This is a genomic window from Chryseobacterium artocarpi, from assembly GCF_001684975.1.
GTDB classification, from domain to species: domain Bacteria; phylum Bacteroidota; class Bacteroidia; order Flavobacteriales; family Weeksellaceae; genus Chryseobacterium; species Chryseobacterium artocarpi.
In genome coordinates this window covers 57,672-115,342 of sequence record NZ_MAYH01000001.1, presented here as the reverse complement: position 1 = coordinate 115,342, position 57,671 = coordinate 57,672, and the positions used below count along the sequence as shown (strand labels likewise).

Below are 57,671 nucleotides of genomic sequence, written 5' to 3'. Positions count from 1 at the left end.
TCTGTAATGGCTTTTCTACCATCATTTTGATGAACGGATTGAATTTCCCTTCAAACAACATCTGAACTTCAGTCTGGTTTTCATTGATAGGATTTAAAGTTGCTGTTAATGAAAAATCAAGGCTTGAGCTTGCAGACTTCAAAACAGCTTTCTGATCATCTACTTCATCTATTTTCAAAGCGATTTCCGGCATTCCCTGTAATCCGAATTTAAATCCGTTATCTCTTGTTTCAAACTTCTGAAGACCATCCGGCATAAAATCTTTATAATTTTCCGGTGTTTTCAATAATTCAGTTAGCTCTTTAGATGATTTATTGACAATAATTTTTCGTCCTTCTAAATTCATTTTTTTATTTTGTATTTAAATTCTTACAATTGTTTACTATAACAACAAAATTATAAAAAAAAACCACAAAGACATCACCTAAAGCATACTTTTAAAGAGAGAATACACAACTGAAAAAAAATAAGTGATAAACCATAAGAAACTTATATATTTTTTAGAATCGAAATCCGGCTTGGAAGACTATTTAACCAGTGGATCTATTTTTTCCAGAAAGAGTTTTGGTTTCATTAAAAGGCACTTTGAAAATAAAGCTAGTCAATTAAGGGGTTTTCTTCCTATAATTTGATATATTTGCGAGTAAATTATAGTAGAAAGCGTAATAAAAGCAACCTGTTTTCACGCCTTCAAATTATTACCCCTAAGATCAATATTAACTATAAATTTCTGATATGTATAAAGTTTTTGTGAACGAAAAAAAATTATTGATTTCTAAGCATCCTGAAGGACTTGAAAAAAACCTTGAGTATGAAAGCTTCACAACTTTAGAGATTGCATTGGATCTTTTAGAAAATACGTCTGTAAACGAGCTTAATGTTTATGGTGAAAATATTGATGAAATCTGGCATGAATTTCAGAATCTTTTCAGAATCATAGAAGCTGCAGGTGGTCTTGTGAATAATCCTGACGGAAGAATGCTTTTTATCAAAAGACTAGGAAAATGGGACCTTCCTAAAGGTAAAATGGAAAAAGGAGAATCCAGAGAAGAGTCTGCGGTAAGGGAAATAGAAGAAGAAACCGGATTGAAAGATGTAGAACTTGTGGAATTCATTAATACGACTTATCATATTTACATTGAAAGAAATGGAGAAAAAATCTTAAAATGTACACATTGGTTTGAAATGAATTTCAGTGGTGAAGATACTTCCAAACCACAGATTGAAGAAGGAATTACTGAAGTTGCCTGGAAAAACACCGCCCAGATTAAGGATGAAGTTTTCCCAAGCACATTCAAAAATATTAAGCTTATTGTAAAGGAATTTTGGGAGTCAAAGGCTAAATAAAATCTATTACCTTTTCCAGCGCAATTCCTCTCGAACCTTTCAATAAAATGTTTTCTGACTGAATTTTATGCTGTTGCAGATATTCTGAAAGTTGAGCTGTATTTTCAAAAGCAAGCTCTGATGCATTAACTGCCTTAAAATGATTTCCTACAGTGATAATTTCATCAAAATGAAGATCATGAGCCAGCTTTAAAATATTCTGATGCTCTTTTTCACTTTCAATACCTAATTCCAGCATATCGCCAATAATTATGGTTTTACTGCCTTCAAATGTAACAAAGTTATGTAATGAAGCTGTCATAGAACTTGGATTAGCATTGTAAGTATCCAATACCAAAGTTCTGTTTTCTTTTTTCACAACCTGTGAACGCATATTCGTTGGGGTATACTGTTCTACAGCGTGTTTTATTTGTTCAAAATTAATTCCGAAATGAAGACCCAGACTTGCTGCCACACAAAGATTGGTAAAGTTGTAATCTCCTGTTAGTTTTGATACTGCTTTTTCTCCCTGATAAATTAATCCTACAAAATGCTCTTCTGAGAAAGATTCAAAGCTATAATCAGCCCCTTCTTTTCCGAAAGTAATTTTAGGTGAATATCCTTCAGTTTTTTCAACCTGAATAGGATCATTTTCATTAACAACAATTGTCTGATGATTATTTTTCAGATAAGTATAAAGTTCAGATTTTCCTTTAATAACACCTTCAAAACCTCCAAAGCCTTCTAGGTGAGCTTTACCAAAGTTGGTAATATATCCAAAATCCGGTTTTGCGATTGTACAAAGGAATTCAATCTCTTTCTGGTGATTGGCTCCCATTTCTATCACAGCCATTTCATGCTCGGGTTTGATGGAAAGAATAGTCAATGGAACTCCAATATGATTATTCAGATTTCCGAAAGTATATTGCACATTAAACTTCTCTGAAAGTACGGCATGAATCAATTCTTTTGTAGTGGTTTTACCATTACTTCCTGTAAGCCCGATAAAAGGGATGTTCAGCTGACTTCTGTGGTGAATCGATAATTGTTGCAGGAATTCAAGAGTGGACGGAACATAGAAGATATTTCTATCCTTATTTTCAAATTCCGGCTGCTCTACAATTACAGCTAATGCTCCATCATCTATTGCTTTTTCAGCAAGTGTAGCTGCATTAAAGTTATCACCGGAAAAGGCAAAAAAGATATCATTTCTGGCTATTTTTCGGCTATCGATGGTTACTTTATCTGCCTGTAAAAATAGAGGATAAAACTGTTCTATATTCATGTGGAAATATATGTATATTTTTTTAGAGAATTCACTTGTAATTGCCAAATCTATAAGTGTGTTTTTAGACTTTTCAACCCATGCGATTTCATGTTTCAAAAATAAAAAAACCTTCCGAAAATACGGAAGGTTTTTTATAAGTATTTTTTGATAAATATTATCTTCTAGTTCTGTTCTTATCATTAGTTCTGGCATCCTGTGCAACACGGAAACCAATCCAACCATAAGCTCTACCTTGATTCTTATATCTTCTTTGTCCTGGATCAAGCCAGTATGCAGTATCCTGCCAAGAACCACCTTTTACTACTCTTACCTCGTTAGAGATTGCAGAAGTTCTGTCTCTGGTATCTTTTTGTAATTTAACTCTACCATTAGCATCTACTATAAAGCTTTTCTTAGGAGCGTTATACATATCAAATCCAGCTGCTGAATCGGAAGCTCTATAATATTCCAGTGAAGATTGTCTGTCACCATCTCTATAGTTTCTGTAATCAGCAATTGTTTCTCTTTCGAATTGCCCAGGAAGACCTTTGTAAACTAATCTTCCGTCTGCTAATGTATCATACTTAATAGTACCTTCGTCAATCATTTTGTAAGTTCCGTCACCGTTCTTTACGATTGCCTGAGGCATATTTCCTCTATAATAGTTGTAGTCGTTGAAATCTTCATCAATGATAGGTCTGTATACATCGGCAGTCCATTCTGCAACGTTACCATACATACCGTAGATTCCAAGGTCGTTAGATGGATATTGTCTTACATCAGAAGTCTGTGCAGAACCGTCATTTTTCCATCCAGCAATACCAGAGTAATCTCCTCTACCCATTTTAAAGTTTTCAAGGAACATTCCTTTTTCTTTACCTTTAGTTCCTCTTAATCTTTCGATCTGAGGTTTTTTACCTAGGTATTGGTTATATTCTCTGTTTTTAGCCATACCCAATGCTGCGTATTCCCATTCAACTTCTGTAGGAAGTCTGAACTTCTGAACCATTGCAGAATTTGGAGCTCTGTTTGCAGATAACAATCTTTGGTTGGTAGTTTTCATACCAGATTTTTGCTGCATTCTTTTTTCATTGATGTACCCCTGCATTTCAGGATCATTCGCTTTGAATTTATCCATGTTGAATGCAGTACCACCCTGGTTATTAGACTCGTTGATATATAAATCTTTAGCAATAACACCAGCCTGCATCAAAGCTTTTTCGTTTGCTCTGTCTGTAAGCCATTCACAGTATCTGTTTGCCTGAGTCCAGGAAACTCCTACTACCGGATAATAATCGAATTCCGGAGAACGCAGATACGTTTCATTATAATCGTTTCTAGCTAGTTTGTTGTCCCATAATAAGGTATCCGGTAAAGCACCGTTATAGATTTCCTTAAAACTAGGATCACTTGGTGGGAATACATACTTCAACCATGTAAGGTATTCGCGGTATTCGTAGTTAGTAATTTCAGTTTCTCCGATAAAGAATGAACTCACCTGCATTCTTCGCGGTGTGTTATTCCAATCGTGCATAACATCATCTTTCACTAATCCCATTGTAAAAGTTCCACCTTCTACATATACCATTCCCGGCCAACCTTTCTGCTTCTGTTGCTTTCCTGCAAAAAACCAACCCTGTTTTTCGTTTGGTTTCCAACCTGTTTTACTGACAAATTTTTTGGTACCACCACCTTTGCTGGTTCCTGATCCGCCACAACTGGTTAATGCAAGTGTAGAACTTAATGCTATTAATGAAAACAACTGTAGTTTTTTCATAGTCGATATAAATATTTTCAAGAGTACAAAGAAAAAATAAATTATTCAATAAATCAAATAAAGATTTGATTTTTTTGAACAACGATAACAAATTAATTTTATTGTATTACAATTTAATTCTAAAATTTTCATTTATTTTGTAATTTAGCAATTTCAATAATAAACATGAGACGAAAAATCACGCTTTTATCTTTAATCGCTTTTGCATCAACACTTTACGCCCAAAGAAACACCATAGAATGGAATGGTTCTAAAATTCAGGACTTTGGTGACACAAAATTAAATCTTCCAAATTTTAACAATGAAGGTTTTTCTTTCAGCCAAAATAATGTTTTTATAGTAACTAAGCAAAAAATTGGAGAAAAGCAGCTAAAAGTTTCAGACCTGGTTTGGGATGGGGTTTCCAATCAGGATTTATTTGAATTAGACAAAAGCAACCTTCCCAATCGTGACATTGCTGATATTACATATTATACTATAGAAGGAGAGACCTATGCCAGCATTAGTATTGCTTTATTCAAAAATATAAAAGGACGTGTTCAAAGGCTTTCTTCGTTTAATGTTTCTGAGGCTTCTGCTCCGGTAAATACTTTTGGCAGCACCAATAGAATAGGTACTACCGGTAATCCTTTATCAGCTGGTAACTTTTATAAAATAAAAGTTGATAAATCAGGAATATTCAAAATCACTTCACAGTTTTTAAGAGATAACGGTATTAACCCGTCTTCTGTAAATCCACGAAACATGAGAATTTATGGAAACGGAGGACATATGCTTCCTGAATACAATCAGGATCCGAGATATAATTCTTTACAGGAAAATGCTATTCAGGTTGTAGGTGAAGAAGACGGCGTATGGAATGATAATGACTACGCTTTATTCTATGCACAGGGACCAAACGGCTATAATCTTTATGATACTACCAACGGAAATGGTATCAAGAGACAGGAAACAAGATCTGATTCAAGCGATAACCTAAAGAATATATATGATGATTTCGCCTATTATTATATTAACTTTGATAAAGGTTCAGGGAAAAGAGTCCAGACTATTGATGGAAACCTCCCTGCCCAAATGATTACAAGGTACGATAGTTACCAAGTCATCAATAATGATCAGAAAAACTTATTGAAGGTAGGAAGAACATGGGTAGAAGATCCTCCTTTTACTACTGAAAAAACGGTTACCCTTACAACCAACTCTCCTATTCAGGCGAATGATGCAATAAGATTCAAAACACGAGTTATAGGTTACAGATCACAACAAAACTCTATTGAAATTAAGGCAAATAATTTTCAGCCTTTAAATGAGACGGTTCTTACGGATACTTCTACCTATCAGTATAACTTCTATCCGATAAGATATACCGGAATAATGACCAATCAAACTGGGAATCAGATTACTTTTACCTATACTCCGAATATTTCAAAAAACCCTAATGGAACATTCTATCTGGATTATATAGAAGTACAGTATAAAGAAAATCTTTCTTTTAACGGTTCTCAATTAAGCTTCAGAGATTATTCTATTGCTACAGGAAGTAATACCAATTATGGTTTTAGTATTTCCAACGCATCTAATGTAGAACAGGTGTGGGACGTTACAGATATTACAAATGCAAACAGAAGGGTAAATAAAGCAGGTGGCGGATTTTTTAATTTTGCCTATACTGCTTCTGATATAAACTTTAATAATGAATTTGTAGCTTTCCGTTCGGATGGAGCTTTTACTCCTCAGTTTGTGGGAAGAATAGGAAACCAGAATCTTTCTGCAATTCAGGGAGTAGATTATCTGATCCTTACTGTACCTGAAATGATGGGACAGGCTCAGAGACTTGCCAACTATCATCAGACAAAAAATAATTATAAAGTTGAAATTGTAGATGTAAACAAAATTTATGATGAATTTGGAAACGGAAGTAAGGATCTTACCGCCGTGAGAGATTTTGTCACCAAATTAAATACACCGGCAGGCAGACTTAAGTTTGTACTTATTATCGGAGATGCTTCTTATGATTATAAAAACAGAGTTCCTAATAATACAAACATTGTTACCGCTTATGAAAGTGAGCACTCTTCAGATTATGTAGGATCTTATGTGACAGATGATTATATTGTAATGACTCAGCCTCAGAATACACTTTTCGTTGAGCATAATATTCCGAATCTTCCTGTAGGAAGAATTCCTGCTGCCAATGCAACAGAAGCAGCCAATATGATCGACAAAACACTTGCTTATTATAATGCTCTTCCGGGACAATCCAGCCCTTTTGGAGAATGGCGTATGAGGCTTGACTTTGCAGTGGATGATAATGGTGAAGGTGGACAACCTTTCCATAATGAAATGAACAACACCCTTTCTTCATTGTTTGAACAAACAGGAGTAACATCATTAAAAGAATATAATGTAAAGAAACTGTATCAGGATGCATTTACGGTACAAAGTACATCTGGAGGTCCAAGATATCCGCAGGTTAACCAAGCAATATCAAATAGTATAGGAAATAGTTTATACCTATTCTATTTCGGGCATGGAGGAATCAACGGTTGGGCACAGGAAAGGGTACTTACCAGCACTGAGATTCAGAATTCTAATAACTTCTCCAATGTATACAGCAGATTCCCACTTGTATCTACCATAACCTGTGAATTTACTTTATGGGATGAACCTGCTACTAATTCCGCAGGAGAACAGTTTATTAAACTTAAGCAAGGTGGTCCTGCGGCAATGATTACTTCCAGCCGTGCTATTGGTATTGATTACGGTAGAACTTTCACAGATGTTTTTACCAAGAATATTTTTAAACTGACAAATGATGAGTTTAATACACTTGGATATGCTCATTTAAATGCAAAAAAAGAAAAAGGTCCTAATGCCAACCATTTAAGAGTAAACTTCCTTGGTGATCCTGCTATGACACTAAGCAGACCTCAAAGATTATTGGTTATTGATGATATTGAAACTCCGGTACCAGGATTGATCAGAGGTTTAGACTTCGTTAAAGTAAAAGGACACATAAACAACCCTAACGGAACTTTAAATAATACATTCAACGGAAAAGTTTCAATCAATATTTTTGATAAAAGACTTAACAAAAAGACCCTTAATAATAATGGAAGCCTCTCTCCTATCTTACAGTATACTGAAGAAGGAAGCCCAATTGTAAAAGCATCCGGTATGGCTGTAAACGGAGTCTTCACCGCAGAATTTTATGTTCCTAAAGACATTAATTATGCAGTAGGAGAAGGAAGAATATTAGGATATGCAGACAATAAAGTAACGGATGTATTCAATAATCAGTCTGTACAAGTAGGTGATATCAACCCTAACGGTGTAAATGACAACCAGCCTCCAAAGGTAAAGCTCTATATGAATAATACCAATTTTGCAGACGGAGGAATTACCAATCAGAATCCGATGCTTCTCGCATGCCTTACTGATGATACCGGAATCAACTCTACAGGATCAGGTATTGGTCATGATATTACAGTATATCTGGATGGTCAGATTATCAATACGGTTATTCTTAATGATTTTTATGCTTCAGGAGAAGGAAACGGATGTTTAAATCCAAGTCTTGCCGACTACCAGAAAGGAAATGTGACTTATCCATTCAGAAATCTTGCTATAGGACAGCACCAATTAACATTTAAAGTTTGGGATATAAACAATAATTCTACAACTGCTACGTTAAACTTTGAGGTTAAGGATGAATCTGACCAACATCTGACGATCAACCGTCCGCTGAACTGGCCAAATCCATTTACCAATAAGACGTATATTCAGTTTGAGCATAATTGTGATGATATATTGGATGTGAATGTACAGATCTATACAATTACCGGAAGATTGGTAAGAACTCTATCTCAACCGGTGGTTGCAGAACCATTCCTGCAAGGCTTCAGGACTCCTCGCCAGGCAATAGAATGGGACGGAAGAGATGATTTTGGAGCTACAGTAGCAAAAGGTACATATATTTTTAAGATATTTGCAAAAAGTCAGAATCAAGAAAAATGCAAAGGAAGCGCTACAGCTGTAGAAAAAATGGTACTTTTGAAATAATTAGATAATACATAGATAATAATATTAATAAAAAACTGATAATATATAAAAGACAACATATGAATTTAACTACTAAACTGCTTTTAGGATTTGGGTTAAGTGCTGGTTTTCTAGGCTATTCGCAAGATTTAGGAAAAATAAACCCTGTACTTACCGGAGCTCCTTTCCTAAGGATTGCACCAGACGCAAGATCAGGAGGTATGGGAGATCAAGGGGTGGTAACCTCTCCTGATGCATTTTCACAATTCTGGAATGCAGCTAAATATCCTTTTAGCAGAACAAGTTCTTCCATCGGGCTTAACTACACTCCATATATGGGAAAACTAACCAATGATGTATTCTTATTATACGGAGCATTCCATAAATTCCTGGGACAGGATGAAAGATCCACCATCTCAGCGAGTATCTACTATTTTAATATGGGACAGGTAGACCTGACTCAGCTTGTAGGCTCGGATGTTGCTTCGATGGGGGTATCAAAGCCTAATGAATTCTCAATTGATGTTGCCTATGCTTTGAAACTTTCTGATTCCTACTCAATGGCTGTAACAGGTAGATTTATCCGTTCAGACTTAGCCGGAGGATTCAACACAGATACTACACTTAAAGCAGCAAACTCTTTTGCTGTAGATGTTTCAGGATACTATTCTTCTGAAAGATTTTCCAGTTTTGGAGGATATGACGGTAAATTAAACGCTGGTTTTGCAGTACAAAATTTAGGTCCGAAACTAGACTATACCGGAAATGAAGAATCTAGATCTTACCTTCCTACTATGGCTAGATTAGGTATCGGATATGATATGTATCTTGACGATTTAAACAGAGTTGGGCTTACCGTAGAAGGTTCCAAGCTTTTAGTTCCTGGATCTGAATATGCAGGAGTAGATGCCAACAGAAAACCTATATACGCAATTCCAAACGTAGGTCCAATGGCAGGTATCGGAAAATCATTCAAGAACAAAAACAGTATCATGTATAGTGGTGCTTTAGAATATTCATATGACAATGCATTTTCTGTAAGAGGAGGTTACTTCCATGAAAGTGAAGAACAGGGAGCAAGACAGTTCGCTACAGCAGGTATCGGATTGAAGTACCGCTCTTTTGGATTAGATCTTTCTTATCTGATCAATATGTCAAAAGTGAACAGTGCACTGGATAACACACTTCGTTTCGGGCTTACCTGGAACATCGGAGATGAAACTTCCAACAACGAACGTTAAGATTCACTACAACTATATAAAGCCTCATTAATATTACATGAGGCTTTTTTATTGAAAATAAATCATGACAAAATAAAATTCTGAATCTTCAATCTGCTACGCTCGTCAATTTCTATGGCAAAACGGATATTCACTCTTTATTTTGCGAAGCAAAAATTCAATTTTCACTTTCCGAAATATCATTATTAAATAAAAATAATATTTAAGTTTACAAAAGTCTCTCCTTTATGGCGATTTTGTTAAATTCAATAGCTATTTTTGTAGTATGAACTATTCGGCAGAGCTAAAAAAATTTGTAACCAGTCAGTACCTGTATTCTGCAATCAGAATTACATTAGCGACTGTTCTACCTTGTTTAGTTCTTGCTCACTTTGGTATTTTAAAAGAATATTTCCTCTTCCCTCTTGGAACCAGTTTTGTAGCACTTACCGATCAGCCCGGACCGTTTATCAGAAGAAGAAATGCTCTTGCTTTTGCCATTTGCTGCTTTGTATTTGTAGCATCTATTGCAAGTCTTGTGATGAACTTCAAGATATTCGTAATCCTCGAGATCCTTATATTCGGAATGTTCTTTTCTCTGATTGGCGTCTATGGACAAAGACTAGCTGCGGTAGGATCTCTATCACTTGTTGTACTCGCTATCTTTATTGACGGTCATCTTACCGGAAATGACATTCTGAAAAGCTTACTGATCTTTGCCAGCGGCTGTATATGGTTCCTGCTCATTTTCCTTATAGTAACTACTATTAGACCGTATAAACTTGCCGGACAGATGATAGGTGAAAACTATCTTCAGCTTGCAGAGTTTTTAAAAATAAAAGCAAATTACTATCAAAAGAATCCCGATTTTGACAAACTTACCATTCAGGTTATTGCCAAACAGATTGAAATAAAAAACCTTCAGGAAGAAACCAGAGAAACCGTTTTCAAAACAAGAACCATTGTCAATGAATCAACGACCACCAGCCGTTTATTAATGTTGATGTTTCTAAATTCTATGGACCTTCATGAAAAGCTCATGACTTCTGAAAGTGATTATCAAAAGTTGCAGCAAAGCTTTGATGACAGCATGATTCTGGTTAATATCCATGATTATCTGAATCTTTTAGCAGAAGAGATTACCAATATTGGTATTGCCCTTCAAAGCGGAACAAGAGCAAAGCCAATGTTTAATCTGGAGCTAGAATTAAAGAATCTTAATTATAATTACTTCGAGCTCAGAAATAAACAACTTTCTCCGGATAGCCTGGAAAATTTCATGGTTTTACGTCAGATTTTAATGCGTATCAATGAAATCACAAAGGAAATCAACGAGATTTATAAAGTATTTTCACAAAATGTAAAGCTTGCTAAAAGTTTATCCACCGGGTTAGACTTGAAAAAATTCATGCCTAATGAGCCGAAACTTAACTCTAAGGTTTTAAGGAATAATATCTCATTATCTTCATCTCATTTCCGTCATGCTATCAGAATTACAACAGCTTTGTTTCTGGGGTATCTTTTCTCTATGTTTGATTTTCTGGGATTAGGACATACCTACTGGATATTAATTACCATTACAGCGATCTTAAAACCCGCTTATTCCATTACTAAAAAAAGAAACCTTCTTCGTCTCTACGGAACAGTCACTGGGGCTACAATTGCTTATATTATCCTGCATTTTATACATATCAACAGTATATTGCTTGCCATCCTTCTGATCAGTATGATCATGTGTTTCAGTTTTCTGAAAGGACGATATTTTTGGGCAGTTTTATTTATGACAATTTATGTTTTCTTAAGCTTTAATTTCTTAAATCCGGGAAAAGTAAATATCATCTTTAAAGACAGAATTGTTGATACAGCCATTGCCGGAATTATTGCATTTGCCGTGTCTTATATTGTATTACCTGTTTGGGAACATACGCAGAATCTTGATCTGATGAAAAAATCGGCGGCGGACAACCTTATTTATTTCCAAAGTGTGATGTCAAAATTTCTGAAAGGAGATTTTGATATTGAAGATTATAAAGTAAAAAGAAAAAATGCTATTATTTCTTTGGCAAACCTCTCGGATAATTTCCAACGAATGATTTCCGATCCTAAAAATCAGCAGAAAAAACTGGAAGTTGTTCATCAGTTTGTAGCAACATCACACCTGATCACAGCTTACACCGCTTCGTTGTCTCAATACTCTAAAAACAACGAACAGTATCCGGAAATTGATGCAGAAAGCTGGAGCCGAAAAATAGAAGCAGAAATGCAGCAGGTTTCCACTTTGCTGAATGGTGATGACATTGACGAAACCCTTAAAATGGAAAGCCGCCTTGAACCGGAAGATTCTTCTATTGAAGATATGCTTACGAAAAGGAAGACCGAAATTGAAGAAAACGATATTGTTGACAGAAGAGATCCTGATAAAATTTCACATTTAACAGAGCTTAAGAACATTCACGACATCCTTGAACTGATCTATGATGTAGCAAAGGAACAAAGAAAAGTGATTGAAAAATACAGAAGTGAAAAACACACTACTCCTCCACAATCGTAAAGCAATAGTCATCAAAAAACTCCACTCTTGCTTTAAATTCGTCTGAAAACTGCTCATCATAAACCCGGCAGCTGATCTTATGAAGGTGTTTCAGCTCAAAAGGCTTTACTTCATAGTTTTTCTTTAAAGACCAGTACTTAGAATGATGAATTTTATACATACTCTCTTTTACACTCCAGATAATAGTGTAAAAAGTATCAGCCTTGTCCTCAGGAATGAAGCCCCTTTCATTTTCATAGGTAAACTTATCAATTACCCTTAAAATTTTAGGATTAAATTTTTCAACGTCTATTCCTATTTTATTCTTAGAAATAGCAATGGCTGCAAAAGGAAATGAATGGGTGATGGAAATTTCCGCGTCATTAGGAGAAAGAAATGGCTCTCTTTCTTTGTATAGAATTTTAGAGTCTGGTTTTAAACCTTTAAGAAGTTTACGAACCATCAATACCTCCAATAGCTTTTTAGGGTGGTAATCCTTTACTTTCTCAGCATTTTCCGGCTCCAGTAATTCATTGATATCAAGTTCTTCACTTTCATCATATTTCCAAACCAGAATAGTGGCATTATCATCAGAAAAATCTCGGTAAAGGGGCATTGTTTTTTTATTGGACAAAAATAGTGAAAAAGGTTGGAAGATGGAAGTTTCTATCTGTTGATAAAAACAAAGGCAAACTTATTTAGAAAAGTCATTCAAAAGTTGGTTTTCTACTTCATTTAACATCGATAGCCTCCAGCTTCCCTCTTCCAGCCCCATATTATCTATTTAGACTGATGATTTACATCATTTCTATGTTCAATAATTTCCAGATTGGCATCCACAAAATAAGCACTTCCGAATCCGTTCACATAAGAACCTTTTACCGGTTGCAAAGCAATAAGAATAAAATCTCCCATTTCAGAAATAACATCCACTACTTTTCCGTGATTCTCTTTCAATTTTGTGATAACTGTATTCCATGTCTCAGAGTCTCTTTCTATTTGTGAAGTTGAAGCCTCCAATGTCAGACGTTCACGTGCATATATTTGTTTGGTAGCAGATTCATCTTCAATAAACATAACAGAAGTTTTTCTTCCTTCCGAAAGGTTTTTGGTATGTTTTGCCATGAAAGAAACCAGGATATAAAACGTATTTTCTACCTGTACAAATGGTGCATAGCTGGAATTAGGATTTCCTTCTGCATCTACAGTGGCTAAAATAACACTCTTTGTACGTTCAATAAGTTCCTTTACTTTTGGAGCTACAGGCTTTGCTTTTTTCTCTGTATGTGTATGATTCATAAGATATATTTTATGAGATAAAAGTAATTATTTAGATTAAGACTAAATAATTTTAAGCTATGTTTAATCTCATGAAACTGAAATTCATTTGTCGTTTTTTTATCTTAATTATAAATTGTAATTTTGCCTTTCGTAATCACTTGAATTAAAAATTATTCATTACATATGAGTACTACAACGCAATACGTTCCTTATAAAGTTAAGGATATCTCCCTTGCAGAATGGGGAAGAAAAGAAATTACCCTTGCAGAAGCAGAAATGCCAGGTTTGATGGCTATCCGTGAAGAATACGGACCATCTCAACCGCTTAAAGGAGCAAGAATCGCTGGATGTCTTCACATGACCATCCAAACGGCTGTGCTTATCGAGACATTGGTAGCTTTAGGAGCTGAAGTTACCTGGTCATCTTGTAATATTTTCTCTACACAAGATCACGCTGCTGCTGCTATTGCTGCTGCAGGAATTCCGGTTTATGCTTGGAAAGGTTTAAATGCTGAGGAATTCGACTGGTGTATTGAGCAGACTTTATTCTTTGGAGAAGACAGAAAACCATTAAACATGATTTTGGATGATGGTGGAGATTTAACAAACATGGTTTTTGATAAATACCCTGAATTCACAAAAGATATCAAAGGTCTTTCTGAAGAAACAACTACCGGAGTTCACAGACTTTATGAAAGAATGAAGAATGGAACTTTAGTAATGCCTGCAATCAATGTAAACGATTCAGTAACTAAATCTAAATTCGATAACAAATATGGATGTAAAGAATCTGCAGTAGATGCTGTAAGAAGAGCTACAGACGTAATGTTAGCTGGAAAAAGAGTTGTAGTTTGCGGATACGGAGACGTTGGTAAAGGTACTGCTGCATCTTTCAGAGGAGCTGGTTCTATCGTTACAGTTACTGAAATTGACCCAATCTGTGCGCTTCAGGCTGCAATGGACGGTTATGAAGTAAAAAGATTAGATACTGTAGTAGATAATGCTGATATCGTAATCACTACAACTGGTAACTTTAACATTGTAAGAGGAGAGCACTTCCTTAAAATGAAAGATAAAGCTATCGTTTGTAACATCGGTCACTTCGATAACGAAATCGATATGGCTTGGTTAAACGAAAACTACGGTTCTACAAAATCTGAAGTTAAACCTCAAGTTGATATCTACACTGTAGAAGGAAAAGAAATCATCATCCTTGCAGAAGGAAGATTGGTAAACTTAGGATGTGCAACTGGACACCCAAGTTTTGTAATGTCTAACTCTTTCTCTAACCAAACTTTGGCTCAGATCGAACTTTGGAACAACTCTGAAGCTTATGGAAACGAAGTATACATGCTTCCTAAGCACTTAGATGAAAAAGTAGCTGCTTTACACCTTAAGAAATTAAGCGTAGAGCTTGAAACTCTTTCTCCTGAGCAGGCTGAGTATATCGGAGTAGACGTAAAAGGTCCATTCAAACCTGAGTACTACAGATATTAAGATTCATAAAAATATGATAAAATCCCACTATTTTGAAATAGTGGGATTTTTATTGTCAAAACATTTTCTATTTTTGCAAAAAACTACATGAAAAACTTTTTATTTCTGGGATTGATAGGTACAACTGTATTCTTAAATAGCTGCAGCAGCAGTAACGACGATACTCCTATCAATTCCCCGAACGATACTCCTTCCGCTCAAACATTATTCTTAAGTAAAGTTACAACTACCTATCTGGATCTTCCCGGGAACCCACAAGGCAACATTCAGACATTTTCTTACAACAATCAGGCACAACTTGTGAAAATGCAATCACAAGAAGGATCTACTACTTTTGAATATAGTAACGGAAAGCCTATAAAATCAAATACCTATAATAACCAACAACAGCTGAAATATTATTCAGAATTTAATTACAACGGGGATCAACTGGTAAGCAACAAAAGAGTTTCTACAACTGCAGATTATAACGGAACTTACGAGTACAGTTATAATGCTCAGGGTAAACTTTCTTCTTCCAGAATTTGCAATTCAGCAGATTGTACGAGCACTACAAATGAATTGTACTCTTACTATGGAGATAATGTCTTAATATATACTATTCACATTAAAGGAAATTCAAGTTTTAGTGTAAGAAACGATTACTCATATGATAATAAGCTAAATCCATACACAAATCTCAATAAGTATCTGAAAATTATAGTGGGAAAATCAGATGTTTTAAGTAAAAACAACTGTACTATAGATAAGAACAGCTCTAACAATAATGGAACGTGGCAATCTGATAAAACCATTACTTACGCTTATGAGTATAATGGCTATGGATTTCCTGTAAAAGCTATAGGAAAAGACAACGATGGAAAGCCGATTGTTCAATATGATTATGAATATACCTCTCTGTAAAAATCAAAATTCACTATATAACTCTCTATTTAAGGGGAGTTTTTTTATTAGAAGCTGTTTCCCGCTATACGCTCATACTCCTCACCCCAATACCTACCCCATCCTATCCTACACCTTCCAACTCATGTTCCGGGGTAACCGCTGCTATCGGGGCTAGAAAAATCTCATAATATAAATTTTCAACACCAACAATAAGCTCCAGCATTCAATAGGAACGGACTTTAGTCCGTTTTAGATTAAAATAACCATCCATCAGGCTTTAGCCGAAATCTATCAAAAAATAATTTTATTTTTTATTCCAATCCGTATTTTACCCATATTTTTTCAGCATTATAGTGAAATTAGCAAAAAATGAATATATTTAGCTTTTTAAACAAAACATTAATACATGAAAAAACAAAGAGTATCGAATGCATTCGTTGCAGCATCATGGGTCGCGTTGGGAGCAGGAATGATTGGTTACATTGTGGGTCTTGCAAGAGCAGAAATGCAATTAAATGAAAAAGGCTATTATTTTACCATCTTATTATACGGTTTATTTGCAGTTGTTTCTTTACAGAAAGCTGTCCGTGATAAATTAGAAAACATTCAGGTAACTGATATTTACTATGGAATTTGCTGGTTTGCCACCTTATCTTCCATCGTATTACTTGCCATCGGGCTTTGGAACGCTACCATACTTCCGAGTGAAAAAGGATTTTATGCATTTGCCTTCCTTTTGGCTCTTTTCGGCGCTATTGCAGTCCAGAAAAATACTAGAGACAATATGCTTCAGGAATAAGATAAATAAAAAAGCTCCGAAAACCGGAGCTTTTTTATTTAAGTTGAAAACTATTTATCAAAATGATTAGGATGTTGGTTTTTAATATCATCCACTGTTCTTAAAACTTTATCTTTCAAAGAATCCTGGTATTGCTGAAGTTTTTCTGCAACCTCTTCGTTACCACTTCCTAAAATTTTTGCTGCTAAAATTCCGGCATTCAAGGCTCCGTTTAAAGCTACTGTCGCCACAGGTATTCCACCCGGCATCTGAAGAATAGACAAAACAGAATCCCATCCGTCAATAGAATTACTTGATAAAATCGGTACACCAATTACTGGAAGCGTTGTACAGCTCGCTACCATTCCCGGAAGGTGTGCAGCTCCTCCAGCTCCTGCAATAATTACTTTAAGCCCTCTTTCCTGAGCCGTTTTTGCATAGTCGAACATTCTTTCCGGTGTTCTGTGTGCTGAAACTACAGTCAATTCATATGGAATTTCAAGGCTTTTAAGGAAATTCGCAGCCTGTTCCATGATCGGCAGATCACTCTGACTGCCCATAATAATACCTACCATCTTCAATTTTTATTAGATGTTCAAAGATAAAAAATTTAAAACTGCAGTTAAAATTTAAAATTAAATTTTAAAATACAAATCAAAAACCAACAATAGATTTAAATAATCAACCACATTTTTAATAACAGTATAAAAATTCACTTTTTCCAAAATCTGTACCTGTAAAAAATAAAGCAACTGCATCCATAGCATTTAATTTTAAACAGGTAAATTTGCACGTTACACTACTTTTTTCCCTTGAAAGATTATAAACTTATTTTTGCCGTCCTTACTGTTGCTATTGTATGGGGAACCACATTTTTAGCCATCCGTATTGCCGTAGAAACTATTCCTGCATGGTTTGTTGCCGGAATTCGTCAGCTTTTTGCTTCAATCATAATGCTTTTCGTACTTCTTTCCAGAAAAGAGTTCAAATGGATCGGCTGGAAAAATCTTAAATATCAGATTATCTTTTCTTCACTGATGCTGATCATAGCCAATGGAATGGTAACTGTAGCTGAAGAAAGTGTATCAAGCAGTCTTGCATCACTTATCAGTGCCTGTGCCCCTATTCTGGTATTTCTCGGAAGTCTTGCTATTGGTTTACAAAAATTCAGTCTTCGCGCTATGGCAGGAGTTCTGATATGTTTCAGCGGTGTCCTTTTCGTTTTCTGGGATGGGCTTAAAGACCTTGCAAACCCAGATTACAGAACCGGAATGCTTTTCCTTTTCTGTGCCATTTCAGGGTGGGCTTCAGGAACCATTTTCACCAAAAAGCTGAATATTCAGAGTGGTAATATTACCTTAAACCTGTTTTATCAGTTCTTATTTGCAGGGATTGTTCAGATCATCTTTGCTTTTCTGTTTTCTGAAAATTATAATTTTGGAAACTGGACATTGAAAAGTATTTCGGCAATGTTGTATCTTTCTATTTTTGGATCGGTAGCTGCCTTTTTTGCTTTCCACTATGCGCTCACTAAGATTTCTCCGGTACAAGTTTCCATATTAGCTTATATCAATACGATCATTGCTATTTTTCTGGGTTGGCTGATTATGGATGAACAGATTTCTTTTAAGTTTATTATTGCGACGGCACTCATTATTTGTGGTGTTTTTATCATTAATTACAAACCGGAAATGTTCAAGAGGCAAAAGGTTGCATAATTTAATATTGGATTACGCAAAGGCGCAAATAAAATTCCTTGCATAATTTTTTAAGACGCAAAGATTTTATCTACGATAAAATTGTATACTGCTTATTTAGTACCACGGATAAATAATTTTCACTGCATTAGCATGTTTATGTGGTTAAAAAATATCAAATTATTAAACAGATAATTGTTTCGGATTGTGGTATTTATTCGTGCATTAGTGGCTAAAATCTGCAGTTCTATGAAGTTCATCAGAGGTTAATTTGCCTTATTTTTATTTTTTTCTTATATTGTATACTCAACCTATACACTATGCTTAAAAACACATTTTTTATCCTTCTTGCAGCTTCAGTTCTTTTGGTAAGCTGTGATTATAAGGAAAAGGAGAAGAACCTGACGGACAGAGAAAAACAATTATTAGAAAAGGAAAAAATATTTGCTAAGAAAGAATCTGAATATCAGTCGCTCCTAAAAATGAGAGACAGCATTTTCACCAAAAAAGATTCGGTAAAAGTAGCGGTATGGCCTGCTGAGATTTCCGGAGCCTGGAACGGAAAAGTAATCTGTACAGAATCCAATTGCAGCGATTATGCAGTAGGTGATCAGCGTACAGACCTTTGGGAATTCGATAATGATTCTACACAACCTATTACCAAGATCATAAACAACAATAATCTGGTAAGACTTTATTCTGGCAAGTTTGAAAATAATGAGATCAAGCTTTCTTTCAAAACAGATTCTACTGCTAAAAAGAATGTCGAAATGAGTGTTCTTCTTAATGATATCTCTGACAACAAAATCAAGGGAACCAGAACTATCACTTCTGACGGCTGCACAGCTAAGTTCTCTGTTGAATTAGTACGTTCCACAAAATAAACACATATGATTTTACTGAGTATACACAATCTGAGTCTTCCTATAGAAGATCCGGTGCTGAAGTTCCTATTGGTACTCGTCATCATCCTTGCAGCTCCTTTATTACTAAATAAAATTAAAGTTCCCCACTTGCTCGGGCTTATCATCGCGGGTGCCATCATTGGTCCTAACGGATTTAATGTTTTGTCAAGAGACAGCAGTATTGTAGTGACGGGAACTACAGGACTTTTATATATCATGTTTCTCGCCGGGCTGGAAATTGATATGGGAGATTTCAAGAAAAACAAATGGAAAAGTCTCACCTTCGGGCTTTATACATTTATTGTCCCGTTTGTATTAGGATATCTGGGTGGGTATTACCTGCTTCATTTCTCTATGTTGACTTCCATATTATTTGCGAGTCTTTTCTCTTCTCATACTCTTATCGCCTATCCATTGGTAAGTAAATTGGGAATTGCGAAAAATAAAGCCGTCAATATTACGGTTGGAGGTACCATGATTACAGATATTCTTGCCTTATTGGTACTTGCCGTGATTGTAGGAATGTCTCAGGGAGATGTGGGAACAGAATTTTGGGTTAAATTATCCGTATCATTTATTGTTTTTGCATTGATTGTACTTATTGTTTTCCCAATTATAGGACGTTGGTTCTTTAAAAGAGTTGATGATAAAATCTCCCAATATATTTTTGTACTGGTGATGATTTATCTTGCAGCAATGCTTGCTGAGCTTGCAGGTGTAGAAGCTATCATCGGGGCTTTCTTTGCAGGACTTGCTTTAAACAGACTTATCCCTCATACCTCTTCTCTGATGAACAGAGTAGAATTTGTAGGAAACGCCATCTTTATTCCTTTCTTCCTGATCAGTGTGGGAATGTTGATTGATTTCAAAGTGTTTTTCAAAAGCTGGGAAACTCTTGAGGTTGCCGGAATCATGCTTGTAGCTTCTATCGGAGGAAAATATCTTTCTGCAATTGCTACTCAAAAAACCTTCAGGCTTACTAAAGAAGAAGGAAAACTGATCTTCGGATTAAGTTCTGCGTCTGCGGCAGCAACACTTGCTTCTGTAATGGTAGGTTATAACATTATCCTTTCTGAAACTGAAACGGGAGAACCTGTAAGATTATTAAACGAACATGTACTGAACGGAAGTATTCTATTGATCCTTATTTCATGTACCATTTCATCTTTCATCTCTATGGCTAGTGCTCAAAAAATTGCTGAAAGTGATAATGAAGATACCGTTTCCGGAAACAGCCATGAAGAGGAAAATATCTTACTCGCAATCAATCACGAAGAAACCGTTGAAAGAATGGTGAATCTTGGAATTCTGATCAAAGCCCACTCCAATACGGAAGATTTATTTGCTTTAAATGTCATCAATGAAGATAAAAATGAGTCTTCAGTAAAGAATGCTGAAAAATTACTACACCAGGCAGCAGACACCGCAGCAGCGGCAGATGTGAAATTACAAGCTCTCAAAAGATACGACAATGACGTCATCAATGGAGTTAATAATGTGATTAAAGAACAGAAAGTCACTGATCTTATCATCGGACTGGAGGATGAAAAAGGGTTCTCTCCTTCTTTTGTATATAATCTTTACAATGGTTATCTTCAGAATGATGATGTAAACGTATTGGTATATCATGCTGCACAACCTCTTTCAACTATTAAAAGATATGCGGTGATGATTCCTGAAAATGCACATAAGGAAGCAGGATTCTTCCATGCCCTTTTAAGAGTTTGGAATATTGCCAGAAATTCAGGTGCAACCATTGTGTTTTATGCTCCTGAAAATATTTTGGATATCCTTCAGAAGATTATTAAAAAAGCCAATATAGAAGCAGAATTCATCATCATGAATACATGGCAGGATGGTGAAAGAACAGCAACTCAGCTGAAAGATGATGAAGCGCTTATCATTTTTATGGCAAAACGTGGAATGCAGTCTTATATTCCTAGAATGAGACTTATCCCTGAAATGCTAAACAGACATCTGAGTGATAATAATTACCTGTTAATATTCCCATTCTCCGAATATGATAAAAACAGCCCTGAAATACGTTCTGTAGGTAATCACGGAGATTTCATGGAGATTGGAAATGTGATTCAGAAGATATTTAAGTAAGGAAGAAAAGAAGCTGGAAGTTATTTGCCTTTAAGTAACTTCCAGCCTCCAGCTTCCAACTTTCAACTTTCAACTTTCAAATAATAAGTCTAATTTTGTTTAAAATTAAAATTCATTGAAAACAAAGAAGATATTCCTTTTAGTATCAGCTTTAAGTGTACAATTATCATTTGCTCAGTTTGCAAAAATTGTAGATAAAGACGGCTATGTAAACGTAAGGGAAAATGCAGATGCAAACAGTAAAATCATCGGAAAGCTTAATTCGGATGAGATTGTCTATATATTTGAGCCTGACAATAAGAATTGGGCTAATGTAAGCAATGGGTATGTTCATAATTCAAGACTGAAATATATAAAATCGTATGAATCTGTTCCGCCAACGGTTCGTGATGCCAACAAAGCAATTTTTAAATCAGGAAATATTAAAGTAAATATCACTTCCGGAAAATTTAATTTTAAGGAAAATGAAAAAGACTTCACCTCAACGCTGAATGGGGATTATTATAAAGAACAACAGGTTTGGGGATTAGACGGAACTATTCCTAAGACACATTATCTTTCTATCACGGCGCAAATTGGCAACAAAACAGTTCAAATTCCAACCAAAGAGATTGAAAATCTGTTTCAGGTTGATAATAAAAATACAACTTGTTATTATGACCGCATCAATGATATTTTATACATTTCCATGCTGAATTCTGAGGGTGCAGGAACTTATACAGGACTTTTCATTATTGAAAAAGGTGAGTATAAAAAGAGAATATTGGAAATTCCATTTTAAAAATGTCTCTCACTGATTGAGCAAATTCAGCAGATAATTTTGGAATCTGAGAAAAATAGAAAAACAAAAATAGCTGTAGAAAACACTACAGCTATTTTATATATTTTAATTCAGTTATTCTGAAATTACTCTTACCATCCCCTTCACTTTCACAAGCTTTTCCATCAACTCTTCTCTGCAATCTGCAAGAACATTGATGTGCCCCATTTTTCTTCCAGGCTTGGTTTCTGTTTTTCCGTATAGGTGAACATAAGTTTCCGGTAATTTAAGAACATCTTCCATTCCTTCGTACACTACCTTTCCGGAGTAGCCTTCTGCTCCTACCAGATTCAGCATTCCACTGTAAGTAATGGCATCCGTATCTGCTAAAGGAAGATTCTTTACCACACGGTACATCTGTTCAAATTGTGAATTGGTATTTCCTTCCTGAGTTTGATGCCCTGAATTATGTAATCTTGGTGCTGTTTCATTCACCCAAACTTTTCCTTCTTTATCAAGGAATAATTCAATGGCAAAAAGTCCCGGAGAATTTACTGCGTTCAAAAACTTCTCTGTAATTGCATCGATTTGCTCCTGAACATCTTCTGTTAACAAAACCGGACACACATTGAAATCCAATAAATTCAATTTAGGATCGGCAACCATTTCTGTTACAGGAAAAGTATTGGTTTCCCCTTTTTCATTTCTTGCCACTATTACAGAAAGTTCTTTGTCAATATCGACCATGTTTTCGATCACAGATGCTTCTTTCCATAGATTCTGGAAATCGTCTTCTGTTTTAATAACCTGAACCCCTTTTCCGTCATATCCGCCGGTATTCATTTTCTGAACGAATGGCAAAGGCATGATGATCTTTTCATCACTATTCCAAACCACCTGGAATTCCGGGCTTGGAATATTGTGTGCTTTATAAAATTCCTTCTGAAGAATTTTCTGTTGAATAGTTTTAATAATATTGGCATTCGGAACCACTCTGATTCCCTGTTTTTCCAGTTCTGCCAATGCATCAGCATTTACGTGTTCTATTTCAATGGTTACAACGTCTTTATCTTTTCCAAAGTTCAGAACGGTTTCATAATCATTGAAATTTCCCTGCGTAAAATATGAGATATTATGGCATGGTGCATCAGAAGCCGGATCCAGAGTATAAAACTCATCATCATACTTCAACGCACTTTGTATCAACATTCTTCCCAGCTGTCCGCCTCCCAGAATTCCTATTTTCATTTTTTATTTTTATTAGATTTACGCTTATTGAATTTTATCAATTTTTAAATATCCTAATCCCATTGGATTCTTCTGATTTTCAGCATCAGATTTTGTAAGGATGATAGAATATTTCTCTTTCATGGCAGCCGGAAGAATATCACTCACATTGAAGATATCATCAATATCTACTCCATGTTTATCATCAATATGGCTTACAGCTCCTTCAAATCCCATCGTCTGATAAAAATCCGTAGCTTTTGCTCTCTTTACAATTTCACCCATTGATTGCCCCACCATTAAATGCTGCTCATGGAACTCTTCAAAAAAACCGGGTTTATATCCGCCCAAATTAAGGAAAAACAACTGATTTTCAGATACTGCCTCTCCTTTTTCAACGATCTTCACTTCATACCCGTCAGCAAATCTCACTTCCTGATGACAGTCCAAATGGATCTTACCTTCTGCCTCTTTCCAGAAGTCTTTCATATCAGGTACCAAGTCTTTTAGACTTTCTGCAATCCCGAAAAACACATCGTGCTGTTCAATATTACGTCCTTTAGGGGTTGCCCCAAGGATGACATAAAATAGTTTCATTTCACTTTTCATGCATACAAAAATACGTTAAATTTATCTTTTTCAAATGTTTGGCAGACTACTACAATAATTTTATATTTGTAGCATTAATTGTAGTATGTCAGAAATCATCATACTCTTCTTTGGCGCTATTTCTGCGGGTCTTTTAGGCTCACTTACAGGGCTGGGAGGGGGAGTTATCATTATTCCTTTATTAACGCTAGGTTTTGGCGTTCCAATGCATTATGCCATCGGCGCTTCTCTTATCTCTGTAATCGGAACTTCTTCCGGTGCTGCTGTAGCTTTCGTAAAAGAAGGTTTTACCAATATGAGAGTCGGGATGTTTCTTGAAATAGCAACCACAGCCGGTGCCATTGTAGGTGCCCTGGTTTCAGGAATGCTTAATCCAAATACAATCGGAATTATTTTCGCAAGTATCCTTCTTCTGACCGTTGTTTTAAATCTTAAAGGAAAACCTGACCACCAGGAACCCTTGATCAAAGGAAGTTTAGAGGAAAAATTAAAATTATACGGAACATTTCCTGATAAAGGAGTTTTAAAACATTATTCTGCAAGAAATACCGTTCCCGGATTCTTTATGATGATGTTTGCCGGAGCAATGTCCGGGCTTTTAGGAATAGGTTCCGGAGCGTTGAAAGTATTGGCAATGGATAATATGATGAAACTGCCTTTCAAAGTTTCTACTACAACCAGCAATTTTATGATTGGGGTTACTGCCGTGGCAAGTGCTCTGATTTATTTTCAGAGAGGTGAAATCATTCCGGTAATTGTAGCTCCTGTATTGATTGGGGTTGTAATAGGAAGTTTCATAGGATCAAAAACCCTGATGGTATCAAAGACCAAAAAACTAAAAGTATTTTTTGCAATCGTTATTACCATTCTTTCCATTTACATGATGTATAACGGTATCAACAAAAGCTTCAGATAATGAAAAAGAATTTTACAGACGTTGATCTGAACCGCTCCGTAGGAAATCTTTTGAGATTAGGCGTTATTCTATCTGTAGCAACATCGCTGATAGGTTTTATCAAATTGTTCACAGAAGGTTTTGTAATGCCTGAGAAATATTCAAGTCTTGTGGTAGGTACTTCTTCTGAGAAAGTTTGGGGTCAGTTTTGGGATTCTTTATGCAAAGGAGAAGGTGTTGCGATCATTCAATTGGGAATTCTGTTGTTGATTTTCACCCCTTTGATGAGAATTATTTTCGCTTTAATTGGCTATTTAAAAGAAAAAGACTACGTGTATGTAGTCATTTCTTCAATTGTTCTTGCTATCATGGCGGTGAGCTTCTTTGCAGGCTACGCACATTAATTTACATTTCATAAAACTCTAGCGGTAGCTGATCCGGATCCTGGGTAAAGAAAAATTCTTTTCCAGTGAATTCATCAATTCTGATTTCTTCACAAGTCAGTCCTTTTTCTATCAATTCGTTTCTTTTTTCTGTTACATTCTCAACGGAGAAAGCCAGATGTCTTAAACCGCACGCTTCCGGACGGGAAGGTCTTTTGGGAGGATCTGGAAATGAAAATAATTCAATAACGTAATGATCTCCAATCGCCAGATCCAGCTTATAAGACTGCCTTTCTTCACGGTACACCTCACGGATGATATTTAAATTTAAAATCTCTGTATAGAATTGCTTTGATACTTTATAATCTGAGCAGATAATCGCTATATGATGAATCTTCATTTTATATTTTTTTCTTTCTTATTATTTAATTTCTTTACAGTTTTCTTTTCTTCTGGTATCAATAATATATTGTATTTTCCATTCATCATTCTGTTTAACCAGCTGAAAGCTATTAGCCCCACAATGTGAAAACTTTCCTTTCAGATAAAAAGAATATGGTGTAAAAACGCTTGCCAGATTTCCATCAGTATGAATAGCGTCTATTATTATCTTCTCCTCCAAATCCCCTGCAGAAAACTTAGAGATAGATAAAATAAAATCCTGGACACTATCACTTTTCACCATACCGTCTTTTGTAATGGTCTGCATAATTGCATTTTCTGTAAAAACACTTTTAAGAAGTACGGGATCAGCATTTTTCATACCAATAAACAGATTCCGGACAGGCTTTTCAATATCCTGATTCTGTTGTGCAAAGCAGAAGCTACTGAATACGAAGAGAATTGCTGAGATTTTATTCATGGGGTTGATTTATAAAATAAAAATAAGGAAAAAATAATAGTACCTTATCCATTTTATGTTACATATACATAGATTTTTAAGCTGTTATCTTATTTGTCGAGATTCCTACGGAATGACAAAATACGGCTTGGGGCTCAGATCTTAGATCGTTAGATGATATTTTTTGTTTTTTATATAGTTAAAACCTATTTTTTGTAATTTCTCAAAAATAAAAACATACACTTTGTCATTCCGTAGGAATCTAAACCATTTTAAAAACTAAGGGATCAAACTATTTACGAACTCTAGATTCCCACGGAATGACAAAATAAAATTTGGGTTTATAAATAATAAAAAAAGTGGGCTAAAACCCACTTCTATTGATTATTATATTTGTCTTTAAAACCTCATCACATCCTTCACTACCCCATTCTTCTGAGTGTGCGGCAATAATTCTCTTTCAATAAATGTCTTTATCTTTTCTTCTGAACCGTTGCTTGGAAATAGTAAGTGTACGTTAGCACCGGCATCCAGCGTAAAGAATAATGGTAAACCGGTTTCTTTTCTGAAATCCCAGATTTTATTAATAACCTCAAGAGTTCCGGTCTTCATCAGGATAAATGCAGGATCACTCATCATCATCATTGCATGAAGAGTAAGCGCTTCATGTTCTACCAATGTAATGAAGCTTTCCATATCACCTTTCTTTAAAATTTTCTTCATTGGAACGAAATTCTCTCTTGCCTCCTGAAATCTTCTTTCAGCATAAGGATTTGTATTCATTAAACCATGTCCTACCGTTGAAGAAACACTTTTCTGTCCCTCATGGATCAGTAAAACCCAATCGTTGAAGTTTTTAAATATATCATGAATTTCAGTATCAGGATATTGTACAGCAAACAGATCTGAACTTCCTTCTACTTCTTCGGTTTCTCCCCAAACAACAAGCCCGTTGTATAAACTTCTGCATGCACTTCCGCTTCCTAATCTTGCCAGAAATGAAGCTTTTTTCAAAGATTCTTCTTCTGAAATTTTTCCTGAAAACTCTTCATCCAATGCCATCAGACATTTTGCAATAGCTCCAAAGCCTGAAGCTGAGCTTGCAATTCCCGAACTGTGAGGAAATGTATTTTCTGTTCTGATGACGTATTTCCCTTTCAAAATCCATGGAAGATATTGCTCAATATTTCTAAAATACTTTTCGATTTTTTCAGCAAACTTCACTTCTTCATTTCCTGCCAGAAAAGTCTGAACAGAAAATGGTTCATTTGCCATAAATTCCATAGTTGTATTGGTTTTACAATGATTCAAAGTATAGCTGATACTTGGGTTTGCAGGGATCTGATTGGCATATTTCCCCCAATATTTAATCAAAGCAATATTAGACGGACAACTTTCTGAAACTGTCTGTGTATGAATGGTGAAATTTTCTTTTCCTATAAATTGTGTTGTCATAGTTTAATTTAAGTGATTGAGACTTGACCGACCAGCTTTTAAGTGTTTAAAACTTTTGCCTTTGTGATTTTCAAGTCATTTAATACATCTTCTCGATAATATCTGCATATTTTTTAAGAACTACATTTCTTTTCACTTTCAATGTAGGAGTGATTTCGCCTGTATTGATGTCAAATTCTGCCGGCATCAGTGTAAATTTCTTCACTTTCTCATAATCGGCAAGATGGACTTGAAGTTCTTTAACCTTTTCTTTATAAAAGTGGATGATCTTTTCATTTTTTACAGCATCTTCCCAATTGGTGAAAGGAATATTATTTTTCTTAATATAATCCTGTAAAAACTCAAAATTCGGAACAACTAATGCAGAAACAAACTGTCTTCCTTCTGCTACTAACATGATTTGCTGGATAAAATTATTATTAGTCAGAAGATTTTCAATCTGCTGCGGAGCGATGTACTTTCCGTTGGAGGTTTTCATCAGATCTTTCAGTCTGTCTGTGATGATCAGATTTCCTTTATCATCCAGCTTTCCAGCATCACCTGTTTTGAACCAGCCGTCTTCTGTAAATACTTTCTGAGTTTCTTCAGGTCTGTTATAATACCCCTTCATAATTCCGTTTCCTCTTGCCTGAATTTCATCACTTTCTCCGATTCTGATCTCTACACCCGGTAATGGTTTTCCACTGGTAGCATGCTCAAAATGTGTCAGAGGGAAAAGTGTCAAAGTAGCTGTCGTTTCAGTCAATCCATATCCAACAGTTACGTGGATTCCCACAGACTCGAAAAATTTCGTCACTTCAGGAGATAACGAAGCTCCTCCACAAGGTAAGAACCATAATCTCCCACCCATTTTATTTTTAATTTTACTGAAAACCAAAGTATCCGCGATAGATTGTTTGAATTTTAATCCAAAAGGAATTGGCTTTTCATTTCTTCTTAATTCGGCAGTTTCCCATCCGGTTTTTAATGCCCAATCAAAGATTTTTTTCTTTAATGATGAACCTTCTTCAGCTTTTTCCAATACTCCGGCATATACTTTCTGGAAGAATCTCGGCACGGCACACATAGCTGTAGGCTTTACTTCTTCTAATGCTTTTGCTACATTCTTTGGATCTTCAAGGAAATACACTCTTGCTCCACCATATAGACACAGTAAACTCCAGCTTCTTTCAAAGACGTGGCTTAATGGTAAGAAAGCCAGTGAAAGTTCTTCTTCAAAGTTTTTAAATTTAAAAAATTCAAAGTGAGAATCAAATGCCTTGATAAAATTCCCATGGGTAAGCATTACTCCTTTTGGAGTTCCAGTGGTTCCTGAAGTATAAATCAAGGTTGCTGTATCATCGTACTCTCTTTTACAAATTTCCAGTTTGGGGGAAGATTTTGCAATAAAGTCCTCAAGATAAAAGCTATTGAATTCTTTCTTGATCCATACTGCTTTTTTAGAAACAATAATGGTTTCAAGATTATTTTCTTCTTTATGTAATATTTCCAGACAAGCATCATACTGCATCTGATTTCCCACCAGAATTGCCTTTGCTCCTGAATCATTTATAATATATTCCGCCTGTTCAGCATTGTTGGTAGAATAGATAGGAACTGTAATAGCTCCAATTGCCATTGCCGCCAAATCCACAATCACCCATTCAGAAGAGTTATCTGAATAAATTGCTACTTTATCATTTTCCTGAACTCCTGCAGCTTGTAATGCATTGGCTGTTTTAAAGATAATTTCACCAAATTTTTTCCAGCTCAGTTCTTTCCAGGCTTCATCTTTCTTTTTAAAACCGATTGCCGCTTTTATAGGGTGTTTTTCTACGTTTTTAAGGATTATTGCCTCTGCAAGATTCATTTCTTCAGCTTTTTGTCGTTAATATAATTGTTCAGGTGAAAGTCTATACTTTCTTTTGTTGGAATAAACTGATAGTTCAGTCTTTCCTTGACTTTGTGATTGGAAATGGTGTTGAATGAAGAGATAGCTTCAATATTTGATTCTGTCGCCATTCTCAGTTTTGGAATCAGCCATCCTAAAAGGGTATTGGCTAGTTTTCCGATATTTAATTGAGACCTCGTTAGAATTCTTGCTTCTTTAAGACCTAATCTGGTTCTTATCTGTCTTGCCAAATCAGCATATTTGTTATTTTCGGAAACAATAATAAATCTTTCTCCAAAAATATTATTTTCCATCAATTCGATGGCTGTTTTTGCAACATCTCTTACATCTACATAAGCAGAACCACCAGCAAATGTGAAGCTGTTGTCTTCAAAAGTTGAAAAAAGTTCACCGCTGCTTTGGGTCCAGTTTCCGCTTCCTATGATCATTCCGGGATTGATGATCACCACATTTAAACCTTCTGCAGAAGCTCTCCATGCTTCCATCTCAGATAAATGTTTCGAAATAGCATACGCTGAATGTTCTAGTTTTGGGTTAAAATCAGACTCTTCGTCCAGCTCTCCTTTTTCACTAAAGTTATCTAAAACGGCAACAGAACTTACATGAAGGAACTTTTTAACGTCTGATCCCTCACAGGCAAATAATAAATTCTCTGTACCATTAATATTGGTATGATACATTTCTTTCTCATCCTTGGGATGAAAACTTACTTTTGCGGCACAATGATAAACCTCATCCACTCCTTTTAATGCATCATTCAATGAATTTAAATCATCGAAATCAACATTCACCCATTCAATTTTATTGAAAAAATCATCCGGACTATCTGTATAAAAGCTGTATGAATGCCTTACTTCGTTTAAATTGCTGCCCGGTCTTTTGGAAGCGCGTACATTTTTACCTCTTTTCAGAAGTTCCAGCACTATTATTCTTCCCAGAATTCCGGTTGCACCCGTTACAAAAACCATTAATTATTTTACTTGATTGCTGACTAAAATATGACAATATTTTCTATCCGGCAATTCTTCAGGTTCCTGCAAAAGTTCCATTGAAAAACTGCTTTTGCAAATTTGCGATTTTTAAAGCAAAATTCAAGTTTATTTAACCAATATTATCATTCTGAAAACGATAAAACTTGAATTGAAAACAGAATGGTTTTTATTTTAAAGACAAAAAATACCTTTCTCCTTCACCATTTAAGTTAAAAGATGAATGAATAAAAAGAACAGCTGAGTTTTATAAAATCTTCGCTTTCCCGAATATCTCAAATCTTTTTGAAAACAAAAAGTCCTGAAAGAACCTCCAGGACCTGATATTAAAAGAATATTTTATTTAAGCTAAAACCATATTATTTCTTCTGGGAGCTTTATCACAAAGAAGGTCTGCAATACTTTTAGAGATAAGATTTCCTTCTGTAAGATTATCCAACCAGAAAAATTCTCCCGCAGCATTGATCTCAATAAAATAATATTCGTCCTCAGGAGAAACAATCATGTCAATAGCTCCGTAATCTACATTGTAAACATCAAGAAGATCCAATAGTTTTTCTTCAACATCCTTCGGAAGCTCTGTCCTTGTCCATTTATCGATAAGATTAACGCCGTCTTTCCTCCAATCCACTTTAGCATCTTCAAATTGCTGGGAATCTACTTCAAAGGCGTAAACATCTCTGCCAACAACAGTTATTCTAAGTTCTTTTTTCTTTTCAATCATTTTCTGAAACTGCATCGGACAATACAGAAGCGAATCCAATTCTTCAAGCTTATCTTCATGAACAACATTGGTAAATACAACATTTTCCACCCCATCTTCATAGATCGCAAATCCTGTCTGCATCTTCGCAACAACATTTTTATGTTTTAAAATAAATTTTCTTGCATCTTCAGGATTATTGGTAAGACATGTTTCCGGAATGGTAAGTCCTATTTTATTGGCAATCTTCAATTGCTCTTCTTTACTGTCCAGTCTTCTGTAAACGCTTGGTTTTCCTAATGCATAAGCATCCACAGATTCAAGGAAGCCAAACAATGTATTTCGGATTTCTCCCATTGCTGCACCAAAGAATTTTGGGTCTAATTCTTCTTTCAAATCTTTTCCAATATTGTAAGCTCTACGGTACCAAACCGCAGAGATATCATCCAGACGATACTTTTTTTCGGAAGTTTCAAGAAAGCTTATCCATTGTCCGTCCTGAAAAACCGTTGAAAGTTTATTTTGTAAAGGATATAAATCTACATCAAAACGAATGACCTCGCAGTTATTCTTATCAATATATTCTGTTACTTTTTCAATTGAAAAATTGTCTGCTGTATGGGTTATAATTAAAATTTTATTCATGGAAATTGATTCGGTTTATAAGGTTATCGGCGATTCTTTCTGCAATCGGAAATCCCAGCTCTTTTTGCAGCATGCCCCACTCTCCCTGTGGATTGACTTCCAGAAAATAGTATTCTCCATTTTTTCCTTTTATCATATCAATGGCACCCATATAAAGTCCCATTTCTTTCATCATGGAAGTTAGATTTTCTTTGATATTGTCAGGTAATTCATAAGCCAGCCAAAAATAACCGTCCTGACTAACTCTCCAGTCTGCATTTTCACTGTTGTTAATTTTACCTGTAAAGAATTCTCCGTCTACATACATGATACGCAGCTCATATTCTTTTTCAATATAAGGTTGAAAAATCATGGGACAATAAGTAACTCCAGAGAGATGCTCAAGGGTTTCTTCTTCAATGATCATAGTAGAAACAAGACTTTCTCCACTCATTGTTTTGGCTGTTACATTGTGAAGCTTTGCGATAGCTTTTCCTGAACAATACTGGTGAAAAAAATTCATTATTTTCTGATCATCATTGGAAAAAACGGTTTTCGGAATGGTAAGATTATTTTTCCGGGCAATTTTCAGCTGAAGCATTTTATTCCGATCAACCTTTCGTTCATTTTCATAAGGATTGATCCATGGAATATCTTCAAGAACAGTGATGAGATTATAACGAAGACTGGTATATTCATTCAGAAAAATATTTTCATAATCCTGATCCAGTTCTTCAGGAGTGCTTATCTTCCATGCTTTTCTATTCCATACTCCTTTAATATCATCAGAATGAAGCTTATTACCGGATTCGTCAATGATCTCAAATGAGTTTTCATCAACATTTATTTTCTGAAAATGATTCAGCCGATCTGAATTCAGCCTGAAGTAAGGAATGTTTTTGGATGAAAGATATTCAAAGAAAAGATCTATAGTATAAAAATCCTGCGAGTGGGTGATACAGAGAATCATTTGCCGGTTTCTATTAAAAAAGGAAACTTAAATAGTTTAAGTTTCCTTATTATTACAATTTTGTTAATATGTTACTATAAATTGTCCATTTTACAATAAAATAGCATCATCATCACCGTCAGAAGGATACTTCATAGTATGTTCCAGATCTGTTGATGGAGAGGTTACAGTATCTACGCTAGGTTTTGTAATAACGTCTCTTTCCGGAATAGTAATGATATCAGTTCCTCCTTTTACAGTTTCAGGATCTTTAATTTGTTTTTCAAGAAATGTAGCGAAAAACGGCTTCTTTTTTGAATTTTTGTTTTCCATAAGTAAATATCTTTGATTTTTTGATAATCTAAAATACACAATTTTCAACTTATGGAGAAATATTTTCACATTTTAAGAAAATTTTAACATTTACATAAAATAAAGCGTAAATAATTAATTTAAACCAAGAAACTCTTTAACAACATTAGCGAAATCAACTGGATTTTCAGCCTGAACCCAATGTCCGGCATTTTGTACAGTAACAATTTTTGCTTTAGGGAACTGCTGTTTTATTCCAAATTCATCCTGTGGCAAAATATAATTGGATTTTGATCCAGCTATAAACAGCGTTTCACCATTGAATACTCCGAATTTTACAGCATTGGAAACGAATTCAGTATATTTTTCTGCTAAGGTTTTAAGGTTAAACCTCCAGTTCAGCTTTTTGTTATCATCCCAATAAAGGTTCTTGGTTAAAAACTGTATCGTAGATTTCTCCGGAATATATTGATTTAAAACAGCTTCCACATCGTTTCTTGATGCAACACTATTAAAATCTACTGTTTCCAAAGCTTTAATAATCCCCTGATGATGTGGAGGGTATGCTTTTGGTGAAATATCAACAACGATTAATTTCTCTACTTTCTCAGGATATTTTATAGCAAACTGCATTACTGCCTTTCCCCCTAAAGAATGTCCTAAAACATGTGCCTTCTGAATACCATAATGATCCATATAACGTGCAATATCATCCGCCAGATCATCGTGAGACATATCATCTGAATGAAAGCTTCTTCCATGATTTCTAAGATCAATCAGATGTACCGGAAGATATTCTCCAAGGTCTTTTCCAAAGCTTCCCCAATTGTCAAGCATTCCAAACAATCCGTGAAAAACTAAAAGCGGCGTAGCTGTAGATTCTTCGCCAAATATTTTTGAGTTTAAGATTTCCATATTTTAAATGTTACATGTGAAAATTACCAATTTGCCAATCTCTTCAAATAAGACTGAACTGTATTTTCTAATCCCATATATAGGGCTTCAGAGACCAAGGCATGACCGATAGATACTTCCAACAGATTAGGAATATTATCTGCAAAATATTTTAGATTTTCTAAGCTTAGATCATGTCCTGCATTGATTCCTAATCCGAATTCATTTGCGACAACAGCTGTATCATAGTAAGGTTTTATCGCCTGTTCTTTATTGGAAAGATAATTTTTTGCATATGCTTCTGTGTACAGCTCAATTCTGTCTGTTCCTGTTTTTGCTGCATATTCTACCAATTCCGGCATCGGATCAAGAAAAATTGAGGTACGGATTCCTGCATTCTTGAATTCAGCAACAATTTCTGTAAGGTAATCCAAATGTTTTTTGGTATCCCAACCGGCATTTGACGTAATAGCATCATCTGCATCAGGAACTAAGGTTACCTGCTCAGGTTTCACTTCTAAAACCATATCAATAAAAGACTGATGCGGATTTCCTTCAATATTAAATTCAGTAGTAACTAACGGTTTCAGATCATAAACGTCTTTTCTTGTGATATGTCTTTCATCCGGTCTTGGGTGAATAGTAATTCCCTGTCCTCCAAATTCCTGAATTTTGATAGCTGCTTCTGTCACACTTGGTGTTTCACCCCCTCTTGCATTTCTTAAGGTTGCAATCTTATTGATGTTTACGCTTAGTTTTGTCATGTTTTTATTTAGATATTAGATAAAGAAAGTTAGAACCTGGAAGCCGGGAGTTAATCCAGACTTGTTACTTCTTTTTTGATGTTCTAATTCCATTATCACTTAAGTTGAATTTATTTTTTGAGCAAGTATTACCTTTCTCTTTTTATACTTTTACACTTACCTGCATCACTTGAAGCTCAAATTCTTTTGAAGCTACCAGCAAATGATCAAAAATATCTGCCTGAATCTGTTCAAAATGTTCCCATTTGGAATCATTGGCAAAACAATAGATTTCAAGAGGAAGTCCTTGCGGGGTAATTTCCAGCTGACGAACCATTCTTGTGGCATTTTTCTCTACATCAGGATCATTTTCTATATATTTCTGTGCATAATACCTGAAGACACCAATGTTCGTTAGTTGTCTTCCGTTAATCGTTTTCTCATTATTACTCAGGCTTTCTTTTTCTCTTCTTATTTCTATCCTTTTCTGTTCAAGATAATCTGCAATAAGATTAATCTCTTTTAAACGTTCAATATCTTCTTCGGTAAGAAACTTAAAAGAATTGATATTAAAGTAAATAGATTTCTTAATTCTTCTGTTATTGGATTCAGACATTACCTGCATATTTTTAATCTCTGTTGTCAGGAAATCATAGGTAGGAATGGTAGAAACTGTTTTATCAAAATTGGTGATTTTTGTGGTCAGAAGGCTTATTTCTGTAATATTTCCTTCTATGCTGTATTTAGGAATACTTATCCAGTCTCCTACTTTAAGATTCTTAGAAGTAGCGACGTGAATACCCGTGACAAATCCCAGAATAGTATCTCTGAAAACAAGTACCAAAACAGCTGTTATTGCCCCAAGACTTCCTACAATCGTAGTACCTTTGATCCCGAAGATTACACAAAGCCCTACAACGGAAAATACAAAGATTCCTAAAATCTTTACGGTTTCCGAGATGGCATTGAGTGCCATTATCTTATAAAAATCCTGCTTGATGGAGAAATAATTCCTGAATGCAGACAATGATCTGTAAAGCATTCCGGCAAGAATCATTACTAATCCCAGATTAATACATCGTATGATGAAAATGGTTGTTTTCGGTAAAGCTCCTTCAGGAAAAATAGATCCCTGTATTCCCCCTGCAATGGTAAGTGCTATAAAATGAGCAACTGAATTGGTGATCTTAGACTGATAAATTGATTTAAGAATCGGAAATTTTGTTTCATCATGAAAAAGACGAAAAACAAAATTGATGGCAAATTTCAATAGAAAATCTACAATCAGAAACACAGCACAAAGCAGCGCCAGCTTTACAATGATATGAATCACCCAATCCAGCCCGGTAGGAGAAATCTGTGTGATATAAATGTACAACTGTTCGCTTAATTCCTGCAAATAGTTCCTGGTATCTTGAAGGTCATCTTTCATTACAGCAAATTTATAAAATTAAGAATGATGAATTTACTATTCCCAATCAATTTTCATCCCAAATTTTAAAACCTTTCATAATTTTACTTTTTTCTTATCTTCGTCTATATTTTAAAGAATGGATAACACTATTATTAATATTCTCTGTCTTGTTTTATTATTTGTTGGAATACTGGGAACTTTCCTTCCTGTCTTACCTGGGCTTTTACTCAGTATTTGCGGGCTTTTGATCTATAAATTCGGGACAGATGCAGATCTTCCGATGATCTATATCTGGGCATTTGGAATTCTTACGGCAGCTTCTGTTGTATTAAGCTATGTAATCCCTGCAAAAACCAATAGAAAATACGGTGGTACGCGCTGGGGAAGCATAGGATCGGTAATTGGAACTATTGTCGGGATCTTTATTCCTATACCTTTAGGTTTCCTGATCGGAATGTTTGCCGGGGTCTTCATTGGTGAATTACTCCATGACAGCAAGGATATGAATAAGGCATTACAGTCTACCAAAGGAGCTTTTATCGGGTTTATTTATGGAACCGGTTTCAGCTTTGTAGTAGGTGTGGCAATGTTTTTGGTGGTACTTCTTAATATGTTTGATATTATTTAACCTAAAAAATAGAAATCATGTTCCATAAAGCCATCATATTCAGCTTGGGAATTTTTGCATTAACAGGATGCGATGCCCAAAAGAAAGCAAAACCGGATACTAAAAATACCCAGACATCAACAAATACTAAAACAGTTGATCAAAAGAACGGCATCATTTATTTGAATGAGGGAGAAAATAAATTTCTCAGAGAATCTGATATGAATGTTACCTTTAAGGGAATTTCAGAGGATAGCAGATGTCCTGAAGGTGTAAATTGTATCTGGGCTGGTGTTGCAGTAGCTCAGGTAGAGGTAATGGGAACTTCTACCCGACCGATGGTTCTATATCTTGCCACGATGAATCATCCTGGAAAAAACTATCACCAGTCTGCTGATTTCAATGGACGTACGATTACATTAGAAGAAGTAACACCTTATCCAAAAGCCGAAGGCGGAACAAGTGCTTTAGCCGGAAAATATAAAATCGGAATCAGTATCAAAAATATGGAAACGCCTTCCAACCCTACCACGAAATAGGCTTTTTACCTTTTGAAGTAAGATATTCGTTAATTTTTGAAAAAGGTTTGCTTCCGAAAAAACCTCTATATACAGAGAATGGTGACGGGTGCGCCGATTTTATGATAAAATGCTTAGCCGGATCAATGAGTTCGGCTTTTTTCTGTGCAAAAGCGCCCCACAATACAAAGACTACATTTTCTTTTTTATCGGAAATTTCTTTAATAATATAGTTCGTAAACTTTTCCCAACCTAAATCTTTATGAGAGTTTGGTGAATGAGCACGAACTGTAAGTGTTGCATTCAGTAAAAGAACGCCTTGTTTTCCCCAATCATCAAGTTCTTTGGAAGTTCTTACTACACCGAGGTCATCTTTTAATTCAATAAAAATATTCTTAAGTGATGGTGGTGCTGTCACCTGTTCTGAAACGGAAAAACACAAACCATTTGCCTGGTAATCATTATGGTAAGGATCCTGCCCGATAATTACAACCTCAACATCTTCAAATGATGTAAGTTCCAACGCACGGAAAATCTGATTTTTAGGTGGAAAAACCGTTGTAGTTGCATATTCATTTTTTACTTTTTCCCAAAGGGTTTTAAAGTATTCCGTACTCTTTATCGGTGCTAAAATTTCTGTCCAGGTCATACTGCAAAAGTAATTAATATTAAAATAAAAGCATAACTCAGACTTTAAATATCTTCACTTTTCTTTCAATCAGAATGTAGGAAAAGTAAGATAATAGTATAGATATTCCTATCAACAGAAAGCTATTCAAAAGCTCTGAGGAAACGAAAACCAATTTCTATTGTCAGAACGATATAATGTATAATATATTACTTCCCAAAAATTTCCTAATTACACTTTCTTATCCATCATATAATTGTTTTATCATGATGGCTGATAATAAAGGAATAGAAAAGAGTCTTTTTTCGATTTATAACAATAACAGCGAAAGAATTGCAGTAATATAAATAATCAGATTCCCTCTCATTTTTTCCCTTGGCAAAAAGGCAAATCCTATTCCCAGAAGATAAGAAGATATGGTCTTATCAGAGAATTAAGCCCGTGTGTAAATCTTAGAATCAGACCTATAATTATCAATAGTTCCCAGCGTATTTTGCAACGAATGATACTGAAAAGAAGAAAAAGGAATATCAGATAACAGATCCATTCTGTACTTAACGACCAATACACATTTCCTAAAGAATAATTAGGATAAAAAAAGCATTGCAATAAAACGGCATTGATTAAAAATTTGGTTTTTGAAGTATCAATAAGAAAGACTTCAATGAAAATAACAGACAAAATATACACGAGATAAATCCTGTTCACTCTTTTTTTGAAAAATTTCTGTATCTAACTAAATTTTAATGTTCTGAATTTATCAGCATAAGAAACGGTCAATATTCAAGAATATTTCCTTTAAAGTGGATTTTTTAAACTAAAAATAATATTGTCCGGGATTTCCTTGTCTTTCATTTTTTCGTCCAAAACAAACCCATGTTTGACAAGTAATGTTTGAGAGTCTTGATTAAACGGATTGGTAAAAGCTAAAATTTTCTGTAACTGTAAGTCATTAAAGCCAAAGGTTAAAACATTCCTGAAGGCTTCCGACATGATTCCTTTTTTATGATAATCAGGAAGCAGCTCATAGCCAACCTCAGCTGTCTTTCTATCATGGGAAAAATTCCATAGGCAAATCGTTCCGATAAGTCTTGGATGGTCTTTATATGAAATTCCCCAGAAAATAATTTCTTTATCCTGAGTTTTCTTTTTAATGTGTAAGATAAATGCCAGAGCATCATAATTGGTTTGGGGAGAGTTTCTTTTCACATAACGGTTGATTACTTCATTGCTTCTGATTTTTAGAATATCTTCCGTATGATTTTCATTGATCTGCCTCAGGATCAATCTTTCGGTTTCCAGTATCATATATATTCTCTCCTTTTCTCTTTCTTGTTTTTTATTCAGCCTTCTACCGTTTATGTTTATTAAAATAGATAAATATCTTTTTTAAATCTCTCTTATTATAAGTTTTTCGTCATATAACGAACTTTCCTTACCGGCATCCATACCTATAAAGAGATACATTCTATATTTCATAGAAGAAATTTCTTCGTGAATAATTGCCCCGCCACCGCTATTGTTTTTCTTTACGATTTCTTTTTTAGGAGCATCATTTTGCTGACTGAGATTAATAATCCTCTTGATGTCTTCATCCCTAAAAGCTTTCATAGCATACTTTTTAACACCTGCTTTCTTATTCTTCTTAAAACCAGCTTTCTTTTCAATTTTCTTTACTTTTCCCGGGGTTGCTTTTTTAAGCTGTGCATTCATTCCGGAGGATAAAAAAAGTAGTATAAACAGTAAGTATTTCATGGATATATTTTAGCTATTGCAATATAAGGCTAATCCGTATTTGCTTCAAAATATATTTTCTCAGTCCCAAAATTCTTAAGTTTCTCATCAGAAATAGTAAAATAAGCTTAAAATTCTTCATTAATCTATTTTGTAAATCGCTCAGATATACGTAATAATCAAAATTCTCACTAAATTTGCACTGTGTATATAGATAAAGAAGATTTAGACGAATTAGAGTTTCCGCAATTGCTCGCGGAAGTCTCCCCATTTGCGTATTCTCCGAAAACAAGAGAAAAAATTCTTCAACTTCGTCCGATGGAAATTGACGAGGCGGAACTTTCATTGAAAAAAACATCAGAATATCTGTCTAGTTTTGAAAGTTCAAATGCGATTCCGTTTGATGAATATGAAGATATTGAGAGTGAGCTGAAATTGATGCTGATTGAGAATTACCGTCTGGAAAACAGTGCTTTCATCAAAATAAAAACCATCACGGAACAGATCGGAAGATTACAGAAGTTCTTCCCTACCATGCCGGAAACATTTCCAACCTTACTGGAAGAGGTTTCTGTATTGGAATTCAAGAAAGAGATCATTGACAAGGTTGACAAAGTTTTCAACCGTTTTGGTGAGGTAAAAAGTGAAGCTTCTCCTGCTCTAAAAGGCTTGAGAACGGAAATACAGCATGCTAAAAAAGCCATTCAGGAAAATTTCAACCGTGCTCTTACCACGTATGGACAGAGTGACTTTCTGGATGATATCAGGGAAACAATTATTGATGACCAAAGAGTTTTAGCAGTAAAATCAGGATTTAAGAAAAGAGTTCCCGGAAGAACATTAGGAATTTCAAAAACAGGTTCTATCACTTACATCCAACCGGATAGTGTGGTAAAGCATTACTTCAAACTTCGTGAAAATGAAGAAGAAGAGAAAAAAGAAATTGATAAGGTTCTTAGACAACTTACTGCAGAACTTGCAGAATTCCAGCCTCAGCTTTGGAGATATCAGGTTTATATTTTTGATCTTGACCTTACAAGAGCGAAAGCAAAATTTGCAGACCTCATCAATGGGGTTCTGCCAAAGATCAATCACCATAAAACATTGAGATTAAAAGATGCTTATCACCCTTTACTATGGTTAAGAAACAAGGTTGAAAATAAAACGATTCACCCACAGACACTGACTTTAACGGATCACAATAGAATTATCTGTATTTCCGGACCGAATGCCGGTGGGAAATCAATTACCTTGAAAACGGTAGGGTTGCTTCAACTGATGATTCAGAGTGGTATCCTAGTTCCTGTACATCCGAAATCAGAGATGTTTTTCTTTGAAAAGATCATGACCGACATTGGTGATAATCAATCTATTGAAAATCATTTATCCACTTACTCTTCGAGGTTAAAGAAAATGTCCGGAATCATCCGTGAGGCTGATGCTAACACTCTTTTACTGATTGATGAGTTTGGAACAGGATCTGATCCTGAGCTTGGAGGTGCTCTTGCGGAAAGTTTTATGGAGTTTTTCTATGATAAGAAAAGTTTTGCGATCATTACAACGCACTACACCAATATTAAATTGGTCATAGAACAGCTTCCAAATGCTCAGAATGCAGCTATGCTTTTCAATGAAGAAACGCTGGAACCAATGTACAAGCTGGAAGTAGGACAAGCAGGAAGTTCTTTTACTTTTGAAGTTGCAGAGAAGAATAAGATTCCAAGATTCATCATTCATTCTGCTAAGAAAAAGGTAGAACATGATATTGTAAATCTTGATAAGACGATTGTAAAGCTACAACAGGAAAAATATGAAGTTGAGAAACTCAAGTCTGATCTTGCTGAAAGGAAAGAATCTGTAGAAGATAAGCGTGATAACCTTCAGAAACTGAATGACCAACTTCAGCAGAAACTGTTCAATTTCCAAAAGCTTTATGAAGAAGAGCATAGAAAATTACAGTTTGGGAATAAGATTGAAACGTTCATCGAAAGTTATACCAAAGGAAAATCCAGAAAAGATGTTGTGAAAGACTTTGTGAAACTATTGGAACAGGAAAAGTTTAGAAAACTTGGAGCTGACAAGGATGAATCAAAACGTCTTCAGGTCGTTAAAAGAAAGATCACTCAACAACTTAAAAAGGAGGATGTCATTGAAAAAATTGCTGAAACCAACGAAAAACTGGAAGAAAAACGTAAAAGTGACCGTGCAGTTTGGATGAAAGTTGGGCAACGTGTTCGTATTACCGGAAGTACCAGTGTAGGAACCATTGAAAAAATTTCCCGAAATAAGGTAATTGTCAACTATGGAACCTTCAAAACAACGATTGATGCGGATGAGCTTGAGAGAATTTAATCAGCATGAAAGCGGATCAATTTGAGAATTTCAAATTAAATGAATACCAATAACAGAAGAGAGTATCTAAAGATGCTCTCTTTTTCTTTTATTGTCAGTCTCAATAATTTTCCTATTTTTAACAAAAACAATAATTATGAAACCATTAAAAGCACTTTCCGATCTTATTCCAATACCGAGTTATACCGTTATTATTCTATGTTTCTTTTTCCCGTTCTTCCTGATAAAATGTGGTGATACCACTTTAATGTCTATCAAAGGAACCGATCTTGTAACCGGAGTTTCGAAACAAACAATGAATGAAAGGATGAAAGAAAGCCTGAAAAACAGCTCTCCTTTTGGCTCTGCATTTGGAAATGAATCTGATAGCTCATCTTCAGATTCTGATAGTGAATATACTCCACTTACCGGTTCTAAGGATAAAAAGGATAATGAGAACATTCCTCCAAGCCCTTTTGTTATTATTGCGTTTTTAGCTGCAGTTGCCGGAATTATCATTCAGTTTATGAAGAGTATTAAGAAAAAATACATGTACCATATCATCATTTCACTGGTGGGATTAGTCTCTCTCTTGGTTTTCTACCTGACATTCCAATCCAAAATGGAAGGACTTGGCAACAACAAAGTCGGGATGGGATTAGGTAGCGGAGTGACCATCAGCTATGGTTTTGGAACTGCATTCTACCTTTGTGGAGCGTTATTCCTGATTATTCTCTTATTTTATGGAGCATTTTCCTATTATCTTAAGAACGATCCAAAAGCTATTTATGGTCCATCCGATCAAAAAACAGAATCTTAAAGTAAAATCAATATAGATATAAAAAAGAGTGTTTGAATCAAACACTCTTTTTATTTACCATTTTTTAAAAGTATAATTTTAATAATTTCCCTTAATTATTCAGCTTTTTGTATCTTTCAAAGAAAATGCTGAAAAAAATAACCCTGGGAATTCTTGCTTTCTTTTTCATTTGGCTCGTTTTTATCTGGACCAAATATCATTTTTTATATCCATCTTATTCACAGGAAGAAATCAATAACATTTTTAAAAAGGAAAACCTGAAAGCTCCGGTTTATGATTCTATTCATTTAAGAGGTTACACTATTCGTTATCTTACCAACAGAGGGAACGAAAACGTAAGTCCCAACCCAGCCACAGGACGTAAAAAGCCCTATCTTTTCCTAATGCATGATAGTGGAAAAAATTCCGGTTATTTTCTAGATTACTTTAAAAACAAGAATATAAATAAAATATTTCATGTCATAGCTGTTGACCGAATTGGATTTGGAGGAACTTATCTTCCTAAAAGAGAAAGCAATGGCAATGAAATTCTCCCTATGGAAAAGGAAGAGTTTGGTGAAAAGGCAGATTATGTAAGCTCTATTATCCCTAAAGAAATTCTGAAACAGGAAAGACAGCATATTGAAGAAGTACGTATTGTGGCAAACGGATGTTCAGGGCTATTGGGAGCGGAAGCTTTTAACTGGATGGATTTATCTATTGTAAAATCATTTATGTTTTATCCCGAAACTGAGCCCAGATTCATAGGAAGTGTACTATTCAGTAAACTGATTTCGAACCCGGTTATAAGCTTTCTGTTTCCAAGAGCTTTTGTGAGTAAACAAAAAGACCTTTTATTATTAGATAATATGAAAGGAAAAGGCAGAGAAAGGCTTATCGACAATGCAAAATACTCTGAAGATAAAAATTTTGAACGCGAAGAAAATCTTTACTCCGGTCACTATGGAGGAAAGAAACTTAAATCACTCTTTTTTATGATGTCTGATAAAAATAAGAAAGAAAAAGTTGAAAAAATGATCGGAACCGGACAGTTTTCTGTTCAGGTAATCGATAAAGTCGATATTTACACTCAGCCTCAGTTTGTCCTTGATAAAATTTTAGAGAACGAAATTTATACACTGGATATTAATCAAATTAAAAAATAGTCTGCATACTTCTGAAAAGCATTTAATTTATATATTTGGGGATCTAAAATTTGTTAAGATGATTTCAGTAAACAAAGCATTGTACCTGTCTGCTTTCAGTATTTTTTCCTTAGCTTTCGTTAAAGGTCAGAATAAAGTTCCTTTTGGTGTTGTAAAAGCAGAAGAAGGTTATGCCAATGTGCGTGTACATAAGGATAATTACAGAAAAATTGTAGATAAAATCCGTATGCGTAAAGGAGATGTTTTTGTTTATGTAAAGCCTGCTCCGGGAGAAACGGAATGGATCTGGATCAAATATCCGGAAAAACAGGACGAAGACAAACCGTTTGTACGTTATGAAACTCTTGACAAAGAAGGAATGGTAAACAAAGACCGTATTGCTTATATTGATCAGCTTCCGGCATTTACTCCTTCGAAATCTAAAAATGGGAAATCTCTTATTTTCACAGATAATTCTGATCCGAAAATTCCAACAGCTCAAAGAAGCAAAGTAGTTATTGATGTTTACCCATCCAATGCAGGATATCGTAAGAAAGAAAAAGATGCAGACGGTAAACTTCTTACCATTGATAAAGTAAAGCCATGGGGAATCAGTAATGATCTGCCTGAAGGAATGACAGAAATTAAATCTATCCGAGTTCAGCAACCCGGAAGAGGTTCTGTTTTTGTAAGAGAAGCCATTAAAAATATGTTCCAGCCTACAATGGATTTCGAAAATGTAGGAGTCACTTCATTAGACAGTGACAACATTTTCCTTTATATGATCAATGGTTCCGGGGAAAACAGATATACAACACTGTGGACCATCAAGAAGGGAAAAGTGATCAGCCAGATTATTTATCATAATCCGGAATAAATTCATTATTTTTGCACCGAAAAGTTTTAACGCTTATTCATCACAGAAACTGGTTCTGCATAACCGCAGATTAAAAGGGAACCGTGTGAAAATCACGGACTGTCGCGCAACTGTAAGTAACTGAAGTCTTTATCAAAAGATCCACTGTGCGAGGCATGGGAAGGAGATAAAAGATGTTACAAGTCAGGAGACCTGCCGATTTCTTAAACAAAAAACTTTCGCGATCTGAAGTTTTATTGATCTGATGGATTGTTTCAGGGATTTCCAAAGTTCCTGTCATTATTCTGTTGTTTTGATACTATTTCATTTCGCTTTAATTAATAATGAAATATGACTACAGAAGAAAGAATTCAAGCTGCCGAAACCAGAATTTTTAAAGCGGTTTTTCCTAACACTACCAATCATTACGATACTCTTTTCGGAGGTACTGCAATGCAGCTGATGGATGAAGTTGCCTTTATTGCTGCTACCCGATTTGCAAGAAAAAGAGTGGTAACGGTAAGCAGTGACAAGATCGATTTTAAAAAGCCTATTCCTGCCGGAACGATTGTAGAACTGATTGGAAAGGTTTCCTATGTCGGAAAAACAAGTATGAAGGTAAATGTAGAGATCTATACGGAGCAAATGTACTCTTATGAAAGAGAAAAAGCGATCGTGGGTGATTTTACGTTTGTGGCAATTGATGAATTTAAGAAACCAATTCAAATTCTATAATAAAATATTTAGGGGCAGCCTTTGGCTGCCCCTAAATATTTATGTTTATTTCAGTACTTTTTCTGTTTCCAAGCTTTTGCTTAAGAGCAATTCAAATGCCTCTCCCATTTCATCTGAAGCTCTGGTAATGGCATTTTCAAGCATATTTCTGATCTGCTTCTCGGTAACACCAGCTTCCGTCCAGCTTTTCCCTGAAGTATGAGAATTTAGGATAAAAGGCATAATTCTGTCGATAGAACATGCAAAAATGGCATCAGGAGTTTTCTCTTCTTCAAATTCAAGCCACAGATTAAAGAACTCAGTTCTCAAAGGCTCATCTAAAATTCCGAAAATCTTCTGTGCAGAAATTTTTTCTCTTTCAAACTTCCCTACCATTGCCGCTTCATCAAACAGGAAAGTATCTCCTGCCTCAATCTCCACCAAGTCATGGATCGATAACATTCTGATAACTCTCAACAAATCTATATCCGCACGGTGTTTTGCATAGGGATAAAGAATCTGTGCAAGAATAATAATCTGCCATGAATGCTCAGCCGTATTCTCTCTTCTGGAATCATCTGCATTATAATTTCTTCTCTGTACATTTTTCAGGGCATCCACTGCCAGGATAAAATCGATCTCTTTCTGTATCTTCATCTTACTTTTCTTTATTATATTCATCTGATGGATATACCTTGGTTCTGGTAACCCACTTATTTTTTATTTTTTCTTCTGTTTTCACTTTTACATATCCTTCTTCACTCATATCTTCTTCTTTTACCAGCACTTTATCCAATCCTTTACCGGGAATCACCTGATATTCTGTAGTAAAAAGATTACAACAACCGGATTTTCCAAAGGTGATCAGACGTTTACGAACCGGATCTGCTTTAAAGAAATCAAAGGAATCCGATGCAAGCTCTGTCAATTCTTCACTTTTTACAAAAGCCATTCTGGTACTGTTGAAGACATACACATCATAAGAAGCGCTGCTGTAGTTTCCCAGATTTCCGTTTCTTATTGCGACATCTTCAGTTCCGTCGAAATTAAAGTCGCCGAAAATAACGGGGCTTTTTTCTTTTGACAATGTCATCATTTTTCCACGTATTAACCTTTCTCCCCGATCCAGATACAATACCAGATCGTCTGAAGTAAATGACTGGACCTTCGTATTTTTGTTATCAAACAGTTCCACCATTCCCCTGTCCTTACATTTATCACCAAAACAATTTTCAATATGAATGATCGCATCATAGTTTTTAGACGCATCTTTAACCTCAAACTGATATTGTCCAAAACATAAAGGACCCAATAAAACAAATGCAGATATGCTTCTGTAGTAATTTAAAATATTCATGATAATAGTAAAATGGATTTAAGTGTTTTTTAGTCTTTTAACAAAAATACGAATCAGGATTCCGATTTCAAAATTCATTGAGGAGGATTTCTAATAAAACCGCTCTTTTTATTCTTATAATTTTAGTTTTTCAAAGATTTTTTGATGAAAATCTATCGGAGTCAAAAACAATTATAAAAATTATTCAACTGATTATCAATTAATTAAATATTTTATTTTAGAAATTCCACTACTTTGTATTGCATAATACCATTTTATTTACATATCTTTGTAATGTAAAATTAGAATAGGCTCAGCTAGCTAGGAGCATTTTTCTAAGAATATAACTAATTAACAAAACTTATCAAAGATGAATACTGAAAATACCAAAGCGCAAATGCGAAAAGGGATTCTGGAATTCTGTATTCTAAGTCTCATCAATAATCGAGAAATGTATGTTTCTGACCTTATCGATGAACTGAAAAAAGGAAAACTGGATGTAGTGGAAGGGACCCTCTACCCTCTTCTTACAAGATTGAAAAACGGAGAGTTTCTCTCTTACAGATGGGAAGAATCAACTGGAGGACCACCCAGAAAATATTACCAGATAACAGATAAAGGAAAATTGTTTCTGGATGAACTTCAAAATACGTGGAACGAACTGACCGCTTCAGTAAACCAAATCACCCAACAAAATTAAAAAACAAAGCTATGAACAAGACACTCTCAATAGGACTCGCAGGTTTTTCTTTTACAATAGAAGAGCACGCATATATAAAGCTCAGCGACTACCTGAATGCTCTAAGAAGCTCATTGGATGCTTCTGAAGCGGATGAGGTAATGCATGACATAGAAATAAGAATGGTGGAGATATTCAGAGATTCTCTGGGAAAACGTGAAGTGATCAACGATACGGATGTAGAAAAAGTAATCGCACAAATCGGAACTCCTGAAAAAATCGAAGAACAGGAAGAAGCTTATTTTTCTGAAAAAAATACAACTAAGAACACTAATTCAGGAACAAATTACACAGACAAGAAACAATTGTTCCGTGACCCTGAAAAACAAAAAGTAGCAGGGGTATGCGCAGGTTTAGCTCAATATGTAGGAATGGATATTACTGCAATGAGAGCAATCTGGTTGGGAATTTTCATTCTGGGAATCTTCACAGCGGCTATCTCTTCTTCATTGATCGGACTTTTATATGTAATCCTTTGGATCGTACTTCCAAAAGCTGAAACAGCAGCAGATTTCCTGAAAATGCAGGGAAAGCCTATGAACTTCGACAATCTTAAGAATGAGTCTAATAAATTGGTACAGTTTGCCAATGAATCTACTCAGAGGGTCGGAGAAATATACAACGAAAGCAAACCTCACATCAGCAATGCAGGAAGTGGAGTATGGAATATTCTGAAGTACATCATTGGAGGAATTTTCGTACTAATGGCAGTAAGCAGCATTATCGGAATCTTTGTAATCTTCGGGCTATTCGGGACAGGTGCAGATTTTCCTGGAGCAAATAAGATTGAATTCTACATGGGTGAAAACGGTCTTGACAAAGTTTTAGTAGCAATCATGATTTTAGGAAGTTTAATTCCGGCAATCATCTTCAGCTTATTAAGCATCAAAATCTTTTCTCCAAAGACGAAATTAAGAAACATTGGCTGGGTATTAGGAGGTGTATTCCTTTTATTACTTGGACTGGGAGCTTATTTCGGAGTAAGCATGGCGAAGAAAAACCTAATCTACAAAGGCAGCAAGGAAGATACAGAAAACATCGCCATCAATACTACATCAGATACTCTTTATGTAGATGTAAAACAGGTAGTGATCCCTCAGAACTTCAAAGCTTATGACGATGACATCTATTCTGACAAGAAAACAGTGTACGAAGAAGACTATATCTCTGTAGATGTAATTAGAAAAACGGATATTAAAACGCCTTACCTGATCATTAAGAAAGAAGGTGACGGATACAACATCCCGGTTCAGGTAACAGTTCCTGTAGAGATCATCGGTAATAAGGTAATGCTTCCAAACTTCATCAAATATCCATATGATCAAAGATTCAGAGATTACAGAGTAGATTATGAGCTTGTGGTTCCTCAGAGAACAATCGTAATCCCTGTGAAAAAAGACCATATCAGCTTTGATGGAGATCTAAACGGAGACGGTATCGATGATGATGACAACTATGAATATGAAAATCATAACGGTATCAGAGTTGAAAAAAACAAAATCACGGTAAATGGTTCAAGCATAGAATACAATTCTGATGATAAAGACAGCATCATTATCAACGGAAAGAAAGTTCCTAATAACCAGGCTAAGAAAGTTATTGATTCTGTAGCATCCGATATTAAAAAAATCAATAAGGATGTAGACATCAAAATCAAAGACGGAAAAAACGAAATTTCCATACAAACTAAATAATTAACTTCAGAGAGTGGTAGAAGATGTGAATGGATGGCAATTGTTTGAAATTCACATCCTTCTTCTCTCAGAAAAGTGAAAAAGATTCATATTTAGTTCTTCATATGAAAAAATTGTTTTAATTTCGTATAGTTAAAAATTTAATAACCGATCAACCAAAAACACACTCTTATCATGATACAATTTGCAATGGAATTCGTAATGAAAATCGTAGATTTAATTAACGGTTTGTTTTAAGAGCAATAATATTTCAATATATTTGTAAAAGTATAACCAATATTTGGTTATACTTTTTTGTTTTTTAATCCAAGAATCTATGAAAAAGCTGATAGGCAAACTGATGTTAAAATTATTAGGGTGGAAAGTCGTGCTACAGGGCGACGTCAACAACCTTAACAGATGTATCCTTGTGGTTGCTCCACATACACACAATATGGAATACATTTTAGGAAACCTTGCCTATTGGTCCTTAGAAAAACCATTAAAAATTATCATTAAAGACGCGCACACCAAAGCATGGTACGGAAGTGTTGTAAAAGGACTTGGCGGAATCGGGATCGACAGAAGTCAGAAAAATGACCTTGTGAACTTCGTTGCAAGACAGTTCGCTAAAGAAGACTTCAGCCTTGTAATTACCCCTGAAGGAACCAGAAGCTGGGTTCCAAAGTGGAGAAAAGGATTCTACCACATGGCTTTGGCTGCAAAAGTTCCTATTGTGCTGGCTGCAGGAGATTTTAAAAGAAATATTGTTTATCTAGGCTATACTATTCCTTACGAAAGACTGGCAACAGCTACTTTCTCAGAAATCATGCAGGAAATTCAGGAATACTATATAAAAAATGATATCACTCCTAAGGTTCCTGCCAACTGGAATCCAAATATAATGGGGAATGGAGAAGAAGCAGGAAACTAATCATTAATTATAATTATTAAAAAATGAAAGGTAAAACAAAAGAAGAAATATTAGAATTCATCAATAACTGGGGTGATGTAACCCTGGCAAAGACCCTTGAAATAAAATTCATAGATATTGATCTTGAAAATGAAACACTTACTGCAACAATGCCCGTACTTCCAAGAACACACCAGCCCTTTGGAATTATGCATGGAGGAGCCAGCTGTGTTTTAGCAGAAACTTTAGGTTCAAGCCTGTCTAATATCTTTATTGACGGTGATAAATATTATGGCGTAGGAACAAATATCAATTCCAATCACCTGAGAAGCAAAAAAGACGGAGTGGTAACAGCTACTGCACGTTTTATCAGAAAAGGAAAAACAATGCATGTTTCTGAAATTGAGATCAGGGATGAAAAAGGAACCCTTATCAATCATACAACGATGACCAATAATATCATTTTGAGGTAATCAGAAACCGATAAAAAATACAAGGCTCAATTTTTTGAGTCTTTTTTTATATTCTTAGTGCAACCTTTTTATTTTTTTGCATCTTATAAGAAACAATAACCATGAAAACTCAAATTTTAGCATTCTTAACACTACTTTTTCTCTGCGCCTCCTGCAGTGATGACAATTCAGATCCTTTAGAAAAGAAAACAGCATCTTATGATGTTTATCTTGGAGGAACTGATAACTATAAAGCCTGCTACTGGAAAAATGGACAGCAGACATTTGTTCCGGGAGGAGAAAACCTAAACGGAATACAGATAGTGGTGGATAACAATGATATTTATCTGCTCGCAACCAATATTGAGCCTATCACCCAGGCAAAAGAATGGTATTTCTGGAAGAACGGAGTAAAACACAATGTTGCAGAATACTTAAATGTAGAGCCCAATACAGCAACCGACAATGATAAACTCTTTCTGGCAAGCCAGATAAAGGTAAATAACGGAGATGTTTATTTTTCAGGCGTTATCAGACATTATAACCCGAGTACCGGACAAAATACTTACCAGCATTGCTATTGGAAAAACGGAGTAAAAACAATTCTGGATTCCCATGCAAATGCCATTTTATCAGGTGGGCTGGAAGTCTTCAATAATGATGTCTATGTCGCTTCCCGTAAAAATTTTCAGTATAACAATCCTACTATGCCCAGCTGGGACTTCGGTTACTATAAAAACAATACATTTCATGTTGTATCCAATTCTCTTATGTTCCAGAATTTTATAAAGAATTCATCTAATTCTTCTGAATTTTATTTATCAACAAGAAATCCAAATCCTTCGTATTTTTCTCAATATATCTATACTGTAAAAGATATTATTTCAGGGAATGATATACAGATTCCCGCAAATATTATCCAAAGTGGTATAACAGATATGCATACTGAAGGTACAGATAAATATTATATAGGTAAAGATTTCTATTTCAAAAATAATACACTTGTACAGATGAATAATTCAAACGGATTCAATACTATTTCCCATTTTGCTGTTAAAGATCAAAATATTTATACAACAAGATTACATTCTTCTATGAGTTCGGTAAAATTTTATATTAATGATGTGGAAGCACAGAGCCTGCCAGATATTTCGAAAGGATGCTTCAATTCAATTTTTGTTGTAAAAAACAATTAAACTTTTTCATTCAGACTGAAACCATATAGCAGAATTTCTATGAGCGCCGGAAATTTTGCTATAGGTTTTTCTTTCTTTTCTACCCCATTGAAAATTTATTATCCTATAATTAATTTATAAAATCCATACTATGAAACAACTTTACTTTAGAAAACAGATCAACAACTCAATTGCTAAAGTAGATTCACCTCTATATTTGCAGTAAAAACTAAATATTTGATGGTAAAAAACAATGACTGGCAAAAAATTTACAGTGAATATTCCCCAAAACTACTGGGGATTTGCCGTAGATATATACAGGATACCCATGCAGCGGAAGACATTATTCAGGATAGCTTTATAACAGCGATTCAAAATGCTCATCAACTGAAGGATGAAAAAATGCTTTTTGCCTGGTTAAAAAAAATTGTAGTAAATAATGCGTTACAACATCTCCGAAAAAGCAGTAAAGAAACATTTATCACAGAAGAACCTTCAGAAATTCCTGAAACATCATTTGTTATGAACAATAATGAAGAAAAAAAACATGTTCTCACCTATGACTTTACACAGGAAGAACTTTTGTCTTCTATTGACAGTCTTCCTCATCACCATAAATCTGTTTTTAATTTGTATTTTATTGAAAACTATTCCCATTCAGAGATTGCCAGCCAATTGGGAATCACCGTAAACACGTCAAAGTCCCATCTATTAAGAGCTAAAAAAGCAATCCAAAATTTCCTTCTCAATACAGTAAATGCTGAAACCCCGAAAAACAGAAAAAAAATTACCCAACTGCTTATTTTCTTTGGATTTGGGGGGATATTATGGGCACAAACTTTTAAAAACAAATTTTCAGATTTTTCAATATCACCTTCCAAAAATTTTGAAATCCCGGATACTATTCCTTCTCAAAACTTTAGTATTCCTTACAACTCAGGTTTTGTCCAGAGAATCGGTATCATTACAGGAAGTGTTACAGTTGCAATCATCACTGTAAGTGCTGCTGTTATTTTCAAACCCAATAAAAGTAATCTTTCCAAAAAAATGAATTCTGATAAAAAAACAGAACAGAAAAAAGAGGAAAAAATTTATGAAAACACGAATGATATTACTTTAAATACAGAAATCACTACCAAAGATAATATCTACGAAAAAGAAAAAATTCAGGAAGAAAAAGCCATTAAAATAAAACAAAAAGAACATCAGATTCCTGTAAAAGATACAGCTAAGGATGATACTCCTCAAAAAATCATTGTGGTAAAAAAAATCATACAGAGAGATACGATATATGTGGAAAGATAAACTAAAACCAACCCTGCTTTTAAAGAAAACTGTATTTATATTTTTTCTTATTTTTTTGCAAACTTTTTATGCTCAAAGAAAGAAAATAGATACTGTTTATGTCTACGAAAAAGTAATTGTTTATGACACAATCTACCTGGAAAAAGCCTTAAAATTAATGCCCAAAGAGATATCCATAAGGCAATTTAATATACCTTCAAATGATATTACAGAATTTTCTCCAATAAAAGACAAAATAGAAGGAAAGGCGGTATATATAAATAAAAGGATTCGATTGGGTATAGAAACAGGATTCGGGTTTAAAAAAAGCTCGTGGGCTAAAGATAAAAGTAAAGATATACAGACAGGATTTAATCTGGGATTATGGGCATCGAAACCTATTTTTAAAAATTTTTCATTAATGCTGTCTGCTCATTTTTATCAATGGAATTCCACCTTTGATCTGGATGGTAATAAAGAAGACACATGGTTAAATGGATACTATTTTTCAGAAGATGCACAACCTTTGCTCTTCCAAAAATTTAATAATAAGCATGTTGAATATGCCATGCAGCTCAAACTACAATACAAATGGAAAAGCATCCGCCCTTTTATTGGAGTTTTAGGCAACAAAAACATATATAAAATGCAGTTCCTGGTTCCAGATAATATGGTTATGAACAAATTGGATGATTTTAAATCCCAACAGATCAATCTAGGATTTTCTTTAGGTCTTCAATATCAGCTTATGAAAAAATTCCTCTTATCACTTGAATATCAGGAATACAAAATGAGAAATGTTTCATTAAAAAACAGCTCTTATAATTTTGACATTTTTCAGAGTAATAATACCTTTGCAGAAAGGAAAATTAACCTCGGGATTTCCTATATTATTTCCGGGCTCTGATTTTTCAAAATCCATTCATAGCTAATGATTTATTTCAAATTCCCCTTTAACGAAGGATTATATTCTGTAAACGAAGAAACCAATACAAATGCTGTCGATTTTTATTCATACAACAGCCTTAATCAAATCAGCTTCAAAGGAAACATTATTGAGGTCAACACTGACGAATTCAACAGTAATTCAATAACAAACGATCTATTGATACATGATACTACCGGTTTTACGGCTGAAACCAAAGAAGAGTATTGCAATACATTACAACAGGTTATTGAAGTGATCAAAGAGAACAATCTACCCAAATTGGTGTATTCCAGAAGAAAAATCTTTACAGACTTTAAAGGAATTGATTATAAGGAAAGTTTCAACAACCTTTGCCACACTTATCCGAATGCATTCAGATATTTATTTAATGACGGAGAAAACGCATGGATGGGAGCCTTTTCTGAGGTTTTGGGAAAATTCAATAAGACAACCCATGAGTTTGAAACTATGGCATTAGCAGGCACTCTTCCTGTCTCTGAAGAATGGTCTGAAAAGGAAATTGAAGAACAAAAACCTGTTACCAGTTATATTCAGAATATTCTTAAAAACTATTCAAACCAGATTCAACAATCTGAAACTTATGATCATATTTCCGGAAATATAAAACATCTTCGTACGGATTTTAAAACAGTAATAAAACCTGAAGATCTTAGCAGTGTGATCAAGGATCTCCATCCTACTCCCGCTGTTTGTGGTATTCCGAAAGATTTCTGTAATGATAACATCAGTAAATATGAAAAGTTTCCACGTGAGTTCTATGCTGGATATATTAAAATTGAAACAGAAGAAAGTATTTTATATTTTGTGAATCTTAGATGTGCAAGACTTTATAAAGATTCTGTACATGTTTTTGTAGGCGGCGGAATTACCGCACAAAGCAACCCCGAAAAGGAATGGATTGAAACGGAACTTAAATCTGAAGCTATCCTTAAGAACCTTTTTTCTATCTCTTAAATAATAATTTTTTTATTGATATAAAATACGCAAACTTTCACATAAGTTTGCGTATTTTTTGTGATCTTCATAGAAAATATTGGTATAAACTAGTGAAATCATCGGTTATTCTTGGGCTAAACAATACCAAGTTTTGGCTAAAGCCTTGTGATTGATTTTATATGTTTTGGCGGGCTAAAGCCCACCTCTATTAATATACTTTTAATCCTCTCATTGATAACAAAACAGTTGCTTAGCGAGCATACTTCTTACTTTTAATCATAAAAAAGCCTCTTTCAAAACGAAAGAGGCTATATCTATAATATCAGTATATGAATTATTTTTTCATACCGATTCTGCTCCAGGTATCCATTACAAAAAGTAAGATAAGACCTATAGCAGCTGCAGCTGCAGAAAATACAAACTTAATGTTGTCTTCATCAGCGATAAGGTCATTCTGCCAGTTGATAGCATACAAATTAATAGCGATGAAAACGATGAACAGTACTAAAAATACTTTATAAAACTTCTTCATAATTTTTAAAAATTAACATAATTCAGCACCAATTGGGCAAAATTTGCAGTGAATAATTTAATTGAAATTGCTAAAAGGATAATACCGAAAACTTTCTGAAGAATCATCAATGTTGCATCTCCTATTTTCTTCTCTAACCACTTTGCTGATTTCAGCACCAAATATACGAAAATTGTATTAAGAATAATTCCGCAGATAATATTAATATCATGAAATTCAGCTCTAAGAGATAATGCTGTAGTTAAAGTTCCGGCACCAGCAACCAGTGGAAATGCGATGGGAACGATGGATGCAGCCTTTGCTTCTGTTGTTTTATTGATTTCGATTCCTAAAATCATTTCCAAGGCTATGACAAAAATCACAAAAGCTCCGGCAATGGCGAAAGAATTTACATCCACTCCGATCAGTTTAAGAATTTTGTTTCCTACAAACAGGAAAACAATCATAATTGCTCCGGCAGTAATTGCTGCTTTACCAGCCTCAATTTTTCCAAATTTTTGCTGAAGGCTTACGATAATAGGAACTGAACCGATTATATCAATAACGGCAAATAGAACCATAAAGCTGGTAACGATCTCTTTGAAAGAGAATCCATCAAGAATTTCCATCCCTTTGTAATTAAAAATTTCGCAAAAATATGAAAATAAATTGACTATTTGCTAATTTGTGAATATAAATTAACAATAGTTTTCAAAAGTTCTTCAATTCCTTCCAAAGATTTCACAGGTGAATATTTCTCCATTTCAATTCTTTGCTGCAAATTTCCATATTCTTCTGCTAAAGAAGAGCCTTTATGCTTTTCAAGAAAAGTCTTAAACTCAGCAACAGAGCCTTTGAAATACTGGTTTCTCACTTCCTGATCCAACTCTTCCAGTGTAGCAAAGAACTTATCATATTCATTATTGTCTTTAAGGTTTTCAAGATATCCGAAATAGTCATTGATGTCTGTTTTCATCAACTCTCTGATTTCCTTTTCTGTTTCCGCCACAGAACCTAATGGTTTCTGAGATACGGTTTCCCTAACTAATGTACGTTTTTTTTGCCAAGTCTTAAATAAAAGATAAGCAATAAATAAACCTAAAAGAATAGCAATATTGGTCAAAAGGATGCTCCAATGGAATTTGCTCTTTTCTTTTACTTTGAATGAAGTCGTTTTTAAAACCGGTGTATTTACTGTTTCAAGCAGATTATTGGTGTATTCATTTACTTTCTCTACTGTCGTTCGGGACTCCATGATCTGATCATGAGAAAAAGTTTTTACAGCCAATATTTTCTGCCCAATATCTATATAGTCTCGATCTTGAGGGTCAAAAAAAGAAAATGGCTCTGTCTTAATTGAAATATCCCCTGATTTATTCGGGATGATTACATAATTAGCCAGAACTACTCCTTTCATGCCTGTAGTTCCCGGAGATACTTTAGAAGTAATTTTAGGAGCGAAAACCTCATAATCCGGAGATGCTGCAATTTTAGGAAGTTCCAGATCAGGTAAATTTCCTTCTCCAGTTAACTTTACGACAACATTCATCGGTTTTTTTGCTTCAGGTTTTTCTTTTGATGCATTGTAAACACTTACATTAAAGTTTCCTACAGCATTTTTAAAGCTTTCAGGGGCACCTTCAGGAAGTTTTCTGACATTCAGTTTTACTTTATTGGAAACAATTTTATTTTTGTGAGAATAAGTACTTACTGAAGCGGATACTCCAGGTACCTCTACATATCCTGCTTCATTTGGGAAAACCATAAACATTGCCAATACCTGCGATGCCATATTTCCATTTCCGGAAGGGTCTATTTCAGATTTAGCAAAATTGATAGGATGTACATTGATATTGTCCTGTTGAGGAAGTCGGATATTCTTTACTTTCCTAAGATTATCCATGTTTCTGGAATATACTTTAAGAACAGCAATTGTAGGCTGATCCTGATACACTTCCCTGTCTTCAATCTCCATGTTCAGATATACTTCACCTGAAGTATTGCTTGCTAATGATCTTTTATCAACAATATCGCGGATGTTAACATCAAAAGGTTCCGTTTTATAAATTTTATTATTAACGGTAACTAGAACGGAACCGATCTTTATTTTTCCTTTTTTCTTGGGTTCAAGAGCGATTCTGGATACTTTTTGAGTAATCAGGGTATTGGTTGCAGGGTCTATTACAGTATTGGTAACAGATCCGCTGCCTATGATATTAAATTTAGAAAGGTCAGGAAGCTGGAATCCTGTTTGCTGAACAAGGTCGCTTCCGTTTAGTTCAAGAACAATGGTAAGGTTTACAATATCCTTTCCACCATATTCATTTTTGTCTGCATCAAGAGTAAGGTTTACCTGTCCGTAAGTAATT

General features: G+C 34.9%; 55 protein-coding genes and 1 riboswitch (2 of these 56 cut by a window edge). Of the genes, 28 read left to right on the top strand and 27 right to left on the bottom strand.

Annotation, left to right across the window (positions count from 1 at the left end; genetic code table 11):
- Positions 1–346, bottom strand: partial view of an orotate phosphoribosyltransferase gene (locus BBI01_RS00530; RefSeq protein WP_065392741.1) — the 5' portion only. It extends 44 nt beyond the left edge of the window; 346 of the gene's 390 nt are visible here — the first part of the coding sequence; it begins with the start codon at positions 344–346; its stop codon lies off the left edge, out of view.
- A 389-nt stretch (positions 347–735) separates the two neighbouring features.
- On the opposite strand from BBI01_RS00530, the gene BBI01_RS00525 reads away from it, so the two are divergent.
- Positions 736–1,347, top strand: coding sequence for an NUDIX hydrolase (locus BBI01_RS00525; RefSeq protein ID WP_065392740.1), 612 nt, complete (start codon positions 736–738; stop codon positions 1,345–1,347).
- Here the strand turns inward: BBI01_RS00525 and BBI01_RS00520 are convergent.
- Together BBI01_RS00520 and gldJ are read right to left on the bottom strand one after the other, a co-directional pair.
- On the bottom strand, positions 1,340–2,611 hold the full coding sequence (locus BBI01_RS00520) for a UDP-N-acetylmuramoyl-tripeptide--D-alanyl-D-alanine ligase (RefSeq protein WP_065393317.1): 1,272 nt from the start codon (positions 2,609–2,611) through the stop codon (positions 1,340–1,342). The two genes, BBI01_RS00525 and BBI01_RS00520, sit on opposite strands and share 8 nt — an antisense overlap.
- A gap of 157 nt (positions 2,612–2,768) precedes the next feature.
- A complete protein-coding gene (gene gldJ / locus BBI01_RS00515; protein ID WP_065392739.1) occupies positions 2,769–4,370 on the bottom strand; it encodes a gliding motility lipoprotein GldJ in 1,602 nt (533 codons plus the stop codon).
- A 165-nt stretch (positions 4,371–4,535) separates the two neighbouring features.
- Between gldJ and porU the strand changes: the two genes are divergently transcribed.
- From porU to BBI01_RS00500, 3 genes are all read left to right on the top strand, one after another.
- Positions 4,536–8,432, top strand: coding sequence for a type IX secretion system sortase PorU (gene porU, locus BBI01_RS00510; RefSeq protein ID WP_065392738.1), 3,897 nt, complete (start codon positions 4,536–4,538; stop codon positions 8,430–8,432).
- A 59-nt stretch (positions 8,433–8,491) separates the two neighbouring features.
- A complete protein-coding gene (gene porV / locus BBI01_RS00505; protein ID WP_065392737.1) occupies positions 8,492–9,652 on the top strand; it encodes a type IX secretion system outer membrane channel protein PorV in 1,161 nt (386 codons plus the stop codon).
- Positions 9,653–9,917: 265 nt separating this feature from the next.
- Complete coding sequence (locus BBI01_RS00500; protein WP_065392736.1) at positions 9,918–12,182, top strand: FUSC family protein; 2,265 nt, start codon at positions 9,918–9,920, stop codon at positions 12,180–12,182.
- On the opposite strand, the gene BBI01_RS00495 is transcribed toward BBI01_RS00500, so the two are convergent.
- Both BBI01_RS00495 and BBI01_RS00490 read right to left on the bottom strand, forming a co-directional pair.
- Positions 12,163–12,777: a 4'-phosphopantetheinyl transferase family protein gene (locus tag BBI01_RS00495; RefSeq protein WP_065392735.1), complete on the bottom strand. Its 615-nt coding sequence runs from the start codon at positions 12,775–12,777 to the stop codon at positions 12,163–12,165. The two genes, BBI01_RS00500 and BBI01_RS00495, sit on opposite strands and share 20 nt — an antisense overlap.
- 164 nt (positions 12,778–12,941) lie before the next feature.
- Positions 12,942–13,460, bottom strand: a complete 519-nt coding sequence (locus tag BBI01_RS00490; RefSeq protein WP_065392734.1) for a pyridoxamine 5'-phosphate oxidase family protein — start codon at positions 13,458–13,460, stop codon at positions 12,942–12,944.
- A 165-nt stretch (positions 13,461–13,625) separates the two neighbouring features.
- Between BBI01_RS00490 and ahcY the strand changes: the two genes are divergently transcribed.
- The 3 genes from ahcY to yiaA all read left to right on the top strand — a co-directional run bounded on the left by ahcY (position 13,626) and on the right by yiaA (position 16,623).
- Complete coding sequence (ahcY, locus tag BBI01_RS00485; RefSeq protein WP_065392733.1) at positions 13,626–14,939, top strand: adenosylhomocysteinase; 1,314 nt, start codon at positions 13,626–13,628, stop codon at positions 14,937–14,939.
- Positions 14,940–15,026: 87 nt separating this feature from the next.
- Entirely contained in the window at positions 15,027–15,842 is an 816-nt protein-coding gene (locus BBI01_RS00480; protein ID WP_065392732.1) for a hypothetical protein, read from the top strand.
- Between the two features lie 388 nt (positions 15,843–16,230).
- On the top strand, positions 16,231–16,623 hold the full coding sequence (gene yiaA, locus BBI01_RS00475; RefSeq protein ID WP_065392731.1) for an inner membrane protein YiaA: 393 nt from the start codon (positions 16,231–16,233) through the stop codon (positions 16,621–16,623).
- A gap of 50 nt (positions 16,624–16,673) precedes the next feature.
- Here the strand turns inward: yiaA and purE are convergent, their stop codons facing one another.
- Complete coding sequence (gene purE, locus BBI01_RS00470; RefSeq protein WP_065392730.1) at positions 16,674–17,177, bottom strand: 5-(carboxyamino)imidazole ribonucleotide mutase; 504 nt, start codon at positions 17,175–17,177, stop codon at positions 16,674–16,676.
- 237 nt (positions 17,178–17,414) lie between these two features.
- On the opposite strand from purE, the gene BBI01_RS00465 reads away from it, so the two are divergent.
- The 4 genes from BBI01_RS00465 (at position 17,415) to BBI01_RS00450 (ending at position 22,094) form a co-directional block, all read left to right on the top strand.
- Complete coding sequence (locus BBI01_RS00465) at positions 17,415–18,320, top strand: DMT family transporter (protein ID WP_065392729.1); 906 nt, start codon at positions 17,415–17,417, stop codon at positions 18,318–18,320.
- Positions 18,321–18,619: 299 nt separating this feature from the next.
- Positions 18,620–19,183 carry a hypothetical protein gene (locus tag BBI01_RS00460; protein ID WP_065392728.1) on the top strand — a complete coding sequence of 188 codons (564 nt, stop codon included), beginning with the start codon at positions 18,620–18,622 and terminating at the stop codon, positions 19,181–19,183.
- Between the two features lie 6 nt (positions 19,184–19,189).
- Entirely contained in the window at positions 19,190–21,313 is a 2,124-nt protein-coding gene (locus BBI01_RS00455; RefSeq protein WP_065392727.1) for a cation:proton antiporter, read from the top strand.
- 115 nt (positions 21,314–21,428) lie between these two features.
- The gene (locus BBI01_RS00450) at positions 21,429–22,094 is read left to right on the top strand and encodes an SH3 domain-containing protein (RefSeq protein ID WP_065392726.1); all 666 of its coding nucleotides are present in this window, start codon (positions 21,429–21,431) and stop codon (positions 22,092–22,094) included.
- Positions 22,095–22,208: 114 nt separating this feature from the next.
- On the opposite strand, the gene BBI01_RS00445 is transcribed toward BBI01_RS00450, so the two are convergent.
- Both BBI01_RS00445 and BBI01_RS00440 read right to left on the bottom strand, forming a co-directional pair.
- Positions 22,209–23,321, bottom strand: a complete 1,113-nt coding sequence (locus BBI01_RS00445) for a 5-(carboxyamino)imidazole ribonucleotide synthase (RefSeq protein ID WP_065392725.1) — start codon at positions 23,319–23,321, stop codon at positions 22,209–22,211.
- A 24-nt stretch (positions 23,322–23,345) separates the two neighbouring features.
- Complete coding sequence (locus BBI01_RS00440; protein ID WP_065393316.1) at positions 23,346–23,897, bottom strand: DUF1543 domain-containing protein; 552 nt, start codon at positions 23,895–23,897, stop codon at positions 23,346–23,348.
- 97 nt (positions 23,898–23,994) lie between these two features.
- Between BBI01_RS00440 and BBI01_RS00435 the strand changes: the two genes are divergently transcribed.
- Positions 23,995–24,825 carry a sulfite exporter TauE/SafE family protein gene (locus BBI01_RS00435; RefSeq protein WP_065392724.1) on the top strand — a complete coding sequence of 277 codons (831 nt, stop codon included), beginning with the start codon at positions 23,995–23,997 and terminating at the stop codon, positions 24,823–24,825.
- Positions 24,825–25,208 (top strand): DUF1634 domain-containing protein, encoded by a 384-nt coding sequence (locus BBI01_RS00430; RefSeq protein WP_065392723.1) that lies wholly within the window; start codon positions 24,825–24,827, stop codon positions 25,206–25,208. Before BBI01_RS00435 ends, BBI01_RS00430 begins: the two co-directional genes overlap by 1 nt.
- 1 nt (position 25,209) lies before the next feature.
- Here BBI01_RS00430 and gloA2 read toward each other — a convergent pair whose 3' ends face one another.
- The 11 genes from gloA2 to BBI01_RS00375 form a co-directional block, all read right to left on the bottom strand.
- The gene (gloA2, locus tag BBI01_RS00425; protein WP_065392722.1) at positions 25,210–25,587 is read right to left on the bottom strand and encodes an SMU1112c/YaeR family gloxylase I-like metalloprotein; all 378 of its coding nucleotides are present in this window, start codon (positions 25,585–25,587) and stop codon (positions 25,210–25,212) included.
- Between the two features lie 21 nt (positions 25,588–25,608).
- Entirely contained in the window at positions 25,609–26,049 is a 441-nt protein-coding gene (locus BBI01_RS00420; protein WP_065392721.1) for a nuclear transport factor 2 family protein, read from the bottom strand.
- Between the two features lie 378 nt (positions 26,050–26,427).
- Entirely contained in the window at positions 26,428–27,483 is a 1,056-nt protein-coding gene (locus BBI01_RS00415; protein ID WP_065392720.1) for a diphosphomevalonate decarboxylase, read from the bottom strand.
- Between the two features lie 79 nt (positions 27,484–27,562).
- On the bottom strand, positions 27,563–29,332 hold the full coding sequence (locus tag BBI01_RS00410) for an AMP-dependent synthetase/ligase (RefSeq protein ID WP_065392719.1): 1,770 nt from the start codon (positions 29,330–29,332) through the stop codon (positions 27,563–27,565).
- On the bottom strand, positions 29,329–30,342 hold the full coding sequence (locus BBI01_RS00405; protein ID WP_065392718.1) for an NAD-dependent epimerase/dehydratase family protein: 1,014 nt from the start codon (positions 30,340–30,342) through the stop codon (positions 29,329–29,331). The genes BBI01_RS00410 and BBI01_RS00405 overlap by 4 nt, the downstream gene beginning before the upstream one ends.
- Before the next feature lie 364 nt (positions 30,343–30,706).
- Positions 30,707–31,711: an MvdD family ATP-grasp ribosomal peptide maturase gene (locus BBI01_RS00400; RefSeq protein WP_065392717.1), complete on the bottom strand. Its 1,005-nt coding sequence runs from the start codon at positions 31,709–31,711 to the stop codon at positions 30,707–30,709.
- Entirely contained in the window at positions 31,704–32,660 is a 957-nt protein-coding gene (locus tag BBI01_RS00395) for an MvdC/MvdD family ATP grasp protein (RefSeq protein ID WP_065392716.1), read from the bottom strand. Before BBI01_RS00395 ends, BBI01_RS00400 begins: the two co-directional genes overlap by 8 nt.
- A 90-nt stretch (positions 32,661–32,750) precedes the next feature.
- The gene (locus tag BBI01_RS00390) at positions 32,751–32,972 is read right to left on the bottom strand and encodes a microviridin/marinostatin family tricyclic proteinase inhibitor (RefSeq protein WP_065392715.1); all 222 of its coding nucleotides are present in this window, start codon (positions 32,970–32,972) and stop codon (positions 32,751–32,753) included.
- A 114-nt stretch (positions 32,973–33,086) separates the two neighbouring features.
- A complete protein-coding gene (locus BBI01_RS00385; RefSeq protein ID WP_065392714.1) occupies positions 33,087–33,866 on the bottom strand; it encodes an alpha/beta fold hydrolase in 780 nt (259 codons plus the stop codon).
- A gap of 23 nt (positions 33,867–33,889) precedes the next feature.
- A complete protein-coding gene (locus tag BBI01_RS00380; RefSeq protein WP_065392713.1) occupies positions 33,890–34,609 on the bottom strand; it encodes a pyridoxine 5'-phosphate synthase in 720 nt (239 codons plus the stop codon).
- A gap of 142 nt (positions 34,610–34,751) precedes the next feature.
- Positions 34,752–36,020, bottom strand: coding sequence for a mechanosensitive ion channel family protein (locus BBI01_RS00375; protein WP_065392712.1), 1,269 nt, complete (start codon positions 36,018–36,020; stop codon positions 34,752–34,754).
- 118 nt (positions 36,021–36,138) lie between these two features.
- Between BBI01_RS00375 and BBI01_RS00370 the strand changes: the two genes are divergently transcribed.
- Both BBI01_RS00370 and BBI01_RS00365 read left to right on the top strand, forming a co-directional pair.
- Entirely contained in the window at positions 36,139–36,630 is a 492-nt protein-coding gene (locus BBI01_RS00370; RefSeq protein ID WP_065392711.1) for a DUF456 domain-containing protein, read from the top strand.
- Between the two features lie 17 nt (positions 36,631–36,647).
- Positions 36,648–37,148: a hypothetical protein gene (locus tag BBI01_RS00365; protein WP_065392710.1), complete on the top strand. Its 501-nt coding sequence runs from the start codon at positions 36,648–36,650 to the stop codon at positions 37,146–37,148.
- Here the strand turns inward: BBI01_RS00365 and BBI01_RS00360 are convergent.
- From BBI01_RS00360 to BBI01_RS00350, 3 genes are all read right to left on the bottom strand, one after another.
- A complete protein-coding gene (locus BBI01_RS00360) occupies positions 37,135–37,776 on the bottom strand; it encodes a uracil-DNA glycosylase (protein WP_065392709.1) in 642 nt (213 codons plus the stop codon). The genes BBI01_RS00365 and BBI01_RS00360 overlap by 14 nt on opposite strands.
- A 777-nt stretch (positions 37,777–38,553) precedes the next feature.
- Positions 38,554–39,063: a GNAT family N-acetyltransferase gene (locus BBI01_RS00355; RefSeq protein WP_083189969.1), complete on the bottom strand. Its 510-nt coding sequence runs from the start codon at positions 39,061–39,063 to the stop codon at positions 38,554–38,556.
- 81 nt (positions 39,064–39,144) lie between these two features.
- Positions 39,145–39,510, bottom strand: coding sequence for a hypothetical protein (locus tag BBI01_RS00350; protein WP_065392707.1), 366 nt, complete (start codon positions 39,508–39,510; stop codon positions 39,145–39,147).
- 183 nt (positions 39,511–39,693) lie between these two features.
- Between BBI01_RS00350 and BBI01_RS00345 the strand changes: the two genes are divergently transcribed.
- From BBI01_RS00345 to BBI01_RS00325, 5 genes are all read left to right on the top strand, one after another.
- The gene (locus BBI01_RS00345; RefSeq protein ID WP_065392706.1) at positions 39,694–41,841 is read left to right on the top strand and encodes an endonuclease MutS2; all 2,148 of its coding nucleotides are present in this window, start codon (positions 39,694–39,696) and stop codon (positions 41,839–41,841) included.
- Positions 41,842–41,977: 136 nt separating this feature from the next.
- Positions 41,978–42,640, top strand: a complete 663-nt coding sequence (locus BBI01_RS00340) for a hypothetical protein (RefSeq protein WP_065392705.1) — start codon at positions 41,978–41,980, stop codon at positions 42,638–42,640.
- Between the two features lie 125 nt (positions 42,641–42,765).
- Positions 42,766–43,785 carry a hypothetical protein gene (locus tag BBI01_RS00335; protein WP_065392704.1) on the top strand — a complete coding sequence of 340 codons (1,020 nt, stop codon included), beginning with the start codon at positions 42,766–42,768 and terminating at the stop codon, positions 43,783–43,785.
- Positions 43,786–43,843: 58 nt separating this feature from the next.
- Positions 43,844–44,641: a hypothetical protein gene (locus BBI01_RS00330; protein ID WP_065392703.1), complete on the top strand. Its 798-nt coding sequence runs from the start codon at positions 43,844–43,846 to the stop codon at positions 44,639–44,641.
- Between the two features lie 33 nt (positions 44,642–44,674).
- Positions 44,675–44,855, top strand: a riboswitch (cobalamin riboswitch).
- Between the two features lie 116 nt (positions 44,856–44,971).
- On the top strand, positions 44,972–45,355 hold the full coding sequence (locus tag BBI01_RS00325; RefSeq protein ID WP_065392702.1) for an acyl-CoA thioesterase: 384 nt from the start codon (positions 44,972–44,974) through the stop codon (positions 45,353–45,355).
- A gap of 45 nt (positions 45,356–45,400) precedes the next feature.
- On the opposite strand, the gene BBI01_RS00320 is transcribed toward BBI01_RS00325, so the two are convergent.
- A complete protein-coding gene (locus BBI01_RS00320; RefSeq protein ID WP_065393315.1) occupies positions 45,401–45,991 on the bottom strand; it encodes an HD domain-containing protein in 591 nt (196 codons plus the stop codon).
- Position 45,992: 1 nt separating this feature from the next.
- A complete protein-coding gene (locus BBI01_RS00315) occupies positions 45,993–46,691 on the bottom strand; it encodes an XAC2610-related protein (protein ID WP_065392701.1) in 699 nt (232 codons plus the stop codon).
- Between the two features lie 349 nt (positions 46,692–47,040).
- Here BBI01_RS00315 and BBI01_RS00310 point away from each other — a divergent pair, with 349 nt between their 5' ends.
- The 8 genes from BBI01_RS00310 to BBI01_RS00275 all read left to right on the top strand — a co-directional run bounded on the left by BBI01_RS00310 (position 47,041) and on the right by BBI01_RS00275 (position 54,809).
- Positions 47,041–47,370 (top strand): PadR family transcriptional regulator, encoded by a 330-nt coding sequence (locus tag BBI01_RS00310; RefSeq protein ID WP_065392700.1) that lies wholly within the window; start codon positions 47,041–47,043, stop codon positions 47,368–47,370.
- A gap of 11 nt (positions 47,371–47,381) precedes the next feature.
- Positions 47,382–49,103: a PspC domain-containing protein gene (locus tag BBI01_RS00305; RefSeq protein WP_065392699.1), complete on the top strand. Its 1,722-nt coding sequence runs from the start codon at positions 47,382–47,384 to the stop codon at positions 49,101–49,103.
- Positions 49,104–49,419: 316 nt separating this feature from the next.
- The gene (locus BBI01_RS00300) at positions 49,420–50,016 is read left to right on the top strand and encodes a 1-acyl-sn-glycerol-3-phosphate acyltransferase (RefSeq protein ID WP_065392698.1); all 597 of its coding nucleotides are present in this window, start codon (positions 49,420–49,422) and stop codon (positions 50,014–50,016) included.
- 23 nt (positions 50,017–50,039) lie between these two features.
- Entirely contained in the window at positions 50,040–50,468 is a 429-nt protein-coding gene (locus BBI01_RS00295; RefSeq protein WP_065392697.1) for a PaaI family thioesterase, read from the top strand.
- Between the two features lie 101 nt (positions 50,469–50,569).
- On the top strand, positions 50,570–51,643 hold the full coding sequence (locus BBI01_RS00290) for a hypothetical protein (protein ID WP_065392696.1): 1,074 nt from the start codon (positions 50,570–50,572) through the stop codon (positions 51,641–51,643).
- A 219-nt stretch (positions 51,644–51,862) separates the two neighbouring features.
- A complete protein-coding gene (locus tag BBI01_RS00285; protein WP_065392695.1) occupies positions 51,863–52,927 on the top strand; it encodes an RNA polymerase sigma factor in 1,065 nt (354 codons plus the stop codon).
- Positions 52,928–53,084: 157 nt separating this feature from the next.
- Positions 53,085–53,813, top strand: coding sequence for a hypothetical protein (locus BBI01_RS00280; RefSeq protein ID WP_123862037.1), 729 nt, complete (start codon positions 53,085–53,087; stop codon positions 53,811–53,813).
- 24 nt (positions 53,814–53,837) lie between these two features.
- Positions 53,838–54,809 (top strand): chorismate-binding protein, encoded by a 972-nt coding sequence (locus BBI01_RS00275; protein WP_065392693.1) that lies wholly within the window; start codon positions 53,838–53,840, stop codon positions 54,807–54,809.
- Between the two features lie 316 nt (positions 54,810–55,125).
- On the opposite strand, the gene BBI01_RS00270 is transcribed toward BBI01_RS00275, so the two are convergent.
- The 3 genes in view from BBI01_RS00270 to BBI01_RS00260 are tightly spaced (at most 44 nt apart) and all read right to left on the bottom strand, a layout consistent with a single transcriptional unit that may run on beyond the window.
- Positions 55,126–55,323: a hypothetical protein gene (locus tag BBI01_RS00270; RefSeq protein ID WP_065392692.1), complete on the bottom strand. Its 198-nt coding sequence runs from the start codon at positions 55,321–55,323 to the stop codon at positions 55,126–55,128.
- A 5-nt stretch (positions 55,324–55,328) separates the two neighbouring features.
- Positions 55,329–55,931: a MarC family protein gene (locus BBI01_RS00265; RefSeq protein WP_065392691.1), complete on the bottom strand. Its 603-nt coding sequence runs from the start codon at positions 55,929–55,931 to the stop codon at positions 55,329–55,331.
- Positions 55,932–55,975: 44 nt separating this feature from the next.
- Positions 55,976–57,671: the 3' portion of a BatD family protein gene (locus tag BBI01_RS00260; protein ID WP_065392690.1), read on the bottom strand. Its footprint extends 44 nt past the window's final position; the window shows 1,696 of its 1,740 coding nt (coding positions 45–1,740); the start codon falls outside the window, past its right edge; it ends in the stop codon at positions 55,976–55,978.

What these genes read in the sequence shown, in the direction of transcription:
- BBI01_RS00370 (WP_065392711.1), top strand. Translation starts at nt 36,139, where the DNA reads ATGGATAACACTATTATTAATATTCTCTGTCTTGTTTTATTATTTGTT.
- BBI01_RS00310 (WP_065392700.1), top strand. Translation starts at nt 47,041, where the DNA reads ATGAATACTGAAAATACCAAAGCGCAAATGCGAAAAGGGATTCTGGAA.
- ahcY (WP_065392733.1), top strand. Translation starts at nt 13,626, where the DNA reads ATGAGTACTACAACGCAATACGTTCCTTATAAAGTTAAGGATATCTCC.
- BBI01_RS00490 (WP_065392734.1), bottom strand. Translation starts at nt 13,460, where the DNA reads ATGAATCATACACATACAGAGAAAAAAGCAAAGCCTGTAGCTCCAAAA.
- BBI01_RS00375 (WP_065392712.1), bottom strand. Translation starts at nt 36,020, where the DNA reads ATGAAAGATGACCTTCAAGATACCAGGAACTATTTGCAGGAATTAAGC.
- BBI01_RS00520 (WP_065393317.1), bottom strand. Translation starts at nt 2,611, where the DNA reads ATGAATATAGAACAGTTTTATCCTCTATTTTTACAGGCAGATAAAGTA.
- BBI01_RS00440 (WP_065393316.1), bottom strand. Translation starts at nt 23,897, where the DNA reads ATGAAACTATTTTATGTCATCCTTGGGGCAACCCCTAAAGGACGTAAT.
- BBI01_RS00335 (WP_065392704.1), top strand. Translation starts at nt 42,766, where the DNA reads ATGCTGAAAAAAATAACCCTGGGAATTCTTGCTTTCTTTTTCATTTGG.
- BBI01_RS00385 (WP_065392714.1), bottom strand. Translation starts at nt 33,866, where the DNA reads ATGGAAATCTTAAACTCAAAAATATTTGGCGAAGAATCTACAGCTACG.
- BBI01_RS00495 (WP_065392735.1), bottom strand. Translation starts at nt 12,777, where the DNA reads ATGCCCCTTTACCGAGATTTTTCTGATGATAATGCCACTATTCTGGTT.
- BBI01_RS00395 (WP_065392716.1), bottom strand. Translation starts at nt 32,660, where the DNA reads ATGATTCTCTGTATCACCCACTCGCAGGATTTTTATACTATAGATCTT.
- yiaA (WP_065392731.1), top strand. Translation starts at nt 16,231, where the DNA reads ATGAAAAAACAAAGAGTATCGAATGCATTCGTTGCAGCATCATGGGTC.
- BBI01_RS00350 (WP_065392707.1), bottom strand. Translation starts at nt 39,510, where the DNA reads ATGAAATACTTACTGTTTATACTACTTTTTTTATCCTCCGGAATGAAT.
- BBI01_RS00405 (WP_065392718.1), bottom strand. Translation starts at nt 30,342, where the DNA reads ATGGTTTTTGTAACGGGTGCAACCGGAATTCTGGGAAGAATAATAGTG.
- BBI01_RS00355 (WP_083189969.1), bottom strand. Translation starts at nt 39,063, where the DNA reads ATGATACTGGAAACCGAAAGATTGATCCTGAGGCAGATCAATGAAAAT.
- BBI01_RS00455 (WP_065392727.1), top strand. Translation starts at nt 19,190, where the DNA reads ATGATTTTACTGAGTATACACAATCTGAGTCTTCCTATAGAAGATCCG.
- BBI01_RS00400 (WP_065392717.1), bottom strand. Translation starts at nt 31,711, where the DNA reads ATGAATAAAATTTTAATTATAACCCATACAGCAGACAATTTTTCAATT.
- BBI01_RS00265 (WP_065392691.1), bottom strand. Translation starts at nt 55,931, where the DNA reads ATGGAAATTCTTGATGGATTCTCTTTCAAAGAGATCGTTACCAGCTTT.
- BBI01_RS00330 (WP_065392703.1), top strand. Translation starts at nt 43,844, where the DNA reads ATGATTTCAGTAAACAAAGCATTGTACCTGTCTGCTTTCAGTATTTTT.
- BBI01_RS00500 (WP_065392736.1), top strand. Translation starts at nt 9,918, where the DNA reads ATGAACTATTCGGCAGAGCTAAAAAAATTTGTAACCAGTCAGTACCTG.
- BBI01_RS00365 (WP_065392710.1), top strand. Translation starts at nt 36,648, where the DNA reads ATGTTCCATAAAGCCATCATATTCAGCTTGGGAATTTTTGCATTAACA.
- porU (WP_065392738.1), top strand. Translation starts at nt 4,536, where the DNA reads ATGAGACGAAAAATCACGCTTTTATCTTTAATCGCTTTTGCATCAACA.
- BBI01_RS00445 (WP_065392725.1), bottom strand. Translation starts at nt 23,321, where the DNA reads ATGAAAATAGGAATTCTGGGAGGCGGACAGCTGGGAAGAATGTTGATA.
- BBI01_RS00380 (WP_065392713.1), bottom strand. Translation starts at nt 34,609, where the DNA reads ATGACAAAACTAAGCGTAAACATCAATAAGATTGCAACCTTAAGAAAT.
- BBI01_RS00460 (WP_065392728.1), top strand. Translation starts at nt 18,620, where the DNA reads ATGCTTAAAAACACATTTTTTATCCTTCTTGCAGCTTCAGTTCTTTTG.
- BBI01_RS00270 (WP_065392692.1), bottom strand. Translation starts at nt 55,323, where the DNA reads ATGAAGAAGTTTTATAAAGTATTTTTAGTACTGTTCATCGTTTTCATC.
- BBI01_RS00300 (WP_065392698.1), top strand. Translation starts at nt 49,420, where the DNA reads ATGAAAAAGCTGATAGGCAAACTGATGTTAAAATTATTAGGGTGGAAA.
- BBI01_RS00295 (WP_065392697.1), top strand. Translation starts at nt 50,040, where the DNA reads ATGAAAGGTAAAACAAAAGAAGAAATATTAGAATTCATCAATAACTGG.
- BBI01_RS00280 (WP_123862037.1), top strand. Translation starts at nt 53,085, where the DNA reads ATGCCCAAAGAGATATCCATAAGGCAATTTAATATACCTTCAAATGAT.
- BBI01_RS00320 (WP_065393315.1), bottom strand. Translation starts at nt 45,991, where the DNA reads ATGAAGATACAGAAAGAGATCGATTTTATCCTGGCAGTGGATGCCCTG.
- BBI01_RS00290 (WP_065392696.1), top strand. Translation starts at nt 50,570, where the DNA reads ATGAAAACTCAAATTTTAGCATTCTTAACACTACTTTTTCTCTGCGCC.
- BBI01_RS00390 (WP_065392715.1), bottom strand. Translation starts at nt 32,972, where the DNA reads ATGGAAAACAAAAATTCAAAAAAGAAGCCGTTTTTCGCTACATTTCTT.
- gloA2 (WP_065392722.1), bottom strand. Translation starts at nt 25,587, where the DNA reads ATGAAGATTCATCATATAGCGATTATCTGCTCAGATTATAAAGTATCA.
- BBI01_RS00435 (WP_065392724.1), top strand. Translation starts at nt 23,995, where the DNA reads ATGTCAGAAATCATCATACTCTTCTTTGGCGCTATTTCTGCGGGTCTT.
- BBI01_RS00430 (WP_065392723.1), top strand. Translation starts at nt 24,825, where the DNA reads ATGAAAAAGAATTTTACAGACGTTGATCTGAACCGCTCCGTAGGAAAT.
- BBI01_RS00420 (WP_065392721.1), bottom strand. Translation starts at nt 26,049, where the DNA reads ATGAATAAAATCTCAGCAATTCTCTTCGTATTCAGTAGCTTCTGCTTT.
- BBI01_RS00275 (WP_065392693.1), top strand. Translation starts at nt 53,838, where the DNA reads ATGATTTATTTCAAATTCCCCTTTAACGAAGGATTATATTCTGTAAAC.
- purE (WP_065392730.1), bottom strand. Translation starts at nt 17,177, where the DNA reads ATGGTAGGTATTATTATGGGCAGTCAGAGTGATCTGCCGATCATGGAA.
- BBI01_RS00360 (WP_065392709.1), bottom strand. Translation starts at nt 37,776, where the DNA reads ATGACCTGGACAGAAATTTTAGCACCGATAAAGAGTACGGAATACTTT.
- porV (WP_065392737.1), top strand. Translation starts at nt 8,492, where the DNA reads ATGAATTTAACTACTAAACTGCTTTTAGGATTTGGGTTAAGTGCTGGT.
- BBI01_RS00315 (WP_065392701.1), bottom strand. Translation starts at nt 46,691, where the DNA reads ATGAATATTTTAAATTACTACAGAAGCATATCTGCATTTGTTTTATTG.
- BBI01_RS00325 (WP_065392702.1), top strand. Translation starts at nt 44,972, where the DNA reads ATGACTACAGAAGAAAGAATTCAAGCTGCCGAAACCAGAATTTTTAAA.
- BBI01_RS00285 (WP_065392695.1), top strand. Translation starts at nt 51,863, where the DNA reads ATGGTAAAAAACAATGACTGGCAAAAAATTTACAGTGAATATTCCCCA.
- BBI01_RS00410 (WP_065392719.1), bottom strand. Translation starts at nt 29,332, where the DNA reads ATGAATCTTGCAGAGGCAATAATCCTTAAAAACGTAGAAAAACACCCT.
- BBI01_RS00415 (WP_065392720.1), bottom strand. Translation starts at nt 27,483, where the DNA reads ATGACAACACAATTTATAGGAAAAGAAAATTTCACCATTCATACACAG.
- BBI01_RS00340 (WP_065392705.1), top strand. Translation starts at nt 41,978, where the DNA reads ATGAAACCATTAAAAGCACTTTCCGATCTTATTCCAATACCGAGTTAT.
- BBI01_RS00305 (WP_065392699.1), top strand. Translation starts at nt 47,382, where the DNA reads ATGAACAAGACACTCTCAATAGGACTCGCAGGTTTTTCTTTTACAATA.
- BBI01_RS00525 (WP_065392740.1), top strand. Translation starts at nt 736, where the DNA reads ATGTATAAAGTTTTTGTGAACGAAAAAAAATTATTGATTTCTAAGCAT.
- BBI01_RS00480 (WP_065392732.1), top strand. Translation starts at nt 15,027, where the DNA reads ATGAAAAACTTTTTATTTCTGGGATTGATAGGTACAACTGTATTCTTA.
- gldJ (WP_065392739.1), bottom strand. Translation starts at nt 4,370, where the DNA reads ATGAAAAAACTACAGTTGTTTTCATTAATAGCATTAAGTTCTACACTT.